The organism is Sideroxyarcus emersonii (genome assembly GCF_021654335.1).
Lineage (GTDB): Bacteria > Pseudomonadota > Gammaproteobacteria > Burkholderiales > Gallionellaceae > Sideroxyarcus > Sideroxyarcus emersonii.
Genome location: NZ_AP023423.1, coordinates 2,540,504 through 2,593,455, shown reverse-complemented (window position 1 = coordinate 2,593,455; position 52,952 = coordinate 2,540,504). Strand labels below are relative to the sequence as shown.

Sequence of the window (52,952 nt, the reverse complement as noted above, 5' to 3'; positions counted from 1 at the left end):
CACATAAGCCAGCGACAGGATGAAGGCATGCATATGGGTGATCTTGTGTCCGCGTCCGACGATGATGCCGGACAGGATGGGGATCATGGGGAAGACGCACGGCGTGAGGGAAAGCAGCAGGCCCGCACCGAAGAAGAACGAGATGACGAGCCAGAAACTGCCGCTCTTGAACAGCCCGGCGATCCGGGTGTTTTCGTTGGCGGGAGCGGCGATGGACATCGACAGCGGGGCGGGTGCCGAACCGATCGTTTGCGCCAGTTCGATGTTCAATGTCTTTTCGATGGGCGGGTAGCACAAGCCGTTGTCGCTGCAGCCCTGGTAGCTCGCGTTCAATACCAGCGGTTTCGTGACATCGGCGCCCTCCAGGGCGATCTCCGCCTGGAAGGATTGATGGAAGACTTCGAGCGTGCCGAAGTTGGGGTCGTTCTTGATTTCGCCCTTGGGCAGGGTCACGCTGGCGATCCTGGTCTTGCCGTCGGTGGTGCTGAAGGTGATCTTGTTGCGATACAGATAGTAGCTGGGGGTGACGGTGAAACTGGCGATCAGCCTGTGCTGGTCGATCGCATGGACCTCCAGCGCAAACGCCTTGTCTGCCGGGAGGAAGCTCGGCTTCTTGCTGCCGAACGAGAAGAAGTCCGCATGTGCCAGCGGTGCGATGCACAGCAACAGGATCAAAAATATACGACGCGTCATGCCTGGTTCCTTGTTTGAGTTTCCTGTACGACCCAGTTCAGATAATCCGGCAGACCCGCAGCGACAGGCACTGCGACGATCTCCGGCAATTCATAAGGGTGCGCTTTGCGCAATGCCTCTTCCAGTTCGGGATAAACCCCTCGAGTGGTCTTGATGAGCAGTGGCACTTCGGTTGCATGCTCCAGCTTGCTTTCCCAGCGATAGACAGACTGGCATTCGGCCAGCACGTTCACGCACGCGGCGACGCGCTGTATGACCAGCGTCTCGGCGACGCGTTCCGCGGTGGCGCGATCCGGCAAGTTGGTGATGACCAGCAGGACCTCGTTCCCGTTCATCGTACACCTGCCCGTGCGCACCGCACGCCCAGTTGCAGCAGTTCATCCCATACGTCCCCTTGCCGCAGCCCTTTCACCAGCTTGTCGATCTGGGCCGCCTGGCGCAGGGCGCGCTCTGCGAAAGCGGGCGTGAAGCGGCGCACCGCACGCTCCACCAGCTTCTGCCGCACACCCCACACGCGCGCATCGCGCAAGGCGCCGGAAAGGTTGCCGTTCTGCTGCACGCTGCGCGAGACCCGGGCCAGCGTGCGGATGTCTTCCGCCAGCGCCCACAAGACCAGCACGGTGGCGGTGCCTTCCGCGCGCAGTCCGTCCAGGACGCGCACGTAGCGCTCGGCATCGCCTGCCAGCATCGCTTCGGACAGCTTGAACACGTCGTAGCGTGCGACGTCCATCACCGCATCCTTCACCTGTTCGAAAGAAAGCGGCCCGGCCGGAAACAGCAGGGCGAGCTTCTGTATCTCCTGGAAGGCGGCGAGCAGGTTGCCCTCCACGCGTTGTGCCAGGAACGACAGCGTGTCCGCATCAGCCGTCTGCCCTTGCCGTTTCAGCCGCGCGGCGATCCATGCCGGCAATGCGGAGAGCGCGATCTCGTCGGCGCCGATCACCGTGCCGTGCTGTTCCAGTGCCGCGAACCATTTGCTTTTCATCGCCGTACCGTCAAGATGCGGCAACGAGATCAGCGTGAGCGTGTCCGGATCGAGGTTCTGGCAGTGATCCTGCAATGCCTGCGCGCCTTCCACGCCGGGTTTGCCCGACGGGATGCGCAGGTCGATCAGCTTGCGCGAAGAGAACAGCGACATGTTCTGCGCGCTGTTGCGCAATTCGGCCCATTTGAATCCCTGCTCGGCGATCAGCACTTCGCGCTCGCTGTAACCCGCCGCCCGCGCAGCGGTGCGGATCGCATCCGCCGCCTCGATGGCGAGCAGCAATGCCGCACCATGAATGACGTACAACGAACCCAGGCCTCTGGAAAGATGCTGCGGCAGGTCTTCGGTCGAGATTCTCATTGCTCGGTGGGGGCTGAAGGTTTGGCCTTGTACAGGCGCCGCACGGCCTGGGATACGGCATCCCTGACCATGTCGGCGTTGAGCATCGCTTCCTGCTGCATGTCGGCGAGTATCTGGGTGTCGTCGTAGGGCAGGATGCGCGACAAGATGATTTTGTCGGCGGGCAGCCAATCGACTTGATTGTTATCGTAAGCGCGTATGGAGACACGATAGAACAACTGGTATTCCTGTACGCGACCAAGGCTGTTCAGCGACAAGATCTGTTTGCTGGGCTGTTCGGACACGACTTCCAGGATGACATCCGCCTGGTCCGGGGATGCGGCGATGGGGATTTTGTATGCCTTTATCTGTCGGCGCAATTGGGCAACGAACGAAGTTTCTCCTGGCGCTTTCAGGTACAGCGATTTGAATGCAAATGTATAGTCGCTGGCGAGGCTGCCGCGCATATGGAAGCCGCAGGCAGCCAGCGACAGTGTTGCAGCGAGCAGCAGCAGGCGCGCCAGATTCGTCATCAGATCACCACGTTGACCAGGCGGCCCGGCACGACGACGACCTTCTTTGGCGTCCCGCCCGCAAGCTGTTTTTGCACAGCTTCGTGCGCCAGCGCCTGTTGCTCGATGGCCGCCTTGTCTGCGTCCTTGGCAACGCGCAGGTTGCCGCGCAGCTTGCCATTCACCTGAATCACCAGCTCGATCTCGTCCTGCACCAGTGCCGCTGGATCGGCCTTGGGGAAGGGCTGGCTGATCAATTGGCTGCCGGGACGCAATTCGCTCCACAGCGTCTCGGCGATGTGCGGTGCGATGGGCGAAAGCAGCAGCACGACATTTTCCAATACTTCCTGCGCCACGCTGCGCGCAACAGGCGTATCTTCACTGAACTTGCCCAATGCATTGAGCAACTCCATGATCGCCGCGATGGCGGTGTTGAAGGTCTTGCGGCGACCGTAGTCGTCGTCGATCTTCTGGATGGTCTGGTGTAGTTGCAGACGCAGCGCCTTGGCCGCTGCACTCAACTCGTCGCTGCTGTACGCCGCGACCACGCCTTTCTCGACATGCTCATGCACCGCCTTCCAGACACGCTTGAGGAAGCGGAACGAGCCTTCCACACCCGCGTCCGACCATTCCAGTTGCTGGTCGGGCGGTGCCGCGAACATCATGAACAGGCGCGCGGTGTCGGCGCCGTATTCGTCGATGATCGCCTGCGGATCGACGCCGTTGTTCTTCGACTTCGACATCTTCTCGGTGCCGCCTATGACGACAGGCTTTCCGTCGGCGATCAGCTTAGCGCCGATGGGCCGCGCCCTGGCATCGACTTCCACATCCACCTCGGCCGGATTGATCCACTGCTTCTTGCCGTCAGTGCCTTCGCGGTAGAACGTCGGCGCGACCACCATGCCCTGGGTGAGCAGGTTTTTGAACGGTTCGTTGCCCTGTACCAGGCCTTCGTCGCGCATCAGCTTGTGAAAGAAGCGCGCATACAACAGGTGCAGGATGGCGTGTTCGATACCGCCGATGTACTGGTCTACCGGCAGCCACTTTTGCGCAGCATTCTTGTCCACCATGCCGGTATCGCATTGCGGGCTGGCATAGCGCGCGTAATACCAGGACGATTCCACGAAGGTGTCCATGGTGTCGGTCTCGCGTTTTGCCTTGCCGCCGCATTGCGGGCAGCTGCACTCGTAGAACTCGGGCATCTTCGCCAGCGGCGAACCCGCGCCATCCGGTACCACGTTCTCCGGCAGCTTCACCGGCAGTTGCTCGTCCGGCATTGCCACATCGCCGCAAGTCGGGCAATGGATGATGGGGATCGGGCAGCCCCAGTAGCGTTGGCGCGAGATGCCCCAGTCGCGCAGGCGGAACTGCACTTTCTTTTCGCCGAGGCCTTTGGCACCCAGGTCGGCCGCAATCGCGTCCACGGCCTGTTCGTGATTCAGGCCATCGTATTTGCCCGAGTTCACGCACGTGCCATTCTCTTTGTCGGCGTACCATTCCTGCCAGGCGGCTGTGCTGAAGGATTGGTTTTCCACGGCGATGGATTGCTTGATCGGCAGGCCGTACTTCTTGGCAAAGCCGAAATCGCGCTCGTCATGCGCCGGCACCGCCATCACCGCGCCTTCGCCATAGCTCATCAGCACGTAATTGCCGACCCACACCGGTACCTGTTCGCCGGTAAGCGGGTGGGTAACCTTCAGGCCCGTGTCCATGCCCTTCTTTTCCATGGTGGCGATGTCCGCTTCGGCGACGCCGCCATGCTTGCATTCCTCGATGAATGCGGCCAGCTTGGCATTGCCTTGCGCAGCACGCGTTGCCAGCGGATGCTCGGCCGCCACGGCGACGAAGGTCACCCCCATGATGGTGTCGGCACGCGTGGTGTAGACCCACAACTTGTCCTGCTTGCCGTCCATTTCATATGGAAATGCAAAACGCACGCCGTAGCTCTTGCCGATCCAGTTGGCCTGCATGGTCTTCACCTGTTCGGGCCAGCCCGCAAGGGTGTCGAGGTCCTTGAGCAACTCGTCAGCGTACTGCGTGATGCGGAAGAAATACATCGGGATGTCGCGCTTCTCCACCACGGCGCCGGAGCGCCAGCCGCGCCCGTCGATCACCTGCTCGTTGGCCAGCACGGTGTTGTCCACCGGGTCCCAGTTCACCGTGGCAGTCTTTTTATAGATGACACCCTTCTTGAACAGGCGTGTGAACAGCCATTGTTCCCAGCGGTAATAATCCGGCTTGCAGGTGGTGACCTCGCGCGACCAGTCGATGCCCAGGCCGAGCGACTTCAGCTGCTTCTTCATGTACTCGATGTTGGAATAGGTCCACGCGGCCGGCGGCACGCTGTTGGCCATCGCGGCATTCTCGGCCGGCAGGCCGAACGCGTCCCAGCCCATCGGCTGCATCACGTTGTAGCCTTTCATGCGGTGGTAGCGCGAGAGCACGTCCCCGATGGTGTAGTTGCGCACATGGCCCATGTGCAGCTTGCCCGAAGGATAGGGGAACATCGACAGGCAATAGTATTTCGGTTTGCTGCTGGTTTCGTCGGCGCGGAACGCCTGGGCGGCCTCCCATTGTTGCTGGGCGGCGGCTTCGATCTCTTTGGGTGAGTAGTTTTGTTGCATGATGAACGTTGTTTTATGGGTACTGAGCGAAAATAGGCCGACATTATATCGGTAAGGCGGCCGCTTGCAGTGGTCAGTTGACCCCCCGTTAGCCGCAAAGTGGGTGTTCTGCTAGAATCGCCGTCCAAAATTTTTATTCATATCCTTCAGGAGAGTGGCTTATGTCCAGTAAACATCCCGTTATTGCGGTCACCGGTTCGTCCGGCGCCGGCACGACTACCGTCAAGCGCGCGTTCGAGAATATCTTCCGCCGCGAGAAGATCAGCGCCGCCGTCGTCGAGGGCGACAGCCTGCACAGCCTGGATCGCATGGCGTTCCGCGCTGCCGCAGCCGAAGCCGGCAAGAACGGCAACCCGTCCTTCAGCCATTTCGGTCCGGAAGCCAATCACTTCGCCAAGATCGAAGAGATGTTCAAGACCTACGGCGAGACCGGCATGTGCAAGCGCCGCTACTATGTACACAGCGACGCCGAGGCTGCAGACCACAACAAGCACTTCAACATGACCGATCTCAAGCCCGGTGTATTCACGCCGTGGGAAGATATCGAGAAGGATACCGACCTGCTGTTCTACGAAGGCCTGCACGGCCTGGTGAAGGACGACAAGCACGATGCGAGCAAGTACGTGGACCTGGGTATCGGCGTGGTGCCGGTGGTCAACCTGGAATGGATCCAGAAGATCCACCGCGACAAGGCCGAGCGCGGCTATTCCGCCGAAGCGACCGTGGATACCATCCTGCGCCGCATGCCCGACTACATCAAGTACATCACTCCGCAATTCTCGCGCACCCACATCAACTTCCAGCGCGTGGCCACGGTGGACACGTCCAACCCGTTCATCGCACGCGACATTCCGACGCCGGATGAAAGCTTCGTGGTCATCCGCTTCCGCGATCCGAAGGGCGTGGACTTCCCCTACATGCTCAACATGATCCCGAACTCGTTCATGTCCCGCGCCAACACGCTGGTGGTGCCCGGCGGCAAGATGAGCCATGCGATGGAGATCATCCTTGCCCCGATCATGCACGACATGATCCAGAAAAAGAAGAAGCAATAAGCAACAGCAAGCGGCAGGCAACACCAGACGGGGAAGCGGAAACGCTTCCCCGTTTTGTCATGGCGATCGCCTGAAATTGATTTGGCCTTGCCGCTGCGCCACAATGTCCCCGTTATTTGCATTGCGGGAGATTGTGATGGCCTCCGATTTCGACCGGATAAGGAAACAGGTGCGGCAGTTCGTCGTCGAGCGCGAGTGGGACCAGTTCCATTCACCCAAGAACCTGTCCATGGCGCTCATCGTCGAGGCCGCCGAGATGGTCGAGCATTTCCAGTGGCTGACCGAGGAGCAGAGCGGTGATCTTTCTGCGGAAAAGCTCGCCGAAGTCGAGCTGGAACTGGCGGATATCCAGATCTACCTCATCAGCCTGGCGGAAAAGCTGAAGCTGGATATCGTCGCTGCCGTGGAGAAGAAGCTGGCGCTGAACGCGGAGAAATACCCGGCCGACCAGGTGCGCGGCAGTTCGAGGAAATACACGGAATACAAGCAATCCTGACAACAGGACCTGGCTACAGAGAACACAGGGCTGGCCGAGATGCCAGGCACTTCAAGTCGAATAGCGCAGTAATTCTGCCGCCTGCGAACTGCAGGAATCCTCCACATTCCCTGTGGTTTTTTGTGCTCTCTGTGGCAAGGATGTTTTTCAACGAAATGGACCGGCCGATCTGTCTGTTTGCCGGTTATCGTGTGGGATAATCTCCCCATGAATTCCACCCTGCTTGCCGGTCTCAATCCCGAACAACGCGCCGCCGTCGAACTGCCTGCCCGATCCGCACTGATTCTCGCAGGTGCGGGCAGCGGCAAAACGCGCGTGCTGACCACGCGCATCGCCTGGCTGATCAGCACCGGGCAGGTGTCGCCCGCCGGCATCCTGGCCGTGACCTTCACCAACAAGGCGGCCAAGGAGATGGTGACGCGGCTGTCGGCGATGCTGCCGATCAACACCCGCGGCATGTGGATCGGCACCTTCCACGGGCTGTGCAACCGCATGCTGCGCGCGCACCACCGCGAGGCCAGCCTGCCGCAGACCTTCCAGATCCTCGATTCCGGCGACCAGCTGTCCGCCATCAAACGCCTGATGAAAGCGATGAACATCGACGACGAGAAATATCCGCCGCGCGAAATGCAGAACTTCATCAGCGGCCGCAAGGAAGAAGGCTTGCGTGCCCACGAAGTGGAAGCCTACGACCCCTACACGCGGCGCAAGATCGAGGTGTACGCCGAATACGACAAGCAGTGCCAGCGCGAGGGCGTGGTGGACTTCTCCGAGCTGCTGCTGCGCTGCTACGAACTGCTGTCGCGTAACCAGGCGCTGCGCGAGCACTATCAGGAGCGCTTCAAGCACATCCTGGTGGACGAGTTCCAGGACACCAACCCGCTGCAATACCGCTGGCTGAAATTGCTGGCCGGCCAGAACAATGCGCTGTTCGCCGTGGGCGACGACGACCAGTCCATCTACGCCTTCCGCGGCGCCAACGTCGGCAACATGCAGGAGCTGCTGCGCGACTTCCATGTCGAGAACGTGATCAAGCTGGAGCAGAACTACCGCTCGCACGGCAACATCCTCGACGCCGCCAACGCGCTGATCCAGCACAACCGCAACCGCCTCGGCAAGAACCTGTGGACCGATGCCGACAAGGGCGAACAGATCCGCGTGTACGAGGCGGGCACCGATGTGGACGAGGCGGCGTTCATCGTCGATGAGGCCAGGCAGCTCAACCGCGAAGGCGTGAGGCTGTCCGAGATCGCACTGCTGTACCGCTCCAACGCGCAGTCGCGCGTGCTGGAGCATGCGCTGGTCTCGGCCGGGCTGTCATACCGCGTGTATGGCGGGCTGCGCTTCTTCGAGCGGCAGGAGATCAAGCATGCGCTGGCCTATTTGCGGCTGATGGAGAACACCGACGACGACAATGCGCTGCTGCGCATCGTCAACTTCCCCACCCGCGGCATCGGCGCGCGCAGCATCGAGCAGCTGCAGGAAGCGGCAAAGCAATACAACACCACGCTGTGGGACGCCGCCGCGCGCGCGGGCGGCAAGGTCACCGCCTTCGTCGGCCTGGTCGAATCGCTGCGCAGCGCAACGGCCGGTCTGCCGCTGCCGGAGATCATCGACCATGTGCTGCAGCATAGCGGTTTGGCGGCGCATTACCAGAACGAGACCGGTGCGAAGAAGCGCGAAGCCGAGGAGCGGCTGGAGAACTTGAACGAGCTGGTCAATGCAGCGACGCTGTTCGTGCACGAGAACGAGGACGACAGCCTCACTGCCTTCCTTACCCATGCTTCGCTGGAAGCGGGCGAGCACCAGGCAGGCGACAGCGAAGACGCGCTGCACCTGATGACGGTGCATGCCGCGAAAGGGCTGGAGTTCCACACCGTGTTCATCACCGGCCTGGAAGAGAGCCTGTTCCCGCACCAGAACAGCATCGACAGCGGCGACCTCGACGAGGAACGCCGCCTGATGTATGTGGCGATCACCCGCGCGCGCCGCCGCCTGTACCTCACTTTCGCGCAGAGCCGCATGCTGCACGGGCAGACGCACTACGGCACGGCATCGAGCTTCCTGCGCGAACTGCCGGAAGAGCTGCTGCACTGGCTGACGCCGCGCGTGAGCGCGCGCAAGACCTTCTCCTCCGGCAGCTACGAGACCAGCAGCTACATCAAGGCGTTCGCCGCCACTCCGCTGGAAAAGGCGCCGCCCGCGCCCAGCTCGGTATGGCGCATCGGCCAGCGCGTGTTCCACCAGAAGTTCGGCGAGGGCGTGGTGACGGACAGCGAAGGCGGCGGCAACGAAGGCCGCGTGCAGGTCAATTTCAAGCGTGCCGGCAGCAAATGGCTGGCACTCGAATATGCCAAGCTCACCGCCATCTGATCTGGCGCTGGATGAGCGCTTGCGGCTCATCGTGTCGAGCTATCGGCGGCTCACCGGCAAGCCGCTGATTGCAGACGAGCCTGCGGATATCACGGCACTGCGCGATGCAATGTGGCAGGCGCCGCGCGCCATCGTCGCGCACGGCACCGAGGACGATCCGGTTTTTTTCTACGGCAACCGGCTGGCGCTGCAATGGTTCGAGATGGATTTCGACGAGTTCGCGCGCTTGCCGTCGCGGCTCTCCGCCGAACCGCTGGCGCAGGAGGCGCGCGAGAAGCTGCTGGCAAAGGTGGCGCAGCAAGGCTATGTGGACGGCTATTCCGGCATGCGCATCGCCGGCAGCGGCAGGCGTTTCATGATCGCCGACACCACGGTGTGGAACCTGCTCGACGACAACGGCGTGCGGCAGGGGCAGGCCGCAGCATTCGTGGTGCAGGCATAGATTCGGGCTCTTTCAACGTTCAGCAGGAGAAAGCATGGGCAATTCATACAAGGCCGTCACGCAGGAGATCAGCAAGGAGCTCACCCCTTTCCGCAAGGAGGCGGCTGCACCGATGGCCGGATTCGACGCGATGGCGAAATCGGCCATGGCGGATGGCGTGCTGTCGGCGCTGCACAAGGAGCTGATCGCCACGGCCATCGCCGTATCGACGCGCTGCGAGGGATGTGTCGGTTTTCATGTGCGCGGGCTGGTGCGGCTGGGCGCAACGCGCGAACAGGTCAACGAGATGCTCGCGGTGGCGGTCTACATGGGGGGCGGACCGTCGCTGATGTATGCGGCGGAAGTGCTGCGCGCGTTCGAGGAATTCCAGCCGGCCTGATCCGCTCAGGCGGCAGGCGGCGGCATCGCCGCCGCCAGTTTGTCCGGCACCTCGCGCTTGGCAGCCATCGCCGACGCACCGAATTCCAGCACGGCGGTGACCATCACCATGATCAGCGTCGGCATCAGCGCGATGCGCGTGAGCGCCGTCCACAGGATGTGCTGCATGTTGGGGTCGTGCGAGGCCAGACTGATCAGCCAGGCGGTGAACACCAGCAATGCCGAGATCGCATACCCGATCATCAGCAATTTTGCGCGCGCGTAGGCGAGCTTCCAGTGCACATCGACGAACCAGGCGGTGGTCTTGCGGCTGCGCAGGTAGATATAGGCGATCAGCGAGCCGGAAAACAGCAGCGGGATCAGCAGTCCGATCATGCCCACCTTCAGCGCAAGCACCGCCGGGGTCATCAGCAGGTCAAACATGAACAGCCCGGTGACGAACAGGTTGTGCGGGAATTGCGCGCGTTTGACTTCGGCGGCGCTGGCGGCGGCGTATTGCATGGTCAGGCCTCCGTGCCGGGAGCGTCCGGTGGCGTTGGCACAAGTTCGTGCGCGAACGGGAAGATGTTGCGATAGCTGACGTAGAGCGAGGTGAGGCCCAGCGGCAGCAGCACGATCATGCCGAGGTTGAACGGCAGCAGGCTGAGCGCCACCGCGATCACCTGCATGATGACGTTGTACACCGTGTACGGCAGGATGTTGCGCAGCGAGCCGGACAGGCTGGCATGCATGGCCGCAAGCGGGCGCAGGTCGTTGAAGTACACCAGCATCGGCGCATACTGGAACGCCAGCATCAGCACGCACATCAGCGCGAACCCGACCATCAGGCTGATCGCCACGCTCGATCCGGCCGCCCACATCGCATCCAGCAGCATCTGCGGTTCGCTGGCGGCGTTCAGCCCATCCAGCATGTTGCGCAGCGGTTCTCCGCCGAGCATGATCATCGCCATCGAGGAGAGCAGCAGGCCCAGGATGAGGAAACCGCCGAGCGCGATCAGCTGTGCGGTGTGCTTGCGCAAACCGGCGAACAGGTGCAGCAGCTCGATCTCCTCTTCCTCCTCCAGCGCACGGCACACGCGCATGTAGCCGACGATCACGACGGGCATCAGCAGCAGGGCGACGAGCGGGCCGAGCAGCGGGATCCTGAGTGCGGTGAAGATGGCGAGGGCGCCGATCAGCGCAAAGGAGATCGCCATCAGCGGGTTGAGCATGATCAGCTGGTAGCCGTGCTTCACCCAGATCCAGCCGCGTGCGGCATTCAGTTTCTTGATTTCCATGTCGGGTCTCGGTTCACAGCCAGGGCGGGTTGGGACTGGCGATGTGGTTCTGCAGGATGCGCTTGAATTGATCCGGATTGTGCGCGTGCACGATATCGCCTTCGCGCGGCAGATGCAGGTCGTACAGGCGCGATATCCAGAAACGCAGCGCCGCCACGCGCAGGGCGATCGGCCACAGATCGGCCTCTGCCGCAGTGAGCGGGCGCGCGGCATGGTAGGCATTCAGCAAGGCGCGCGTGTGGCCCGCATCCAGCTTGCCCTCCGGGGTCATGCACCAGTCGTTGACGGTGATGGCCACGTCGTACAGCAGCTTGCCGGTGCAGGCGAAATAGAAATCGATCAGGCCGCCGACGCGCTCGCCTTCCATCAGCACGTTGTCGCGGAACAGGTCGGCATGGATGACACCGCGCGGGATGCCGGCCAGGGGGTGCGTCGCGTGGAACTCGACTTCGCCGGCCAGCAGGACTGCATCCTGGGGGGGCAGGAAGCGCCTCACCTGTTGCGCCGCTTCGGCCCGCCATGCCGAACCGCGCGGGTTCAGCATCTGCTCGCCGAAGCTCTGGCCGGCGCTGTGCATCTGCCCCAGCATCGCGCCGACGGCGGCACATTGCGCGGTGGTGGGTTGCGTCACGGATTTGCCCGAAAGGCGGCTGACGATGCAGGCTGGCTTGCCGTTCAGCTCGCCGAGAAAACGGTTCTGCTTGTCCGCCACCGGGCAGGGGCAGGGAATGCCGTGCCGGGCCAGGTGGGCCATCAGGTTGAGGAAGAACGGCAGGTCGTCCGCCGTGAGCTTCTCGAACAGCGTCAGCACGAAGCGGCCGTTGGTGGTGGTGACGAAGTAATTGGTGTTCTCGATGCCGGCAGGGATGCCCTGCAGTTCGAGCAATGTTCCGAGCGAATAGTTGGCCAGCCAGGCAGCGATGTCGGCTTCGGAAACGCGGGTAAATACAGCCATACGGTCAGTCTCGTTTCAGAAGCGTTTGATGATCCAGCGCGGTACGCGGAAACCGGAATCCAGGCTCTCCTGGCGCGAGAACTTGCCGTCGCCGAGATCGTCCACCAGGTAATAGGGCGGGCCATACTTGGGCGTGACCTTGATCATGTACAGCTTGCCGTGCGCGCGAAACTCCTCGATGGTCAGCTCGGTCTTCTTGGTGATGGTCACCTGCGGCTCGTCGATCGGTTCGTCCGCGGTCATCGGCGGAGGGGGGGGCGGTTCCGCCCGGGCGGGTGCCTCGGGCTGGGCCGCGTAGGCGCTCAGGCTGAGGCAGGCGATTGCGGCAAGATAAATGGGGCGCATGATGTTTTCCAGTTGGAACGAATGGGCGGATTCTATCCGATACGGATCAAAGATTGAGTTGCATCTCGAGTTCCGCCACCGAGGGTTCGAAACCGCGGGTCTCGTAATGCTTGAAGATGGCGGCGACCACCTGTTCCGGCTCGTCGATGACCTGGATCAGGTCCATGTCGCTGGCGGCGATCATCTGCTCCGCCAGCAGGCTGTTCCTGAACCATTCCACCATGCCGCCCCAGAATTTGCTGCCGACCAGGATGATCGGCATGCGGCGGGTCTTGCCGGTCTGTACCAGCGTCAGCGCCTCCATCAGCTCGTCCATGGTGCCGAAGCCGCCCGGCATCACCACATAGGCGCTGGCGAACTTCACGAACATCACCTTGCGCGTGAAGAAGTGGTGGAAAGTCTGGCTGATGTTCTGGTACGGGTTGTTGTGCTGTTCGTGCGGCAGCTGGATGTTGAGGCCGACGCTGGACGACTTGCCGTAGAACGCCCCCTTGTTGGCCGCTTCCATGATGCCGGGGCCGCCGCCGGAGATGACCGAGAAGCCGGCATCCGACAGCAGGCGCGCGATCTCCTCGGTGAGCTTGTAATAGGGGTGGTCGTGCGGGGTGCGCGCGCTGCCGAAGATGCTGACGGCGGGATGGATGTCGCGCAGGCGTTCGGTCGCCGAGACGAATTCTGACATAATGCCGAACACACGCCAGGATTCCTTCGACTGCATCAGCTCGGGCGACTGCATGGGCGGAAGTTTCATATCGTTGTTCATCTCGGACCTCAAAGCATGAAGACATTGTTGTTGGTGGACGGCTCGTCCTATTTGTACCGCGCTTTCCACGCCATGCCCGACCTGCGCAGCCCGCAGGGCGAACCGACCGGCGCCATCTACGGCGTGCTCAACATGCTGCGCCGCCTGCGCAAGGACTATGCGGCGGATTATAGCGCCTGCGTGTTCGATGCGAAGGGCAAAACGTTCCGCGACGACTGGTATCCCGAATACAAGGCGCACCGCCCGCCCATGCCGGACGACCTGCGCGCGCAGGTCGAACCGCTGCACGAGGTGGTGGCGGCGGCCGGCTGGAACATCCTGATGGTGGACGGCGTCGAGGCGGACGACGTCATCGGCACCCTGGCGCAGCAGGCCTCGCAACAGGGGGCGCGCTGCATCATCTCCACCGGCGACAAGGATCTCACCCAGCTGGTCAACGAGCATGTGCTGTGGGTCAATACCATGAGCGAGGAAGAGCTGGATGCTGCCGGCGTCGCCGCCAAGTTCGGCGTGCCGCCCGAGCGCATCGTGGATTACCTGACGCTGATCGGCGACAGCGTGGACAACGTGCCCGGCGTGCCCAAATGCGGCCCCAAGACCGCGGTGAAGTGGCTCACAGAATACGGCACCCTGGACAACCTGGTCGAGCATGCCGGCGAGATCAAGGGCGTTGCCGGCGAGAATTTGCGCGCTGCGCTGGAATGGCTGCCGCAGGGGCGCCGGCTGGTCACGGTTAAATGCGACGTGCCGCTGGACCGGCGCTACAGCGAACTGGTCGCGCCGGCGGCGGACGTGGCCAAGCTGCGCGAACTGTTCGAGCGTTTCGGCTTCAAGAGCTGGCTGCGCGAACTCGACGGGGGCGGAGCCGGTTCGCACGCGGTCGCACGCGAAACGCCGTCGAAGCCGTCGCGTGCGGCGGGCGCAGAACTGCGGCAGTTCGAGCAGGCGGCGCAGGCGACCGCCACCAACGACACCTCCGGCTACGAAGCCATTCTCACCGAGGCGCAGCTCGATGCCTGGCTGCACCAGCTGATGGCGGCACCCTTGGTGAGCCTGGACACCGAGACCACCGGCCTCGACCAGATGACCGCCCAGCTGGTCGGCATCTCGTTCAGTATCGAAGCGCACCAGGCGGCCTACCTGCCGCTGGCGCACCATTACCCCGGTGCGCCCGACCAGATCGGGCGCACGCACGCGTTGCACAAGCTCAGGCACTGGCTGGAAAGCCCGGCGCACATGAAGCTGGGGCAGAACCTCAAATACGACCAGCACATCTTCGCCAACCACGGCATTGCGCTGCGCGGCATCGCCGAAGATACGCTGCTGCAATCCTACGTGCTCGAATCGCACAAGCCGCACGAGATGGGCAACCTCGCGCTGCGCCATCTCGGGCTGGAGACCATGAGCTATGCCGACGTGGTGGGCAAGGGCGCCAAGCAGATCGGCTTCGACCAGGTCGACATCGACACCGCCACGCGCTACTCGGCCGAGGATGCCGACATCACGCTGCAGCTGCATCAGACCCTGTCGCCGCAGCTGCAGGGGAAATTGGCCGAGGTGTACCGCGAGATCGAGCTGCCGGTGCGCGAAGTGCTGTTCAGGATGGAACGCAACGGCGTGCTGATCGATGGCGGCAAACTGGCACGACAGAGCCACGAGCTGGGCGAGAAGATGATGGTCATCGAAAAACAGGCGTTCGAGGCGGCGGGGCAGCCGTTCAACCTCAATTCGCCCAAGCAGCTCAGCGAGATTTTGTTCGACAAGCTCGGCCTGCCGGTGAAGAAGAAGACGCCGAGCGGCACGCCCTCCACCGACGAGGAAGTGCTGCAGGAACTGGCGCTGGATTACCCGCTGCCCAAACTGCTGCTCGATTACCGCGGTATGGCCAAGCTCAAGTCCACCTACACCGACAAGCTGCCGCAGATGGTCAACGCGTGCACCGGCCGCGTGCATACCAGCTACTCGCAGGCCGTGGCAGTGACGGGACGGCTGGCCTCGAGCGACCCCAACCTGCAGAACATCCCCATCCGCACACCCGAAGGCCGCCGCATCCGCGAGGCCTTCATCGCCCCGCCGGGCAGCCGCATCGTCTCCGCCGACTACTCGCAGATCGAGCTGCGCATCATGGCCCACCTGTCGGGCGACGAGGGCCTGCTCAAGGCCTTTGCCGCCGGCGAAGATATCCACCGTGCCACCGCCGCCGAGGTGTTCGGCGTCGCACTGGATGCGGTGAGCAGCGAACAGCGCCGCTACGCCAAGGTCATCAACTTCGGCCTCATCTACGGCATGTCCGCCTTCGGATTGGCCAGCCAGCTCAACATCGAGAACAGCGCCGCCAAGCAATACATCGACCTCTATTTCGCGCGCTATCCCGGCGTGAAGCGCTACATGGACGACACCCGCCTGCAGGCCAAGGCGCAGGGCTTCGTCGAGACGGTGTTCGGCCGCCGCCTGTGGCTGCCCGAGATCAACGGCGCCAACGCGATGCGTCGCCAGGCCGCCGAACGCGCCGCCATCAACGCGCCGATGCAGGGCACCGCCGCCGACCTGATCAAGCTGGCGATGATCGCGGTGCAGGACTGGCTGGAGAAAGAGAAATTAGAAACCAAGCTCATCATGCAGGTGCATGACGAGCTGGTGCTGGAAGTGGCGCAGGGGGAATTGGCGCTGGTGAAGGAGAAGGTGCGCGAGTTGATGTGCAATGTGGCGGAGTTGAAGGTGCCGTTGGAGGTGGGGTTGGGGGAGGGGGGGAATTGGGATGAGGCGCATTAGATAGATATTCATCCGTTCGTCCTGAGCTTGTCGAAGGGTGAACGGATTTAGCCGCATCTCTTAATTCAAACCCAACACCGTCGGGGGTTGCCCGACAGCAAGTTACTTTCTTTTGCTTCGCCAAAAAGAAAGTAACCAAAGAAAAGGCGACCCCGGTTTGCCGCCCTTCGGGTTCCCTCGATATTTCGCCAACAAGCGGGGCTGCGCAACTCGCCCTAGTGAGGCACACACCCCGTGCCTCACCGCGGAGCTCGGACAGTGCTCGCCTAAACCTCCGCTTGTTGGCGAAATGTCGAGGCGGCGCACAGGGGATGGAAAAGCTAAAATCAAACCGTATGGTGGGCAACAAGTTGCCCACCATAGTCGAAACAATTCGACTCCAGTACATTGGAGTTAGCCGTGATTTGAGAGATGCTCTAGATGGGGGGGGATGTGAGCAAACTGCTAATACTGATATCTGGTCTTCTCATTAGCTTCTTTGGATATGCTGGAACACAAACAAAAAGCAATTCCTACCAAGCTAAGCTTGATCAAATGGTGGCCAAGTATCGAGCTATCCCTGTTACAGAGGATGTGGCGCCATTAATCGCACTTGATCGCGAAATAGTTGAGCTGGTTAGAAATGCATCCTTTGATGAGGCAGTGACCGTTCAATTACGACCGGAATATTCCGAAATCGGCATAGAAGAGGGGGTTGGAGAACACATTCCCGTCTATCACTATGGGTTTTTATGGATTGAGGCGCACAAACGTAACCCGCACTCCGCATTTCGAGAAGACACTTTGTTTGCAGTAGCTATGCGAGACTCGGAACCAAATGATTCAAGTGTGGATTTGCAGCCACTTGAAGCTTATTTGAAAGAGTATCCCCAAGGATCACTCGCTTCGAGTGTGTACTTTGCGCTTGCCAATCACTATCGGGACTTGTATTTGGTGGTGCGCGGCCTTGCTAATAAAGGAAAAGGCCAAGGAGAGATGGCAGTTAATTGCTATCAACGTTTGATCTCAAAAAAACCGTATGAAGAGCAAATGCGAGAATCGAGAAGACTATCTATAGAAAATTACGAGAAGGCGCTGAAGTTATCTACTGGCTCCGCAGTTTGGAAAGAGGGAATAAGAACTGGGGTGCTGGAGGAAATGAAATCGGAGAATTTCCGATGGAATGGGTATGTAACAGGATGTGGCTTGGGAAACGACTGACAAGGTAGAGTAAGGGACACAAAGTGCCTACGCTGTGGTTTTAGGTTTTGAATTTCCCTTCCCCTGAGCGCCGCCTCGACATTTCGCCAACAAGCGGAGGTTTAGGCGAGCACTGTCCGAGCTCCGCGGTGAGGCACGGGGTGTGTGCCTCACTAGGGCGAGTTGCGCAGCCCCGCTTGTTGGCGAAATATCGAGGGAACCCGAAGGGCGGCAAACCGGGGTCGCCTTTTCTTTGGTTACTTTCTTTTTGGCGAAGCAAAAGAAAGTGACTTGCTGTCGGGCAACCCCCGACGGTTTAGGATGGCGCGTGCCGGAGTCGAATTATTCTGAAAGAAATCAAAGTCTGGTAGCCTCGGCAGGCGTGCACGTTCTGCCACCTCGCATGCAAGAAGTGCCCGGAGAGCACAGCAGTCATTCGTTACGGAGAATCACCATGAGCGATGCAATCGAAAACCTGAATTTGGCCATGCAACGTGCAATGGCAGGCCGTCCGAAGGTCGGTGGCTTTCCGTATTTCGCCGAAACGTTGCGTCGGGCTGGCGTAACGCGCAATTTCTGGTCCTTGCCATCTTGTCAAAGCCTGTACCTGACTCAGCAAGGCCCGGTGGTCATGCAGGGAACACCTCTTGTCTCGGGCATGGCAGATGTGCCGCCATTTGATCGCAATGCCCTTATCACCGCGCTACGGGCCGATCAAGCCGGGGCGAGCACGTTTCCGGAGTTTCTGATGGCGGCTTGGAAGGCGGGCGTCGTGAGCTACGACGTGGATTTTGCAGCGCGAACCTGTACCTACCATGGCGCGAGTGGGGAAAAGTACGTTGAAGCATATCCCGCCGCAGATGTGTAGCTCCATCCTGCAACCGCTTCTGACCAGCGCAATGCGCAATGACTAACGGGTATTGCGCCGGATGAAATGCTCATGGTGCAATGCGCTGCGCTTATTGCACCCTACGTGATGAATCAGGATGAATCCGCAAGACCTCGAAAAACTTCTCACCCGCACCATGCCCTACGGCAAATACAAAGGCCGTACCATCGCCGACCTGCCGGGGCATTACCTCAACTGGTTCGCGCGCGAGGGGTTTCCGCCGGGCGAGATCGGCCGGTTGTTGCAGCTGATGCAGGAGATCGATCACAACGGCTTGTCGTCGCTGCTCGATCCTTTGCGCAAGGATGTTTCATAGCTGGCTCAGGTACAGTACTTCCACTTTCGCCCTCGCCCAGGGCGTGCGGCGCAGGAACTTCAGGCTGGATTTGACGCTGGGGTCATGTGTGAAGCAGCGGATCGGCACCGCCATACCCATCGCTTCCCACCCCATGTTTTCGGAGAGCTGCGTGACGATCATCTCAAGCGTGATGCCGTCGAGGCTGGGGCGCCTGGCTGGTTTATCATCGGTGTTCATATTTGAATTCTACAGGAGTGCTGATGCAGCCGTTCTGCTGGTGGGAAGACGACACGCTGGTGCTGAACATCCTCGGCCGCCCGCGCGCCAAAAAGACCAGGATCGGCAAGGTCATCGGCCATCAGCTGGAGGTGCATGTGGCCGAGCAGCCGGTGCGCGGACGCGCCACGGCGCATCTGGTGAGATTCCTGGCGGGGGAGTTCGATGTGGCTGAAAGCGCGATCACGGTGGTGTTCGGAGTTTACAACGTGAATAAGCAATTGCGCGTCAAAGCGCCGCAGCGTCTGCCGGCGGTGATCGCGAAACGGCTGGGTAAGGGGTGAAACGCCAGTGATTGGCGGGTGCAGGTCGTTACTGCGGAACTCCCGGCTTGCTGCAGCGCGCTTCCATGAAGGGGCCCTGATACTGGATCCAGGCTTCGCCGGGTGATATCTGCGCGCAGATGATGGTGCGGTCGTAGCGGTTGATCCACTTGTACCAGGGCGCGCCGCCGGCGAATGCACTCACGGCCGCCATGCCCAGTACCACGATCAGCGCGATTTTCTTTTTCATGCCGGTTTTTCCTTCGCTGTGTTTTTCCGCTTTGGCGATCAGCCGAAGAACTTCTTCAGTGCCGTGCCGAGCCAGCCGCCATCCACCTTGTTGCCGGCGCTTTCGAGCCCCAGCATCTTTTTGACGCTCTCCACGTAGTCGGCATCGTCGCCCTTGATGTGGTTGACCAGCCATATCTTCAGCATGGAGAGCAGTTCCGGCGCGACGTTTTCGCCGGCGTCGGCGCGCTTCTGGAATTCCGCGACACGCTTGGTGAAGATCTCGTGCACCCGCTTGTGCGCCTTGATGAACGGATAGCCGGCCTTTTCCTGCAGTTCCTCCTCGAAGGCGAAATGCGTCAGCGTGTAGTCGACCAGTTCGCTCAATACATGGTTGGTCGCGTTACGGTCGCCGCTGTCGTTGGCGGTATTCAGTTCGTTCAGGTAGTCGACGATGCGCTGATGCTGCGTGTCGATGACCTCTATCCCGGTTTCCAGGTCACTGGACCAGTGCAGGTATGCCATAATTCCTCCTAGTAAACGCCAATTGATATTGGTCTGATATCTGAAGCGGGGGCATTGTTTCTTACCCGCCGCTTCCGAGTCAATCGAAAAAGTTTGAAAGACCCTGCCGGCTTCGATGCATGAGCGCTTCCTTACACGCAAAACCCCGCAGTCTGTTGCGCCGCTATCTGGCGGCGGGGTATGCCGTGTTCATCGTGTATGCCAGCCTGTCGCCTTTCGTGGGCTGGCAGGAACAGGGGCTGGAGTTCTGGGCGGTGCTGGTCTCGCCGCTGGGGCTGACCTATTCGACGTTCGACGCATTGAGCAATCTGCTGGCCTATTTCCCCTTCGGACTGCTGCTGGCGCTCACCTACCGCGCGAATTTCGGCAGGAAACCCAGCGTGTTGTGGGCGACGCTGACGGCGCTGGCGCTGTCCGTGGCGATGGAGTACCTGCAGATGTATCTGCCGATGCGCACCAGTTCGAATGCGGACATCCTGGCCAACGGCATCGGCGCGCTGGGCGGTGCGCTGCTGGCGGTGTCGGTCGTGCAGCGCGCCTGGTTCGTGCGCGTGACACAATGGCGCATCGGGCTGTTCCGGCAGGGGCCGGGAGTGGACTTCGGCCTGGCGCTGGCGACGCTGTGGATGTTCGCGCAGATCAATCCGTCGTTGCCGATGCTGGGGAATGTGTTCATCACCGAGCCGGCTTACCGCATGTTCGCCGCTGTGCCGGAAGAGCCGTTCAACCTGTGGGAGAGCCTGGCGGTCGCCTTGAACCTGCTGATGCTGGGCGCATTGCTGCTGACGTTGCTGCGCGAACGCCGCCATGTGGTGGTCGGGCTGGCGCTGGTGCTGGGCGTGGTGGCGCTGGCCAAGTTCATCGCGGCGGCACTGCTGTTGAAATCCTGGGCGCTGCTGTTATGGTTGAATGGCGAGGCGATGCTGGGCATCGTGGTCGGTGTGCTGCTGATCGCCGGCGCCGCCTGGCTGCCCCGGTCGCGGCTGGTCTGGGCGGCAGCGCTGGGTGCGCTGAGCTATGTGGTACTGGCGAACTGGGTGCTGGACAGTGGCACCCCCTCCGCCGCAATGCGCCTGTACCAGTGGCGCTATGGCCATTTGCGCAATTACAACGGACTGTCGCACACCGTATCGCTGGTCTTTCCGCTGCTGCTGGCGGGATATCTGTGGTGGGCGCGAACATCGTATCAACATAAGGATGGCAAATGAGTCACTACGACAGGCATGTGTTCTTCTGCGTTAACCAGCGTGCGGCAGGCGAGGATTGCTGCAACAACTTCGGTGCGCAAGCGGCGCGCGATTATGTCAAGGACAAGGTCAAGCAGCTGGGTATTTCCGGCGCGCAGAACAACCTGCGCATCAATTCTGCCGGCTGTCTGGGGCGTTGCGAGCTGGGGCCGGTGCTGGTGGTCTATCCCGAGGCGGTCTGGTACACCTATGTCGACCACAGCGATCTCGACGAGATCATCGAAGAGCACCTGAAGCATGGCCGCATCGTCGATCGGCTGAAGATCTGATGGCGATCACACTGGAAAAATTTTCCACCACCGGCACTGCGGGGCTGCTCGAAGGGGTCGTGCACATGCCGGAAGAGATCACCTGCGGCATCGCCGTGGTGGCACATCCGCTGCCGACCATGGGCGGTACGATGGAGAACAAGGTCGCGGTGACGCTGGCCAAGACCTTTGCCGAGCTGGGCTGCGTCGCGCTGCGCTTCAATTTTCGCGGCGTGGGCATGAGCGAGGGCGAGTTCACCGGCGGCGACGGCGAAGAACAGGACATGATTGCGATCGTGCGTTTTGCGCAGGAACAATTCGGCGAGGAGCTGCCGCTGATCCTTTCCGGTTTCTCGTTCGGGGGCTATGTTGCCGCGCGTGCCGCGCAGCAGGTGCGCCCGCAGCACCTGATCCTGGCGGCGCCGGCCGTGGGCCGCTTTGCCATGCCGGCCGTCGCCCCCGATACGCTGGTCGTCCACGGCGAGCATGACGATGTCGTGCCGCTGGCCGATGCGCTGGAATGGGCGCGTCCGCAACATCTGCCCATCGTGGTGTTGCCGCAGGCGGAGCATTTCTTCCACGGGCGGCTGACGCAGTTGCGCGATATCGTGAAGCGTCATTTCAACGGGGTGGAACTGTGAAGCAAAAAAACAAGAGCAATCAGCCACAGGGAGCGCGGAGAACGCAGGGCGGGATTTTCTCTGTGGGCTCTGTGTTTTCCGTGGCTAAAAAGGTTTAGCAGAATGAATGCAGTGATCAAAGCTATCGGGCTGCAAAAATCCTACGGCGGCCAGCGCGTGGTGGATGGCCTCGACCTGTCCATCCGCAAAGGCGAATGCTTCGGCCTGCTCGGCCCCAATGGCGCGGGCAAGACCACGACCTTGCGCATGCTGCTCGGGCTGATCGAACCGGATGCCGGAACCGCCTTGCTGCTCGACCTGCCTGTGCCGCAGGCGGCGCGCGAAGCGCGCATCCGTGTCGGCGTGGTGCCGCAGATGGACAACCTCGACCCCGATTTCACCGTGGCCGAGAACCTGCTGGTGTACGGGCGCTACTTCGGACTGCACGACCGCGAGATCGAGGCGCGCATTCCGTCGTTGCTGGAGTTCGCCAGCCTTACCAGCAAGCGCGATGCCAAGGTGCCGACGCTATCCGGCGGCATGAAGCGCCGCCTCACGCTGGCGCGCGCGCTGGTCAACGATCCCGATGTGATCTTCCTCGACGAGCCGACCACGGGGCTGGACCCGCAGGCGCGCCACCTGATCTGGCAGCGCTTGCGCGAACTCACGCAGCAGGGCAAGACGCTGCTGCTCACCACGCATTTCATGGACGAGGCGGAGCGCCTGTGCCACCGCCTTGCCGTGATGGACAACGGCAGGCTCATCAGCGAAGGCTCGCCGCGCCAGCTGATCGACAGCAACATCGAACCGCAGGTGGTGGAAGTGTTCGGCGAGACCTCCGCGCAATGGGCGGGCGAGCATGCCGCAAATTATGCGCAGCGCTTCGAGGTCAGCGGCGAATCGGTGTTCTGCTATGTGAGGGACGCGCAGCCGCTGGTGGAACATCTGCAGGCACAAAGCGCACTGCGCTACCTGCACCGGCCGGCGAACCTGGAAGACGTGTTCCTGAAGCTGACCGGCAGGGAGATGCGCGAATGAACCTGATTTTCCGCATGCTCTATGTGCTCGTCCGCTCGCTGTTCTGCGAACGGATGCGGGGCGGCAATTTTGCAAGCGAGTTCGCCTTGAGCGTGCTGCCCAACGACATCGACATCAACCTGCACATGAACAACGGCCGTTACCTGACCATCTGCGACCTCAACCGCGTGGACATCTTCGCGCGCAGCGGTTTGCTGAAGGCCATGTTCAGGCGCAACTGGATCCCGGTCATCGCCGAGCACACCATGAGCTACAAGAAGCCGCTGGGTCTTTTTGCGCGCTACCGGGTGAGGACGGAAGTGACGCACTGGGACGAGAAGTATTTCTATATGAAGCATGTTTTCAGCAAGGGTGAGCGCATCATGGCGGAAGGAACGTCGAAGGGCTGTGTCTATGCGCGGGGTGTCGGCGTGGTCAAGCCGGTCGATGCCTTTGCTGCAGTGGAAATGGACAATTCGAAATGAGCGAACGGGATTTTGCATTGCCGCGGCTGAGTCTGCGCTTCTACCCGATCTGGCGCAGGCACTGGCTGGTGTGGAAGAAGATCGCGGCGCCGTCCATCCTCGGCCATCTGGCCGATCCGGTGATTTACATGCTGGGCCTGGGCTACGGCCTCGGCAGCCTGCTGCCGACCATGGGCGGCATGTCGTACATGGCCTTCCTGGCTGCCGGCACGGTGTGCTACAGCACCATGAACAGCGCGAGCTTCGAAGCGCTGTATTCCGGCTTTGCGCGCATGCACGAACAGCGGACCTGGGAGGCCATCCTGAACACGCCAGTCGCGCTGGATGACGTGGTGCTGTCCGAGATCCTGTGGGCTGCCACCAAGAGCCTGATGTCGGGGGCTGCCGTGCTGGCGGTGATCTGGATACTGGGGCTGTCGCACGCCCTGATGTCGCTGTGGATGATCCCGCTGGCGCTGCTGATCGGGCTGACCTTTGCCGCCATCGGCCTGATCATGACCGCGCTGGCGCCGGCCTACGATTTCTTCATGTACTACTTCACGCTGGTGATCACGCCGATGATGCTACTATGCGGCGTGTTTTTTCCGGTCACCCAGCTGCCGCCCAGCATGCAGATGATCGCGAGCGTGTTGCCGCTGACGCATGCGATCGACCTGGCAAGGCCGCTGATGAACGGCAACCTGCCGCCGCAGGCGTTGCTGCATGTTGCGGTGCTGCTGGCCTATGCGTTGTGCGGTTTCTATGTTTCTCTGGTGTTGTTCCGTCGTCGCTTGTCGAGGTGATCCATGTTGTGGCTGAAAGCTTTTCATATCTTCTTCGTGGTCAGCTGGTTCGCCGGCCTGTTCTACCTGCCGCGCATTTTCGTCAATCATGCGATGGCGGAAGAGGCGGCGGTGAAAGAGCGCCTCAAGCTGATGGAGCGCAAGCTGTACAAGTTCGTCACGCCGATCGGCGTACTTGCTGTGGCCACCGGCCTGTGGCTATGGCTGGGCCATCGCGACATCTTCAACGGCGGCTGGATACATGCCAAGGTCGCCCTGGTGGCCGGACTGGTCGCGTATCATTTTTATTGCGGCCACCTGGTCAAGGTGTTCGCTGCCGAGCGCAACACCCGCAGCCATGTCTGGTTCCGCTTCTTCAATGAAGTGCCGGTACTGGTACTCCTTGCCGTAGTCATCCTCGTCGTCGTGAAACCTTTTTAAGATGCCAGATTTTTTCGCCACCTGTCCGCGCGGACTGGAAAAACTTCTCACCGATGAGCTCGCCGGTTTCGGCGCCACGGATGTGCGCCCGACCGAAGGCGGTGTCGCCTTTGCCGGCGACTGGCCGCTGTGCTATCGCGCCAATCTGCAGAGCCGGCTCGCTTCGCGCATCCTGTGGCGCGTCAAGGACGCCACGCCGTTCCGCAACGAACAGGATGTGTACAAGGTCGTTTACGATCTGCCGTGGGTGCGCTGGTTCGACGTGAGCTGCACCATCCTGGTGAAGGTTACGGCGATCAAGTGTCCGCTGAAGAGCCTGGAGTTCATCACGCTGAAGATCAAGGATGCGGTGTGCGACAAGTTCCGCGCCGAGAAGGATGCGCGTCCGAGCGTGGCCAAGCTCGATCCGGACATGCGCATCCATGCCTTCTTCGAGGGCGAGAAGTTCACCATGTACCTAGATACCTCGGGCGATGCGCTGTACAAGCGCGGCGTGCGCCTGCATACCAACATCGCACCGCTGCGCGAGAATCTGGCCGCCGGCATCCTCAAGCTGACCGGCTGGAAGCCCGGCATCCCGCTGTTCGACCCGATGTGCGGCAGCGGAACCTTCCTCATCGAGGCGGCGCAGATGTCGCTCAACATCCAGCCCGGCGTCGCGCGCCATTTCGCTTTCGAGAAACTGAAAAACTTCGATGCGAAGAGCTGGAACGCCATGCGCGAAGCGGCCATCGCCGCACAACTGCCGGTGAGCGAACTGCCGATCTACGGCAGCGACCTGTATGGCGACGCGCTCAAGGCGGCGCACCAGAACCTGGAAGAGGCGGGCATACGCGAGACGGTGGACCTGAAACAGTGCAATGCGCTGGAAGCCTCGCCGCCGGAAAAGACAGGCATTCTCGTGGCGAACCTGCCCTATGGCGAACGCATGGGCGACGAGGACGAACTGGCAGCGCTGTATCCCAAACTGGGCGACGTGCTGAAGCAGAGATTCGGCGGCTGGAACGCCTACCTGTTCACGGCCGACCTGCGCATCGCCAAGCTGATGCGGCTGACCCCCTCCAGGCGCACGCCGCTTTTCAACGGCGCGATCGAATGCCGCCTGTTCGAGTACAAGATCGTGGCAGGGAGCAACCGGCCAAAATGATAGAACTCTCGCTTGAACTCAAACTCGATGCGTTCCTGGTCAACAGCATGGGGAAGTCTGAAGACCTGTCGAGCCAGATGTCTGCCCGGGCGCTGAGATTCTCGTGCGAGAAGGTCGTGTCGGCGCGGCAACTGAGGGAAAACAAGCCGAGTGCCGATTTCGAGTTCCTGGGCTCTGCGGGCAAGCGCGAGTCGCAGGTCGAGTCGGACCAGGAGTTCGACGAGAAATTCTTCCATTACCTTGCCACGCACACGACGGTCGATACTTCAAGGGTCAATATCGCTGCCGGCGATTCCGGCTATGTCCCGGTGCCCAAAGCAACGAGCAGCGGAGAGATCGGCCGGATGTACATCCCCAGGCTGCAGAACCAGAGCAGCATTGGCCTTGAACTGGTCTTCAGGCAGGATGAGTTCGATGCGGCATGGGAACTGGTGACGCATCAGAAGGTTCGCAAGGCCGTTGCTACCCTGGTGTGCTTCAAATTATCGCAGGGTGCGCCTGCCGGGCAAGGCGAATACCTGTTCGTCGCCGGCGTCCTGTCCTGTTCGCTGCAATTCGCGCCGGGCGACTAGTTCGATCCGCAGCTTTCCGCGGCTGCAAGGTCGCGTGGCGGGAGGCGTCGCAAGCCGAAACGACCTGGACGCCATCCCGGGCGATGGCGGTCGATCTACTTGTTGGCCAGGCTCTGCTCGAATTTCACCAGTTCGGTGATCTGTGCCTTCTTGACGCCGCTCAGGTCGTTCGCCGGCATGGGCATGCTGCCCCAGTTGCCGGAACCGCCTTTGGATACCTTCATCACCAGTCCCTCGATCAGCGGATATTCCTTGCCTTTATAGGTAAAGGTTTTCACGCCCTTGCCGGTATACCGGTTGGCCACATCGCGCCAGGCCGGACCAACAACCTTGTGGTCGATCGCATGGCATGCAACGCAATTCAATTCCTTTGCCAGCGGTGGCATGTCGACGGCCAGGGTGTTGCCGGCGATCATCAGGCCCGCTGTTGCAGCTATGCTTCCAATGACAGATTTCATGCTTCCTCCGTGTGGTTGAGAACGAGCGGACCTGCTTCAGATGGGCGAAGAACGGGTCCTTGTGTTGCCTTGAAGGCCCGGCAGAGTTTTTGCGCCGGCAAGCAAGCAACGTTTGTCGGCAAGGTCTGTTGACAGCGCATGCCGATTTCTGTGCTCCGGCAGCAAATATCGCCACGTCTTGACGGTGATTTGACACTGCCTGGCTGCGATGCGGCATACCTCTACGCCGATGTAGCCTTGCCCATGCTTTGCTGATAGATTTTGCATTCGCAGATCCGGAAGAAATCCGATGGCATTGATCACCTGCAGGAAGTGCAAAAGAATCGTCGCATCGAGCACCGAGCCTTGTCCGTACTGTGGCGAACCCAGTCCGGCAGACGCGGCTGCCGATCGCCAGCCGCGGGCGGCGCAGGCCAGGTATGCGGGGATGGCGCTCGCGCTGCTGGCCTTGCTGCTTATTCTGCTGTTGCAGTGGTATGCCGGCAGCGGCAAGCACGATGCAAGCCCGGCGGTCGTTGATCAGGCGGCGTCGGATATGACGAACTGCCTGACAGCCGAATGTCCGGCAGGCACGCGTGCGGTCACCTTCACGACGCGGCAGGAGCCGTTCTATTCCTGCAAGAGCGATGAGCTCTCGGACTACGCCAACTACGTGCTGGGCGTGATGATCGCCCATATGCTGCCCACCGGCGCTGCACCGGAGATCGGCAAGACCGGCGAACCCGTGGTCCAGGGCAGCGAGAAGCAGGCTTTGGACAGGCTCAGGGCGAAAGCCGGGGTCTCGACGTTCGAGGAAGCGATCGCAAAATGCTACAGGGGCGAACAGAACCAGAAGGTACAAGTGCTATACAGCCCCAAGGACAGCGACAGCATCTATGTGGCCGCTGAAGAGCATCCGGAGAATAAATTCTGGATGCCGAAAGCCCGGCTGCTGAGGAAAGCGCATTAGCCCGCGGCAGGTAACCCACCATGCCCCCACCTCCATTCCCAAGCTGCAAGACCCTGCGCCTGCTGATACACGGTCGCGTGCAGGGAGTGTATTTCCGCGACTCCATGCGGCGCGAGGCGCAATCTCTTTCCATCTCCGGCTGGGTGCGCAATCGCAGCGACGGAACGGTGGAAGCGGTGGTGCAAGGGCAGGCCGATGCGGTGGATGCCATCGTGCGCTGGGCGCAATGCGGGCCGCAACTGGCACAGGTGGCGCGGGTCGAGATGGAGCCGGCCTCGGGCAGCTATTCCGTTTTCGAGATTACCGATTGAGCATGAAGACGATACTCATCACCGGGGCGACCGATGGCATCGGCCTGGCGACCGCCAGGGAACTGGCGAGGCAGGGATGCGAACTGGTGCTGCACGGGCGCAGTGAAGAAAAGGCGAGGCGCGCTTGCGATGCGGTACGTGCCGTCGCGCCGGCTGCGGTCCTGCATAGCGCCAGCGCCGACCTGGCAGACCTTGCCGCAGTTGCCGGCATGGCCCGGGAATTGGCGGCGCGGTTGCCGCGACTGGATGTGCTGATCAACAATGCCGGTGTCTACATGACCGAACGCAGGATCTCGCACGACGGTTTCGAGATGACGCTGGCGGTGAATCATCTCGCCCACTTTCTGCTGACCGGGCGGCTGCTTGCCGTGCTGAAAAGATCGACGGCGCCGCGCGTGGTCACGGTCAGTTCCATGGTGCATGCCGGTGGGCGCATTCCGTTCGACGACATGGATTGCGAGCGCAATTTCAATGGCTATCAGGCCTATGCCAATTCCAAACTGGCCAATGTGCTGTTTGCGAACGAGCTGGCGCGACGCGAACCCTGGTTGACCTCCAACAGCCTGCATCCGGGAGTGATCGGCACCAAGTTGCTGCATGCCGCTTTTAGCATGCCGGGAGGGTCGGTGGCCGAGGGGGCGCGCACATCGGTCTATCTCGCCACCTCGCCCGAGGTGGCCAAACTGACGGGAAGATATTTCGACGTCTGTACCGAGACTGCTGCCGCTGCGCCGGCGCTCGATCGGCAGCTGGCACAGCGCCTGTGGACCTGGTCGGAGCGCGCGGTCGGCAGTTTTGCGGGACCGGCCGACTAGGCGGCTCACTCTTTCTTCAACAATTTCTTCAGTTCGGCGAACGGCTGGTGTGTCGCGGCGGCAGGGCCGCCGGCATCGCGCGTCCTCGCGGCTTCGTCCAGCATGCGCGAATGTTCGTTGTCGTGGCAATAGATGCACTGAAATTCCCAATTGCTCCCGTCCGCTGGATTGTTGTCGTGGTTGTGGTCCTTGTGATGGACGGTGAGTTCGCGCAGGCGTGCACCGGTGAACTCGCGGCCGCAGCGGCGGCATATCCAGGGAAACAGCTTGAGTGCGCGTTCGCGATAGCCGGCCTCGCGCAGTTCGCGCTGCTTGCGGGCTTCGGCAACGACACGGTCGAGCCGAGCATGATCGGGAGCGGTGTGTCTGGGCATGACAGACTTCCGGTGGCGGGTTGCCGCGATTATAGCGGGGCGCCGATCATGCGCCAGTCGCGCCGGGGCGGTCACCATTTGAGCAGCACTTTCCCCAGCCACAGGCCCAGCAGGCCGATGACCAGCATCGGCAGGTAGTGCCATTCGATGACGTGCACGATGGAGTCGTTCGCTTCATGCAGCCGTAGCCACAGGGCACCCACGCTGAAAGCGGAAAGCAGTGCGACGCTGCCCGCCAGCCGGTAGTGCGTACTGGCGTAGCGGCGCATCGAGTAGAACGTCCACGCCGCAGGCAGCAATGCCATCAGCGTGATGCCGGCGGTGCATTCGAAGCTGTGGATGGGCAACGGCGCAGGCGGGCTGTCGGCATGCCAGGCCAGCGCCATGACCAGCAGGAACAGCAGGAACGGCAGTATCGGTGCGAACGCCAGGTGGCGCTTCTGGTACAGGTCGGGAAAGGCCAGCAGGGCGGCACTCAGCGAGGTGACGATGAAGACGGCGAGCAGGGAAAGGATCTCGGCAGCGAACCAGATGTTGTGCAGCTTTTCCGCCAGGTCGGGCCGCACGCCGGAGAGTGCGAGCGACAGCGCGAGGTAGGCGGCGGCGGCGCCTATCCATTGCAGGCTCAGCCTGTAGGGATGCGGCGCAGGCTTCACCGTACCTGCTTGCTGTGCGAGATCCGCAACAAGGTCGTCGATATTGGCCATTATCTTTCCAGTCTCATTCTCAACACTTTGTAGGCGCGGTGCGCCGCGACCTTGACCGCCGATTCGGTCATGCCGGTCCTGGCGGCGACTTCCCTGGCAGTGTAACCATCGTGGTGCATCAATTGCAGGATGGTTGCCTGTTTCTCCGGCAGCCTGGCGACCTCGGCGCGGATGGATTCGTAGTCGAAACCGGGTTCGACGGCGTCATCCGGCAGTACTTCTTCCAGCTCGGACAGATCCTCGGCGTCGTGCAGCCGGTCGGCGTAATGCGCGCGCAGATGATCCTGCAGGCGGAATTTTGCGATGGCATACACCCAAGGCTTGTACGGCCGCTCGCCGTCGTAGGTATGGCGCGCCTTGTGCACGGAGATCAGGATCTCCTGCAGCACGTCGTCGACTTCGTTGCTCGAGTATAGACGCTTCAGCAGAAAGGGACGCAGCAGTCGTGCCGTCTCTTTCAGCAGCATGGCATAGGCTTGCGAGTCGCCGCCAAGGGACCGCTGCATCAAGGCAGCAAGGTTGTCGCCGCTATCCGTCACCTGATCGCCATTCGTTAAGTACACAGGCGAATAGTAACCCGCCATCGTCGACATGCGCAGTCTCCCTAGCGGCAGCGTTGTTCCAGCCATGCGTCCAGCGACCATTTGCCCGGCCCGTGCACCAGCAATGCGGCGAGCAGCAGTCCCCAGTAGAGGTGCTGGTTAAGTCCTGCCTCGCCCAGCTGGTCGTAGTACGAATAGGCGGCGACCGCATTCAGGATGGACAGTCCCAGTGCCGCAAAGCGCCCGAACAGACCGAGCGCAAGCAGCACGGGGAATGCCAGTTCGGCACCGGTGCCGAGACAGGCGGCGAAGTCCGGTGGCAACAGCGGCACCCGGTATTCTTCGCGGAACAGGTACAGCGTACTGTCCCAGTTCTGGATCTTGGTCAGGCCGGATCGGAAGAACGCGCTCGCCAGGAACAGGCGCAGGCTGGCATCCAGTACCGGGCTGGCCAGTGCCGGCAGACTGCTGGTGCGGTAATAGAGTTGCAAAGCGTTGTGCAGTGCATTCATCGCGATTCCTCCTGTGCCATGTCGAAGTCGGTCAACACGCCCAGTTCCAGCCAGCGATGCAGCGTGCTTGCCAGGTCGAAACCGGGGTGGGCGGACAAGGTCGTTTCGGTCGCCGTTTCCAACGTGCTGCCCTGCTGCAGTTGCTCCAGCCAGCAATGGCTGTCCGGCGCGATGTTGAAGATCGCACCATCCAGGCCGTTGCGGCATACCAGCAGGCTTGCACCGCCGCTGTCCAGATCTATGTCGAGCGCGGCGGGGGGGCCGTCCTGATGCGCCTGCCAGATCGCCATGATGGGGAACGCGGAAGCGAGCAGTGTGCAGCTGGGATGCAAGCGCCAGGTCAGGGCCGCATACGCTTCGGGTGCGATGCCAGCCAGGCGTGTGAGGTCAAACGGCGCCGTATCGGCGGCAAAATACGCACGGTGGTATGCCCACTCCAGTTTTGCCATGTCCGGCAGATAGGCGAGGCGACGTACGGGTTCGAAATGCGCCAGGAATTCCGCCATCCCGGCACCATAGCGATGCAGGTCGCCGCTGCGCGATGGATGCCGTTCGATGAAATGCCTGGCCAGCAGGCGGAAGAATTCTTCGCCGACCAGTTGCCGGATCACCGGGTAAGCACCGGCCAGGGCGTCGTGCAGGTTGCCGCGGTGGTTGTTGCGATACACTTCGATGCCGCGCTGATCCGGGTAGCGCGGGCAAACGATCTCTCCGGGTGCGAATCCAGTGCCGGTGCGGATGGCATCGGAGAAGCGTTCCAGCGTGTCGGTCCAGCCGCTCATGACCGGTCCATGCGCTGTTGCGCCTTGCGGGCTTCGGCCTGCAGCACATCCAGAGCGGGGATATCCACGTCCCACTCGATCAGCGTCGGCCTTCTGCCGATGTGACGCAGCGCCGTTTCGTACAGTTCCCAGGCGTCGTCGAATACCGGTGCGCTGTGCGTATCCACCAGGCAGCCGTCGATCAGGCTGGGGCCGGCCAGATGGTATTCGCCGACGGCCTCGGCAGGGATGCCGCGTATGAAGGCGTCCGCATCGACTCCCAGATTCACGGCATTGACGAACAGGTTGTTCACGTCGAACAGGATGCCGCAGCCGGTGCGCGCCACCAGCTCGGCCAGGAATTCCTCCTCGCGCATCTCGCTGCTGCGGAACGCCAGATAGAAGGAAAGGTTCTCGACCAGTATCCTGCGTCCCAGGGCATCCTGTACCTGTTGCACGCGAGCGGCGACATGCGCCAGCGCATGCTGCGTATACGGGAAAGGCAGCAGGTCGTTGATCACCTTTCCACCAACCGCATTCCAGCACAGGTGTTCGGAGATGCTGGCAGGATCGACTGCATCGCACAGCTGGCGCAGCTCGCGCAGATGCCGGGTGTCCAGCGGATCGGGCGAGGCTAGGCCCATGCCGACGCCGTGCAGGCTGACCGGGTAGTGTTGTGCCACTTGCAGCAGCGTGTGCAATGGCGCACCGCCGCCGAAAAAATTCTCGCTGTGAACCTCGACCCAGCCGAGGGCCGGGCGAAGTTCGAGTACTTCCCGGTAATGCGGCGCCCGCAAGCCGATGCCTGCGACATCGGGCAGCGCCGGGCTTGCGGGTGCGCTCATCATTTCATCATCATGCCGGCCGGCTCGGTCGTGCCATTGGCGATCTTGTCGCAGGTGCCTTTGGGAACGGCCACGAAATCCAGCGGATCATTGTTCCGGGTGGCTTGTCCGGCGCAGGCGTGCGCGCTCTTGTTGCTGGAGCAATCGTTCTTGCCGGCCTTGGCGATGCCGAAACATTTTTCCATTTTCATGTCTGCGGCAGCTGCATTGCCGGCAAGGCCGACGACCAACAGACTGCCGATTGCTGCGGAGAGGATGCCTTGAGTTGTCTTCATGATGATTCCCTTTATCAAGTTGAAAGTGATGGAGAGTGCGTCTCCATCGCTTGATTCGGGGAACGGACAGGAAAGGTTACATCGTCTCGAACAGAAAGTTTGGGGGCGCCGACTGCCGGCCGGAAGTTCGAGGGAGGCTACAGGATATCGGACAGCACCTTCAGCCCTGAAACGGCTGCTGCAGCGGGAGCGGACCTGACGACCTGTGCGCCGGAAAAGATGTGTCCGGCATAACCCCTGTCGCTGCCGAGTATGTGTGAGGTCAGCCAGCTGCGCAGGAATTGGACCATCTCGACCTCGGCCGACTTGTTCAGCGAGTGTCTTTCTATGCGGCCCATTTCGGCAAAGAAGCGCTGATGCTCGCGTTTATGCGCCTCCGCCTCCGGATAGCCGAACATCTTCATCAGCGCTTCCTCGAAGGTGAAGTGCATGCTGGCCAGCTGGTTCAGTTCAAGGATGGCATAGTGGGTGTTGGACCAGCCCTGATCGGAGCGGATGGACTCTTCGATGGCAGTGAAACTGCGCAGCAGCAGTTTGTGCTGGTCGTCTATCTCCTGTATCCCGATCGAGTACTCGTTTTTCCATTCCATGATGTGCGACTCCATGCTGATGGCGATCTGGTGGCGGAAGAATTGAAGGTTCCGGCAGATTGTACCGATGCGATAGCCGGCGAAGTCGTACATGAAATTAATTTAATAATAGTCGCAACGCCGACCCGGTTGCCGGCAACATGACTTGCCGGTGTAACCTTTTTCCTGTCTGATGCGAATCACGATGCGGCTGCGGTGGCTGCTGCTCTGCAGCGGACGGAATGTTTTTCGGCATGACGGATGAATCGTGGCAACCAGGGGAGCGAGCATGGATCGAGGCGACAGGGTGGGCAGTGTGCAGCGCAGGCGTTTGCTGCGAGGTGCGGCAGCAGGGCTGTTGGCGACTTTGCTGCCCGCAGCGAAGGCGATGGCGGCGATCTTCAGTCCACCGGCCAGATTGCCGGATACGCAATCGGTCTACCGGGTATCCGGCCATGTGTGGGTGAACGGCAACAGGGTGGATGCGCATACCCGCATCGGACCCAGCGACACCATCAAGACGGCGCCGGGCAGCGAGATCGTCTTTGTGGTCGGCGATCATGCGATGCTGTTGCGCGGGGGCAGCCATCTGGTGATTCAGCCCAGGGAGGGGAACGATGCGGGCTCGCTGTTGATCGGCAGTCTTCGGCTGCTGGCGGGCAAACTGCTGTCGGTGTCGCGCAACAAAGGCATGCGCATCGAAACGCCATCCGCGACCATCGGCATCCGCGGTACCGGGGTCTATCTGGAGGCGGGCCCGGAACGCACCTATTTCTGCGATTGCTATGGCGAAGTCGATGTCGTCGCCAACGGCGATGCGACCAGCAGGGAAACCGTGATCTCTGCGCATCACGACAAGCCGCTCTATATCTACGGCCAAGGGCAGCCGGGCCAGTGCATCCATGCGGCAGGCCGGCTGGCCAGGCCCAACCATACCGATGAAGAGCTGATGCTGGCAGAGGCGCTGGTCGGGCGCACGCCCCCTTTCGTGTCATGACCCTGCCGTGATCCCTGTCATTCTGGTTGTGCAGATTGTGTAACTATTTTCTGCCGGGAGCCGAACTTGGTGGCAGGTACCCCAATCCAATCGGTTGGGCACAATCCGGTCCGCAGGAGATAACATCATGTTACGCAGGGAATTTCTATCCGCCTTATCCGGCATTGCACTGTCCTATGCTGTGCGCGCCTCTGCCGGGACGAACAATATGCAAGTGACCATCATGCGCTTCTCCGACGCAGGCAAGCCGCTGGGGCGCGTCACCCTGGACAAAGTGAACAGGGATGCGGAATGGCGACAGCGCCTGTCGCCGCTGGCCTATGAAGTGACGCGCCAGCAGGGCACGGAACGCGCGTTCTCGCAGCCAGGCTATGACAGGCATGAACCCGGACTGTACCGTTGCGTGTGCTGCGACAATGCCTTGTTCGACGCCGGCACCAAGTACGATTCCGGCACCGGTTGGCCCAGCTTCTGGCAACCCATCGCACCGGAGAACGTACGCACCAGCGAAGACCGCCTGTTCGGCATGACACGCACCGAAGTGCGCTGTGCCTTGTGCGATGCACACCTCGGCCATGTGTTCGACGATGGCCCGAAGCCGACCGGACTGCGCTATTGCATGAATACAGTAGCGTTGCGTTTCGTGCCGCGACCAGACAAGGCATGAACGCCGTGTCGATCTTCCTGCTGGTCTACCTGGGTGGCGTGCTCACCATTCTCAGCCCCTGTGTGTTGCCGGTGCTGCCGTTCGTCTTTGCTCGTTCGGACGGGCCGTTCCGCCGTTCCGGCTTGCCGGTTTTGTTCGGCATGGCGGCGACCTTCGCGACACTGGCGAGCCTGGCTGCGATGGGCGGGGGATGGCTGGTCGAGGTGAACCAGTATGGCCGTTACGCGGCGATGTCGTTGCTGTTCGCGCTGGGGCTGGCGCTGATCTTCCCGGCGTGGTCGGAGCGCCTGATGCGTCCTTTCGTTGCACTGGGCGGGAGCCTGCAACGACATGCGGAGCGGCAGGGTAGCCTGCGTGGTTCAATGTTGCTGGGGGTCGCAGTGGGTTTCCTGTGGGCACCCTGTGCCGGTCCGATATTGGGGCTGGTACTCGCAGGCGCCGCACTGAATGGCGCGAATCTCTACAGTACGGCATTGTTGTTGACGTTTGCCGCTGGTGCCGCCACTTCGCTGACCCTGGCACTGCTGGCCGGCGGCAGGCTGATCGCCTGGATGAAGCTCAGCCTCGGCTTCGGGGAGTGGATGCGGCGAGCGCTTGGCGTGGCCGTGGTGGCGGGCATCGTCGTCATCGGACTGGGCTGGGATACGCGTTTCCTCGCGCGATCTTCCGTACCGGGTACCGCTGCCGCCGAGCAGCAATTGATCGAGCGGTTGGCACAACGGCCTGCTGCAGATCCTGCGACGTGGCGCATGGCTCCAGCGCTGGATGGCGCCACGCAGTGGCTCAACTCCCCGCCGCTGGACGGGCAGAGACTGCGCGGCAAGGTGGTGCTGGTCGATTTCTGGACATATTCCTGCATCAACTGTCTGCGCACCCTGCCTTACCTGAAGGCCTGGGATGAAAGGTATCGCGCGCAAGGGTTGGTCATCGTCGGTGTGCACGCGCCCGAATTCGCCTTCGAGAAGGATGCCGCTAATGTGACGCAGGCGCTACGCGAGCTGGGGATCCGTTATCCAGTGGCGATCGATAATCAATATGCGATCTGGAATGCCTTTCACAACGAATACTGGCCGGCGCATTACCTGATCGATGCCCAGGGGCGCATCCGCCATGAGCATTTCGGCGAAGGTGCATACGGCGAGACCGAACAGATGATCCAGAGCTTGCTCAAGGAAGCTCGACAGGATCTGGCACCCAACCATGGGCTAGTGCAGGTGCAAGGCAGCGGTGCGACTGCGGCAGCAGATAGCGCGGAACGATCGCCGGAAACCTATCTGGGCTATGCGCGGCAGGAGAATTTTTCTTCGCGCGAAGCGATGCGCAACGATGTCGCGGCACATTACAGCGTGCCGCACAGGCTCAGGCCCGATCAATGGGCGCTGAGCGGCACCTGGCGGGTAGGCAGGGAAGCGGCCGTGCTGGGGGCGTCCGGCGGGGTGATCGAATACCACTTCCGGGGGCGCGACCTGCATCTGGTGCTGGGCTCGCATGACGGCAAGCCGGTGCGCTTCAGGGTGCTGATCGACGGGGTGGCGCCGGGCAAGGACCACGGCGCCGATGTGGATACGGCAGGATACGGCGTCATCCGCGAGCAGCGCCTGTATCAACTGATCCGGCAAAGCGGGGGGGCGCAGGCACGGGTCTTCCGCATTGAATTCCTCGATGAAGGGGCGGAGGCATACGCTTTCACCTTCGGCTGACCATGAGGAGGTTTCCCATGTTTGCATTCCACGCTGTGTCCAGACATATTCTTGGGGCCATGGTGCTGCTGCTCAGCCTGTGTCCGTTGCCCTTGCTGGCGTCGGCGGCCGAGCAGTCGGCGGTGTTCGCTGGCGGCTGTTTCTGGGGGGTGGATGCGGTGTTCAGGCATGTCAGGGGCGTGGCCGCTGTCGTCTCCGGCTATGCCGGCGGCAACGCCGCCACGGCACATTATGAGCAGGTGAGCAGGGGCGATACCGCGCATGCCGAAGCGGTGCAGGTGACTTTTGATCCGGCGCAGGTATCCTATCGGCAGTTGCTGCGGATATTCTTCAGCGTGGCCCATGACCCTACCCAACTCGATCGCCAGGGTCCCGATGTCGGCAGCCAATATCGGTCGGCCATTTTTTATACCGACGACGGGCAACGGCAAATCGCGCAGGAGTACATCAGGCAACTGACCGCGGCAGGCACCTACGCCGCACCCATCGTCACCCAGGTGGTGCCGTTGCCAAGTTTCTATCCGGCGGAGGAGCATCACCAGAACTATCTGGCGCTGCACCCCTATCAGCCCTACATCGTGTTCAACGACATGCCCAAGCTGTACGAATTGCGCAAACGGTTTCCGGAGATGTACCGCGAGTGACGCGGACGGGTGCAGGGAAGGGGCGGCGGGGGCCAGTCTCCCGCTTCAGGTCATACGCAGGTTTTCCGTGCCGCTGAGCACGTTCCGGTCCTTGGAAGCCTGGCCTTCCAGCTTGATCTTCAGGCGCAGGTCGTTGACGGAGTCGGCGTTCTTGAGCGCTTCCTCGTAACTGATCGCCCCGCTCTCGTGCAGGTCGAACAAGGCCTGGTCGAAGGTCTGCATGCCGAGCTCGCGCGACCTGGACATGACTTCCTTGATCTCATGCACGTGGCCTTTGAAGATCAGGTCGGAGATCAGCGGCGAATTGAGCAGGATTTCGAAGGCGGCAGCGCGGCCCTTGCCGTCGCGCCTGGGGATCAGGCGCTGCGAGATGAGCGCCTTGATGTTGAGCGACAGGTCCATCAGCAACTGCTCGCGCCGGTCTTCGGGGAAGAAGTTGATGATGCGGTCGAGCGCCTGGTTGGCGCTGTTGGCGTGCAGCGTGGCCAGACACAGGTGGCCGGTTTCAGAGAAGGCGACGGCATATTCCATCGTCTCGCGGTCGCGGATCTCGCCGATCAGGATGACGTCGGGCGCCTGCCGCAGTGTGTTCTTCAGTGCGATCTGCCAATTGTCGGTATCCACGCCCACTTCGCGGTGGGTGATGATGCACTTGTCGTGGTCGTGCACGAACTCCACCGGGTCCTCGATGGTGATGATGTGGCCGTAACTGTTGTGGTTGCGGTGCCCCAGCATCGCGGCCAGCGAAGTGGACTTGCCCGAACCGGTGCCGCCGACCAGGATCACCAGGCCGCGCTTGGTCATCACGACATCCTTCAGCACGTTGGGCAAGCCGAGTTCGTCGAAGGTGGGGATCTTGGTGGTGATGGTGCGCAGCACCATGCCGACGCGTTGCTGCTGCATGAACACGTTGACGCGGAAGCGCCCGATTCCGGGCGGGCTGATGGCAAAGTTGCATTCGTGCGTGGATTCGAACTCCGCCGCCTGGCGGTCGTTCATGATGCTGCGCGCCAGTTCCTGCGTGTGCTGAGATGTCAGCGCCTGGCTGGACACCGGCGTCATCCTGCCGTCAATCTTGAATGCGGGCGGGAAGCCAGAGGTGATGAACAGGTCGGATGCCTTCTGCGAGATCATCCCGCGCAGCAGGTTGTGCACCAGTTCGGTGGCCTGGTCTCTTTCCATAGGGTACCTCTATCGATTCGTCTGTCGGGCCGCTTAGCCCGGGAAAAGATCCTTGTTCACCGCCTTGCCGCGGGCTTCGGCGGAAGACACGATGTTGCGCTTGACCAGGTCGGACAGGCATTGGTCCAGCGTCTGCATGCCGATGTTGCCGCCGGTCTGGATGGCGGAATACATCTGCGGCACCTTGGCTTCGCGGATCAGGTTGCGGATGGCCGGGGTGCAGATCATGATCTCGTGCGCCGCAGCGCGGCCGGAACCGTCCTTGGTCTTGAGCAGCGTCTGCGAGATCACCGCGCGCAGCGATTCGGACAGCATTGCGCGCACCATCTCCTTCTCGTCGGCCGGGAACACGTCGATGATACGGTCGATGGTCTTGGCTGCAGAACTGGTGTGCAAGGTGCCGAACACCAGGTGGCCGGTTTCGGCCGCCGTCATGGCCAGGCGGATGGTCTCGAGGTCGCGCATCTCGCCGACGAGGATCACGTCCGGGTCTTCGCGCAGTGCCGAACGCAGCGCGTTGTTGAACGACAGCGTATGCGGGCCGACCTCACGCTGGTTGACCAGGCTCTTCTTCGATTCGTGCACGAACTCGATCGGGTCTTCCACGGTCAGGATGTGGCCCATCTCGTTCTCGTTGATGTGGTTCACCATCGCCGCCAGCGTGGTGGATTTGCCTGAGCCGGTCGGGCCGGTCACCAGCACCATGCCGCGCGGGAACTCCGAGATGTCCTTGAAGATGGCCGGCGCCTTCAGGTCTTCCAGCGTCAGGATCTTGGAAGGAATGGTCCGCATGACGGCGCCGGCGCCGCGGTTCTGGATGAAGGCATTGACGCGGAAGCGCGCCAGGTTAGGTACTTCGAACGAGAAGTCGACTTCCTTATTCTCTTCGTAATGCTTGCGCTGCCCGTCGTTCATGATGTCGTACACCATGGCGTGGACTTCCTTGTGATCCATCGGGGGCAGGTTGATGCGGCGCATGTCGCCGTGTACGCGGATCATCGGTGGCAGGCCGGCGGAGAGGTGCAAGTCGGAAGCTTTGTTCTTCACGCCGAAGGCGAGCAGTTCGGTGATATCCATATATAATCCTGAGCGTTGAAAACCGAGCTTAATGGCGAATGACCGGGTGATTATGACTGCAATCCTCTCCAACTTGCAAGCGACCCGCGCCGCCGTTTCGCGCGCTGTGGAATCGGCAGGCAGGCAGGTTGCGGATGTGCATCTGCTAGCCGTGAGCAAGACCTTTCCGGCGGAAGCGGTACGCGAGGCATATCGCGCAGGGCAGATCGCTTTCGGCGAGAATTATCTGCAGGAAGCGCTGGAGAAGATCGAGGCGCTGCGCGACCTGCCGCTGGAGTGGCACTTCATCGGCCCCATCCAGAGCAACAAGACGCGCGCGATCGCCGAGAATTTTGCCTGGGTGCACAGCGTGGACAGGCTGAAGATTGCCGAACGCCTGTCGGCACAGCGCCCCGCGCACATGCCGCCGCTGAATGTGTGCCTGCAGGTGAACGTGAGCGGCGAGGCGACCAAGAGCGGTGTCGCACCGGCAGAGGTGGAGCAACTCGCGCGCGAGGTGGCGCGGCTGCCGCATCTCAAGTTGCGCGGCCTGATGTCGATACCATCACCAGCCCCCGGGGAAATGCAGCAGCGCAGGCCGTTCGCGCAGATGCGCGAGCTGCTTGAGCGACTCAAGTCGCAGGGGGTAGCGGTGGACACCTTGTCGATGGGCATGTCGCAGGATTTTCCGGCGGCGATACAGGAAGGGGCGACCATCGTGCGCATCGGTTCGGCAATATTCGGTCACAGAACATAGGAAAAGCAAATGAAAATCACATTCATCGGCGGTGGCAACATGGCGAAAGCGTTGATTGGCGGCCTGATCAAGCGCGGATACTCGCCGTCCAAGATGCACGTTGTGGAAGTCAGCAAGGAAAAGAGTGCGGAGCTGCACAACGAATTCGGGGTCAGGGCGACGCCGGAACTGGCTGTGGCGGTGGCACATGCGGAAGTGCTGATTCTCGCCATCAAGCCGCAACAGCTGCAGGAGGTTGCGCTGCAGCTTGCACCGATCCTGGCCGGACAGCTCGTCATTTCCATCGCAGCCGGTATCCGGACGCAGGACATGGCGCGCTGGCTGGGAACGCACAACATCGTGCGCTGCATGCCGAACACGCCCGCGCTCATACGCAGCGGCGTTACCGCACTGTATGCCATGCCCGCTGTCGTGCCGGAGCAATGCCATCGCGCCGAATCCATCCTCTCGGCGGTGGGCAGCACCTTGTGGGTCGACGACGAAGAGATGCTGGACGCGGTGACGGCGATCTCCGGCAGCGGGCCGGCCTACGTGTTCTATTTCATCGAGGCGATGCAGCAGGCTGCCTATGAACTGGGGCTGGACGAGGCGCAGGCACGGCAGCTGGTGCTGGATACCTTCCTCGGTGCCAGCAAGCTGGCCGAGAGCAGCCAGGAAGATGTCGCGCTCTTGCGCGGCCGCGTGACCTCCAAGAAAGGGACGACCGAGAAGGCGCTGCTCAGCATGGAGGCGAGCCAGGTGAAGCAGGGCATCGTCGCCGCAATCCATGCGGCGGCAGCACGTTCCAGGGAGCTGGGCGACGAACTCGGGAAGGATGCCTGATGCTGGGTGAGACACTGTCGTTTCTGCTGGATGCGCTGGTGCAACCGTTTGCCGCCATCCTGCTGTTCCGTTTTCACGCCGTCTGGTTGCGGGCGCCAATGCGCAATCCGATCGGCGAGTTCCTGATGGCCCTCACCGACTTCGCCGTGCTGCGCCTGCGCCGTTTCGTCCCGGCGGCCTGGAAGCTGGACACTGCCACGCTGCTGCTGGCGTTCGCGGTCGAATTCATCTATCTCGGCGCCTACCTGTGGGTGCAAGGCTATGCGTTTGATTCCTTCCCGCTGGCCGGCTTGCTGGCATGGACGGCCGTCAAGCTGCTGAAGATCAGCATCTATCTGCTCATCGTTACGTTACTCGCCGAAGCCATCCTGTCCTGGGTCAACCCGCACACGCCGCTGGCGCCCATGCTGTTCGCAGTGAACCGGCCGTTCCTGCAGCCGCTGCGCAGCCGCATCCCGCCGGTGGGCAACGTCGACCTCTCGGTGCTGGTGCTGTTCCTCATCTGCCAGTTCATCCTGATCGTGCCGGTCGGCGGTCTCGAACAGGCCGTGATGAGACTGTTGTGAGCGGGTGGTATCGCCGCAACGGCGGCGTACTCACCCTGACTTTGCACATCCAGCCTGGCGCAAAGCGTACCGATGTGGCGGGGTTGCACGGTGAAGCGCTGAAGATACGCCTTGCCGCACCGCCCATCGAGGGCCGGGCCAACGAGGCACTGCTGAAATTCATTGCCGAATCTTTCGGCGTGCCGCTGCGCCAGGTCGAACTCAAGCAAGGCGGCCAGTCGCGCCATAAAGTGGTGGCAATCACCGGCAGCACGGTCGAACCGGAGAGCCTGCTGGGCTGATCCCGTTGCGCGATTTGCAGGGGGCTGGCCTGTTCGGCAACCCGAGCGCCGTGCATCGAAAGGGGGTGTTTGGCGTTGTCCCTCTTGCCAACCGGCAAAATATACTCAACAATCCGCTCCGGTACTTCAACCGCAACCAAGGAGCATATACGCATGAACCGTAAAGAACTGATTGACGCACTGGCAACCAAGACTGGCAGCAGCAAGGCTGATGCCGACCGTAACATTGCAGCGCTTATCGATATCGTGACCGCTACCCTGAAGAAGGGCGACAACGTCGCTCTGGTTGGTTTCGGTACGTTCGAAGTGCGCAAGCGTGCAGCTCGCAATGGCCGCAATCCGTCTACCGGTGCAGCTATCAAGATCAAGGCTTCCAAGCAGCCCGCCTTCAAGGCCGGTGCAACGCTGAAGGCCGCGGTCAACGGCGCAAAGAAGTAATCGCTGGAAACAGCGTTGATTAAAAAGGCCAGCTTCGGCTGGCCTTTTCGTTGCTAATTTCCAACGGTAGTAAATGCTGTGAGTTGCTGGCGCACATGACCATTTTTGGATTTGACTCTAGCATGAATCCAACCATCCGACAGCAATGGCCCCTTTTGCTCGACTCTGTTCGTGAAACCGCACGCGATATTTTTCAGCGCGCGAAAACAGGCCGACAGATCACCGAGCGAAAGTCCGATGGCAGTTTGCTCACCGCAACCGACCTCGCACTTCAAGAAGATATCAGCAAGATTTTATTCGACCACTTTCCCGGCATTCCTGTTCTAGGCGAAGAGATGGCTGAAAGCGAACAGGCGGCCATTTTGGCAACGGGCAATTGCTGGCTGCTGGATCCACTGGATGGCACCAGTAATTTCAGTCACGGCATTCCGGTCTATTCAGTGAGCCTTGCGCTGATGCAACAGGGAGAGGTGGTTGCCGGCTTGGTGTACGACCCCAATCGAGACGAATGCTTTCAGGCGCTGAAGGGCATGGGCGCTTACCTCGATCAACAGGCACTCAACCGCCGCAATGACGAGCCAGGCAGGCTAGAACACGCAATGGCCATCATAGACACCAAACGCCTGCCGACCGGTCTGACAAGCGCCATTGCCACAGAGCACCCCTATCATTCGCAACGCAGTTTTGGCTCGGTGGCACTGGATTGGTGCTGGCTTGCTGCAGGAAGGGTACAAACCTATCTGCACGGCAAACAAAAGCTGTGGGACTTCGCGGCAGGTGCCTTAATCGCCCAGGAGGCGGGTTGTCTGACGGCTACCATGCAGAATGAGCATATTCTCGGTTCGCCGCTTACTCTAGCAGCGCGCTCCGCTGTCGGGGCCTGTCCATCGCTTGCGACAAGCTGGCCCGAGTGGATCCGGAGACACAGTTGACCAGCCGGAGGTGGCAGTTCGAAGGTATGGCGGTCATCGGTTTAAATCTAAATCAGCAGCCGCAAACGGCCAAAAGTAGTCGTTGAAATCGGGCTACCATTAGCATTCCGTGGCAAGGCATAGTTGCCAATGCCGACTTATAGTAGAAAGTATTCCATGCAGACCAGATCAAACGAAAAATCCCTGTCTCCCTTTACTGGAGTGATGATTTTTGCTCTTGTGGCCATTATCGGGTTCGCCTATGTCAAATGGGCACCCTATTATGCCAAGGCACTTCTCGCTCAAAGCCAGCACACCATAGGCGATTCAATTCTTTCTGGGAAATCAGCTTCTGCGCCGCCCGCATCATGGAACGCTGCAGCAGATTACGCCATGGCCTATGGCAAGGCAATCTGGAAGGCACTAGTCCTTGGTCTTGTGCTGGGTTCTGGCATCAAGGTGCTTCTGCCGAGTCAGTGGGTCAGTGCAATGCTTGGTCGCATGGGTTTCAGGAGCACCGCCATGGGCGGTCTTTTCTCCATTCCTTGCATGATGTGTACCTGCTGTGCCGCACCTGTGGCCGTTGGTATGCGGCAAAGCCGGGCATCTGTCGGTAGTGTCGTTTCCTGGTGGATGTCGAATCCGGTGTTGAATCCTGCGACCTTGGTGTTCATGGGGTTCGTATTAGGATGGGGATGGGCCATCTTCAGAATTGTGTTTGGCATTGCGATGGTGCTTGGTGTCGCTTATCTGGCGGAGCGCTATGCTGGATCGCATGAGGCAGATACTCTTGAGCAGGCTTTACCCCCTGATGCTGTGTCTTCAAACGGCAGCTTCATGGCTCGTTGGTTGCAGGAATTACTGACCATGACGATCAGACTCGTACCGGAGTATCTCATTCTCGTGCTTCTACTTGGTGCTGCCAGGGCCTGGCTTTTTCCGGTACTCGATGTGCATGATGGCATCGTCTGGATCGTTGCGATGGCACTCGCCGGCACGCTGTTTGTCATCCCCACTGCGGGGGAAGTGCCCATAGTGCAAGCGATGTTCGCATTAGGCATGGGCGCCGGCCCAGCAGGAGCGCTCATCATGACGCTGCCTGCGGTCAGCCTGCCTTCGCTGGCAATGCTAGGCCGCATCCTGAGTCTACGAACCCGTCTTGTGATTGCATGCGGAGTAGTGCTTTCAGGCATTGTTGCCGGCCTTATCGCGACGATCTTATTTTGATGTGGAAATATCCTAAGACTTTACGACGTCCGCCATCTGACATTTTGGATGGTTGAACGGATTAGGTCGAGACGTGAGAATTAATGAGTATCGAATGGCAGCCAAGTGGAAGGAAGCAGACTTTGTACCAATAAAGTCAAACAGTCAAAATCCGGCCTTAACGGACGGTCATCGGAACGTCCTGCTAGTGATTTTATAGCCATAAAAACGGCGCAGTTATCATTAGGGCGTAATAGATCATGAATAGAACACTTGTTGTGATGCTCTTATGCTTATCCGCATCTGCTTGTGGAACATACGGTGAAAGTCGAATTGCTCAGGTCGATTCGAAAACAGGATTGCTCCAATCTGATAGAGAAGTCGCAGTTGCAAGAGTGGTAGTTTCAAAAAAACTGGCGCTTGGTCCGTATCAAGATTTGGTTGTTATTTCTAAGGATGATTTTAGTCCTATGAATTCCAACTTTAAGACGGATAACGTAAAACAACTAAGAGCATTAAACTATTTTAGAGATGTAATTGGCTTTGATGACCTTCAGCAACTAGTCGTATCCAACAATTTACAAAACAAGGTAACGACTCTGAGCAATTGGGGAGGAGTGAGAGATCTTTATCGATCTTACAAACCGTTCCTGGTTATACATTTCAAATGCATTGAGAGTGGCGACATCTTTTATCGGCTCACGGTCACTAATCCAGATACTTTGGAAAATGTATTTGTTAGCGAAGTTGAGGTGCATTCCAAAGTTGGATACGGATTGATGGGGCTGTTTACGTTGGGTGCTGGCATGAACAGTGGCAATAGATGTACTGGCTATGATTCGGATACCCGTTACCCACTCTTCAATTCACTAATTTTGTGGATAAATCAGAACAAGTAGATTTCACAAATAGCCTATATATTTTTCGGAGTGGATTGTTCCTAAGCAACTGCCAAGGGAATTTTAGTAAAGTCGAAGCCGTCCATCCTTGATTTCTACGCTACCAGAGATCGCATTCCGGTAGCGTGCAGGATGCATATAGCCAAGCGCAGGGTGCTGGCGGCTCTCATGGCAATCGCCCTTTCTTGCAGCAACTAGAGCCCGTGCTGTCAAGGGAGCCTCGGAAATTCAAAAAAGGCGCGGCTTGTTCAAATCCGCTGGCATGTATTTGCCTTGCCCTGGTTGATTTCGTCGCATTAGTTATACCATGCCGAGTTCATCTTTTCCGGCAGGGCCGGCAACACTTGGCGTCGCAAGGTGATTGCGACTGGCTCGTTTGCCCCCGGTCGCTGCACGAGCAATCGTACTTCGGTGCCTGGTTCACCACGCAGGCGACGAATGGCTTCACCTGCGGACAGACTTTTTACCTCGACACCATCGACAGCAAGCACTAGGTCCCCATTGTAAAGATTGGCCAGTTCCGCCGGTGAACCCTTGGCAGTGTTGACCACGCTCAATTCTCCTATCCAGTCTTTCTTGGACATCATGCCGTGAGCAGTGGTCACGATAGCGCCGATGCCTGCAGAGGGCAGTGGCCCTAGAAAAACAAAGTGAACGACTCGCCGCTCCAATACGCTCACTTCTCGACATGTATCTCCGGTGTCGAAAGAGAAAATGAACGGCGCCGATGTGAGGGTTTTGTAGCGTGATTTGGTAAATTGCAAGGTCACGGTGCCGTGAGCTGCGTCCAGTTCACCTTGTACATCGCCGGTCTCCGCTGGCACCGTACATTTATCGACCACGGTTTCAGCACGCTGCCAAGTGCCTGTCAGCTTGATGCCGCGCAATTCCATATTGAAAGCGATTTGTTCCATGTCGCTGATAGGCATCCCAATGGAACCCAATCCGGGACCATAGTAATAGTCCACATCGGGCTGGAAAGGCCTGACTGTCGTGGACAGCAGCCACTTGTTGCCATTGATCTGTAAGCGATATGGCGTGCCATCACTTTCCACCCAGATGCCGCTGCTAGCCTGCTCTTTGACCATCTGCTCCTGTCGATATTCCAGCTTAATGATCTCGTCACTGACTTTTTGCTTGTCGGCCGCATTGGGCGAAAGGGCCAGATAGCGCCGGTAACTGGCAATCGCTTCATCTAGCTTTCCGGTCTTTGCCAGTATCGCCCCCAGGTTGTACCAAGCCTCTGGCATTTCGGGTGCGATCTCGGTAGCTTGGCGGAATTCGTCCGCTGCCCGAGCCAGATCGTCCATATTCTTGGCCATCTCGATGGCAGCTGCGCCACGTACGACATGTCGGCGTGCGTCTTCAGGTGTGCCGAAGGCTCGGGCTCGAACTGGTTCGTCGGATTTAGCCTCCGGCATCGCAGTCACGGGCTGAATAATTGGCGCAGGAGCTGCGTCTGCAGGAGTGCTTCTGAGCGGTGGTAGTTCAGGCGCAGAAGCGCAACCAGTCAGTACGACTAGCGCGGTGCAGATTGCAAATTGGTTCAGTCTTGTGGCATACATTCTGAGTACCTCCATCATTGTTTACGAATCAAGGTGTGCCTTGGCGCTCTCGCGCTGCCTGCGCCTGTTGTTGCAGTTTGTCATACTCTGCCGCTGTTTTTTGCCGATCTGCACGTGCCTTGGCCAACGCCTCGCGTGCACGACGCAAAGCATCGCTTTCGACCGGTGCTGTCTTGATCTCTGCGTTGGGGGTCTTTTCCTCGCGCTTTACTTCGGCTTCGAGTTTTGCGATGTCGCGGTCTTGGCGTTTCAGTCGCTGTTGTGCGTCGCGCTGGCGAGCCAGTAGCGAATCGAGCAATTGCGATAGCAAAACCGGATCGCGGGGCAATTCATCGCCAACCGGTACGGGTGCAGAAACTTCAGGCACGCTGGGGGATGCGGGCTGACAATCTTCGGAATTTTCGAAATCGTCTTGAGCGCCTTGTACCAACACACTTGATCCAAGTCGCGCTGCATCCTCGCGCTTTGAGTTGGACGAAGCCCGCTGTACGCAATCCAATTGGGTGCGTGCCTTGCCAACGGCCTTGGCCGCCGGTATTTTGATTGTCAATCCCGGGGAGGGCTGGGAAGTGCCTTTGATTTCTTGGAGCAAGCCTTGGCTGGTCTGTTGTGCGGAGAGTACTTCTGCACGTTCTTCGGCTTGCTGCTGCGCGCGCATTTTCTTTTGTGCGCTGTCATTTTCCTTGGCCGCTTTATCTACAGAGGACATGCCGCCATTGGTAGCTCCATGCGTTGGTGGATAAAGGCCCGGTACATAGTAGCAACTGCCTCTATAGGAACTCGCATTGCTTATAAGTGCCGCTTTACATTCCTGCTCGGTTGCGACACAGCCACGTGAGCTGCTGGAACCGGACTGCCGTGCCAGTGACAGGACGCCAGCTGAGTAATCTAGGCAGTATTCTGCATGCGAGGATGCAGCCAAGAAGAACTGCATCGCAGCGACAAAGCACGCAAGGGACCTAGTTCTCAACATGATTAGAGCTCCATGGCGGATCGTCAATATCCGAGGTGAATGATTGTGGGGCTGGCCAGGTTCCTTGTTGCGGAATATTCAATTGTTCACCGGATTTGACAAGAACCTCGACACCATCAGCGGCTGGTGGAGACACCGCTACAACGCCGCTGTAGACTTTAATCACGTCTCCATCCAACTTTCGTGCAAGGGAAAAATCGGTTCCTCGCACGCCGCAAACGGCTGCAGGGGTGCGAACTTCAAATCGCTTACCCAATTTATTTTTCACCAAGACACGCATGCGCATCATTCCTTCATCCAGTTGGGCCGAGAAATCGCCGGACATGTTGTCCTGAGTTACCATGTAGGAGGAGTTTTCAGACAGTAAGACCTCGGCATCTCCTCCGGATACGAACAGACGCACTTGCGCATTCGAGCCGGTTTCGATGCGCTCACCGGTACGTAAAGGAGTCAAGTCCTGTGGTACAGACGAGCCATTCTGGCTATGACGACGCACTTCGCCTCTATCTACCACCAGCAAGGCTGCTGGCCGACGGTTGGTGTGGGTCCAACCCCGTAAATCTTCCAGAGTCTTGTTACGAGCAACCAACAGGGTTCGTGCCAAAGACAGATTGCGTTGTGTCTCGCGTTCCAGTGCCTGAGCCTGTTGTACTGCTTCGCTGGCTACTGTAATTGCGGCCTGATCATGTGCGCGGCCGGCCTCGGCTTCGATAGCGTGCGCCACCCGCAAATCAGCCTGAGCATTTTCTACTGCCCGCTCTGCTGCAGCCACAGCACCCAAGGCCTGGGTCTGCAGAGATTCGACATGGACAATCGCGCGGGTCAACGCATCTTCTGCATTTGCTGCTCCTGTGAATAGACACAGGAGCAGCAAGGGAAGCGTGCGCAATATGGCTTGCATAAGAGAAATGGAATACCGGGCCCGTACGAGGCAAAGTATCAACGAATACCAAAATTAGGTCAACGCAACCTTATCGGGCAATAGAGGCGTTCAGGTAGCTTTGATTACATCAGGATGACATCGTACTGCTCCTGCGAATAGAGAGTTTCCACTTGCAGCGAGACGGGCTTGCCGATGAAGTCGGACAGCATGGCGAGGCTCTGCGACTCCTCGTCGAGGAACAGGTCGATGACCTGTTGCGAGCCGAGGATGCGGTATTCGCGCGCGGAGAACTGGCGCGCTTCGCGCACGATCTCGCGCAGGATTTCGTAACACACCGTCTGCGCGGTCTTGACCTCGCCGCGACCCTGGCAGGTCGGACAGGGTTCGCACAGTACGTGGGCCAGGCTTTCACGGGTGCGCTTGCGCGTCATTTCGACCAGGCCGAGCGAAGAGAAGCCGCTGACGCTGATGCGGGTGCGGTCGCGCGCCAGCATCTTCTTGAATTCTTCCAGCACGGCATCGCGGTGCTCCGCCGTATCCATGTCGATGAAATCGCAGATGATGATGCCGCCGAGGTTGCGCAGGCGCAGTTGCCGTGCGATGACTTGCGCCGCTTCCAGGTTGGTCTTGAAGATGGTGTCGTCGAAGTTGCGTCCGCCGACGAAGCCGCCGGTATTGACGTCAATGGTAGTGAGCGCTTCGGTCTGGTCGATGATGAGGTAGCCGCCGGATTTCAGGTCGACCCGGCGCGACAGGGCTCGCTCGATCTCCTCCTCGACTCCGTACATGTCGAACAGCGGCCGCGTGCCGACATAGCGCTCCAGCTTGGGCACGGCGGCGGCGATGTAGTCGGTGGCAAAGGCCATCATGCGCTCGTAGGTCTCGCGCGAATCGACCAGCAGCCGGGTGGTTTCTTCGTTGACGAAGTCGCGCAGCACGCGCAGGCTGATGTCCAGCTCCTTGTACAGCAGCGCAGGGGCGGCCAGCCGCTGCGATTGCTGCTGCAGGTTGCTCCACAGCTTGTCGAGGTAGGCGACATCGGCACGCAGTTCGCTGTCGGTGGCCGATTCGGCCATGGTGCGGATGATGTAGCCGCCCTTCTGTTCGACGGGCAGCACCTGCTGCAGCTTGGCGCGCAGTGCTTCGCGTTCTTCTTCGTTCTCGATGCGCTGCGAGACGCCAATGTGCGCCTCCTGCGGCAGATAGACCAGCAGGCGTCCGGCGAAACTCAGTTGCGTGGACAGGCGCGCGCCTTTGGTGCCGATGGGGTCCTTGATGACCTGCACCAGCAGGCTCTGACCTTCGAACAGCACCTTCTCGATCGGCTTGACGGCATCGCCGTTGTGCTGGTTCTCCCAGATGTCGGCGACGTGCAGGAAGGCGGAGCGTTCCAGGCCGATGTCGATGAATGCCGACTGCATGCCGGGCAGCACCCGCTTCACTTTGCCGACGTAGACATTGCTGACCAGGCCGCGCTGGCTGCCGCGCTCGATGTGCAGTTCCTGCACGACGCCTTGCTGCATGACCGCAACGCGCGTTTCCTGCGGGGTGACGTTGATCAAGATCTCTTCTGTCATGGTGCGGGATATCCGAATAGTTTCAGCAATTCTACCGTCTCGTACAGCGGCAGTCCCATCACGCCGGTATAGCTGCCGTCGATATGCTTCACGAAAGCTCCGGCATGTCCCTGGATGCCATAGGCGCCGGCCTTGTCGTGTGCTTCGCCGGTGAGCAGATAGTGGTGCATGCGCTCTTCGCTCAGGGTGTCGAAAGTGATGGTGGTGGTCGACAGGCGCATCTCCAGCCGGTCTTCGAAGGCCATGGCGACGGCAGTCAGGACCTGGTGCTGTGATCCCGACAGCAGGCGCAGTATTTCGGCGGCATGTTCGTTGTTGTCCGGTTTGCCGATGATCCTGCCTCCCAGCGTGACGGTGGTGTCTGCCGCCAGTACCGGAAGCAGCGGCAGGTTGCGCATGGCCAGGGTTTCCCATCCGGCGCGCGCCTTCTCGCGGCAGATGCGTTGCACATAATCCACCGGTATCTCGCCGTCGTGCGGCGTTTCGTCCACTTGTACGAAACGGCGAGGGTCGTCGCGCAGCAATAGCACCTCGTAGTGCACGCCGATCTGCTTGAGCAGTTCGCGGCGGCGCGGGCTTTGTGAGGCGAGGTAGATGTGCTGATGTTTGATCATGACGACAAGACAGGCGGTTCCGGATTATTCCCTGTGGTAGGGGTGATTGTGCATCAGGCTGTGCGCCCGATAAAGCTGTTCCGCCAGCAACACGCGCACCATGCCGTGCGGCAGGGTGAAGGCCGAAAGCGCCAGCAACTGTTGCGCGGCCTGCTTGATCGACTCATGCAGGCCGTCCGCACCGCCGACGATGAAGGCGACATCGCGACCTTGCCGCATCCAGTCCTGCATCTGCTGGGCGAGTTGCCTGGTGGTGGGCGTGGCGCCGTGTTCGTCGAGCGCGATGCACAGTGCGGAAGCGGGCAGGGCGGCCTTGATGCGCTGCGCTTCGGCGTCCATGATCTGCGTGGCGGTCTTGCCGCTGGTGCGCGGCTCCGGCTTGATCTCGATCAGCTCGATCTTCGCCTCGCGCGGCATGCGTTTGGCATATTCGTTGAAACCCTCGGTGATCCAGGCGGGCATCTTGTTGCCCACCGCGAGGATCAGCAGTTTCATTTTGCTGCGTGCGCGCGCACCTTGGGGTGCGCGCCCCACAATTCTTCGAGGTTGTAATAGGCACGTACCGGCGGCTGCATGATGTGCACCAGCACCTCGCCGAAGTCGACCAGTATCCATTCGCCGCTTTGCTGTCCCTCGACGCTGAGCGGGTCTTCGTTCAGCTCCTTGAGCATTTTTTCGACATTGTCTGCCAGCGCCTTGGTCTGGCGCGTGGATTGGGCACTGGCCACGATCATGCGTTCAAACAGGGGGCTCAGCTTGCTGGTGTCGATGACTTCGATGTCGAGCGCCTTGACGTCTTCCAGGGCGGCGACGATGGCCCGGGTCTTTTCTTCTGTGCTTAGCATGTGCGATACAGTTGGTGAGTGTTGATGTAATTGACCACGGCATCGGGCACGAGGTAGCGGACATTCCTGCCTTCCGCGCAACGGCGGCGTATGTCGGTGGAGGAAATTTCCAGGGCCGGCATGTCGGCGACGAAGATCGCGCCGTGCGGCGCTTCGTGCAGGGCACTGGCACCCGGCGCCAGGCGGGCGCGATATTCGGCCTGCAGCGCGGCATCGCTGGAATTCATCGCGTTGCCCAGCGGCGGGCCGCCGGCGCGTTGCAGCACCACAATATGCGCCAGTTCGAACAGCCTCTTCCATTCGTGCCAGGTGTGCAACTGCAGGAAGGCGTCGCCGCCGAGGATGAGGCACAGCGGTTGCTGCTCGCCGAGTTCGGCGCGCAATGCGGCAAGTGTGTCCACGGTGTAGCAGGGATCGGTGCGGAACACCTCATGCACGTCGACGAGGAAGTCGGGATGGCCGTTCAGTGCCAGGCGTACCATTTCCCAGCGCGATTTCGCCTCTACCAGCGGGGCCGCCCGGTGCGGCGGCGTGCCGCAGGGGACGAAGCGCACCTGCGCCAGGTCGCACTGCTCCAGCGCTTCCTGGGCGATACGCAGATGCCCATGGTGAATGGGATCGAACGTGCCGCCGAGGATGCCGATGGGAGCGGTGCTCACCGGTTACAGTGCCAGACGCCGCATGTCCGACAGCACATGGGCAAGGTAGGTGGTGAAACGCGCTCCGGCGGCGCCGTCGATCACCCGGTGGTCATAGGACAGCGACAGCGGCAGCATCAGGCGCGGCACGAACTCGCCATCCTTCCACACCGGTTTCATGCTGGAGCGCGAAACGCCGAGGATGGCGACTTCCGGCGCATTGATGATCGGCGTGAAAGACGTTCCGCCGATGCCGCCCAGGCTGGAGATGGTGAAGCAGCCGCCCTGCATGTCTGCGGCAGTGATTTTCTTCTCGCGGGCGCGGGCCGAGACCTCGCCCAGTTCCTTGGCCAGCTGCACGATGCCTTTCTGGTCCACGTCGCGGATCACCGGCACCATCAGGCCGTC

General features: G+C 60.5%; 68 protein-coding genes (2 of these 68 running past the window's edge). 34 read left to right on the top strand and 34 right to left on the bottom strand.

Going from position 1 to position 52,952, the window contains the following annotated elements:
* The 5 genes in view from dsbD to leuS are tightly spaced (each overlapping or abutting the next) and all read right to left on the bottom strand, a layout consistent with a single transcriptional unit that may run on beyond the window.
* On the bottom strand, positions 1-693 hold the beginning of the coding sequence (gene dsbD, locus L6418_RS12670) for a protein-disulfide reductase DsbD (protein WP_237247286.1). 1,095 nt of this gene lie to the left of the window's left edge; 693 of the gene's 1,788 nt are visible here — the first part of the coding sequence; it begins with the start codon at positions 691-693; the stop codon falls past the left edge of the window.
* Entirely contained in the window at positions 690-1,028 is a 339-nt protein-coding gene (cutA, locus tag L6418_RS12665; RefSeq protein ID WP_237247285.1) for a divalent-cation tolerance protein CutA, read from the bottom strand. Before cutA ends, dsbD begins: the two co-directional genes overlap by 4 nt.
* Positions 1,025-2,038: a DNA polymerase III subunit delta gene (holA, locus tag L6418_RS12660; protein WP_237247284.1), complete on the bottom strand. Its 1,014-nt coding sequence runs from the start codon at positions 2,036-2,038 to the stop codon at positions 1,025-1,027. The genes cutA and holA overlap by 4 nt, the downstream gene beginning before the upstream one ends.
* Positions 2,035-2,550 (bottom strand): LPS assembly lipoprotein LptE, encoded by a 516-nt coding sequence (gene lptE / locus L6418_RS12655; protein ID WP_237247283.1) that lies wholly within the window; start codon positions 2,548-2,550, stop codon positions 2,035-2,037. Before lptE ends, holA begins: the two co-directional genes overlap by 4 nt.
* The gene (gene leuS, locus L6418_RS12650) at positions 2,550-5,153 is read right to left on the bottom strand and encodes a leucine--tRNA ligase (RefSeq protein WP_237247282.1); all 2,604 of its coding nucleotides are present in this window, start codon (positions 5,151-5,153) and stop codon (positions 2,550-2,552) included. The genes lptE and leuS overlap by 1 nt, the downstream gene beginning before the upstream one ends.
* A gap of 161 nt (positions 5,154-5,314) precedes the next feature.
* On the opposite strand from leuS, the gene L6418_RS12645 reads away from it, so the two are divergent.
* The 5 genes from L6418_RS12645 (at position 5,315) to L6418_RS12625 (ending at position 9,898) form a co-directional block, all read left to right on the top strand.
* Positions 5,315-6,208 carry a phosphoribulokinase gene (locus L6418_RS12645; protein WP_237247281.1) on the top strand — a complete coding sequence of 298 codons (894 nt, stop codon included), beginning with the start codon at positions 5,315-5,317 and terminating at the stop codon, positions 6,206-6,208.
* A 136-nt stretch (positions 6,209-6,344) separates the two neighbouring features.
* Positions 6,345-6,704 (top strand): nucleotide pyrophosphohydrolase, encoded by a 360-nt coding sequence (locus L6418_RS12640; protein WP_237247280.1) that lies wholly within the window; start codon positions 6,345-6,347, stop codon positions 6,702-6,704.
* Positions 6,705-6,911: 207 nt separating this feature from the next.
* Positions 6,912-9,077: a UvrD-helicase domain-containing protein gene (locus L6418_RS12635; RefSeq protein ID WP_237247279.1), complete on the top strand. Its 2,166-nt coding sequence runs from the start codon at positions 6,912-6,914 to the stop codon at positions 9,075-9,077.
* Positions 9,055-9,519, top strand: a complete 465-nt coding sequence (locus tag L6418_RS12630; protein ID WP_237247278.1) for an MEKHLA domain-containing protein — start codon at positions 9,055-9,057, stop codon at positions 9,517-9,519. The genes L6418_RS12635 and L6418_RS12630 overlap by 23 nt, the downstream gene beginning before the upstream one ends.
* A gap of 34 nt (positions 9,520-9,553) precedes the next feature.
* Positions 9,554-9,898, top strand: a complete 345-nt coding sequence (locus tag L6418_RS12625) for a carboxymuconolactone decarboxylase family protein (protein WP_237247277.1) — start codon at positions 9,554-9,556, stop codon at positions 9,896-9,898.
* Between the two features lie 5 nt (positions 9,899-9,903).
* Here L6418_RS12625 and L6418_RS12620 read toward each other — a convergent pair whose 3' ends face one another.
* From L6418_RS12620 to L6418_RS12600, 5 genes are read right to left on the bottom strand one after another with little or no spacing between them, the layout of a single operon-like run.
* Positions 9,904-10,398, bottom strand: a complete 495-nt coding sequence (locus L6418_RS12620) for a hypothetical protein (protein ID WP_237247276.1) — start codon at positions 10,396-10,398, stop codon at positions 9,904-9,906.
* A 2-nt stretch (positions 10,399-10,400) separates the two neighbouring features.
* Positions 10,401-11,174, bottom strand: coding sequence for a BPSS1780 family membrane protein (locus L6418_RS12615; protein WP_237247275.1), 774 nt, complete (start codon positions 11,172-11,174; stop codon positions 10,401-10,403).
* Positions 11,175-11,187: 13 nt separating this feature from the next.
* The gene (locus L6418_RS12610) at positions 11,188-12,129 is read right to left on the bottom strand and encodes a homoserine kinase (protein WP_237247274.1); all 942 of its coding nucleotides are present in this window, start codon (positions 12,127-12,129) and stop codon (positions 11,188-11,190) included.
* Positions 12,130-12,144: 15 nt separating this feature from the next.
* Entirely contained in the window at positions 12,145-12,474 is a 330-nt protein-coding gene (locus L6418_RS12605; RefSeq protein ID WP_237247273.1) for a DUF2782 domain-containing protein, read from the bottom strand.
* A 46-nt stretch (positions 12,475-12,520) separates the two neighbouring features.
* On the bottom strand, positions 12,521-13,237 hold the full coding sequence (locus L6418_RS12600; protein ID WP_237247272.1) for a TIGR00730 family Rossman fold protein: 717 nt from the start codon (positions 13,235-13,237) through the stop codon (positions 12,521-12,523).
* 15 nt (positions 13,238-13,252) lie between these two features.
* Here L6418_RS12600 and polA point away from each other — a divergent pair, with 15 nt between their 5' ends.
* From polA to L6418_RS12580, 4 genes are all read left to right on the top strand, one after another.
* Positions 13,253-16,009 (top strand): DNA polymerase I, encoded by a 2,757-nt coding sequence (gene polA, locus L6418_RS12595; RefSeq protein ID WP_237247271.1) that lies wholly within the window; start codon positions 13,253-13,255, stop codon positions 16,007-16,009.
* A gap of 432 nt (positions 16,010-16,441) precedes the next feature.
* On the top strand, positions 16,442-17,209 hold the full coding sequence (locus tag L6418_RS12590) for a hypothetical protein (protein ID WP_237247270.1): 768 nt from the start codon (positions 16,442-16,444) through the stop codon (positions 17,207-17,209).
* 433 nt (positions 17,210-17,642) lie between these two features.
* Positions 17,643-18,056 carry a DUF1398 domain-containing protein gene (locus tag L6418_RS12585; protein ID WP_237247269.1) on the top strand — a complete coding sequence of 138 codons (414 nt, stop codon included), beginning with the start codon at positions 17,643-17,645 and terminating at the stop codon, positions 18,054-18,056.
* Positions 18,057-18,174: 118 nt separating this feature from the next.
* Positions 18,175-18,393, top strand: coding sequence for a DUF3820 family protein (locus tag L6418_RS12580; protein ID WP_237247268.1), 219 nt, complete (start codon positions 18,175-18,177; stop codon positions 18,391-18,393).
* Here the strand turns inward: L6418_RS12580 and L6418_RS12575 are convergent.
* Positions 18,388-18,612 (bottom strand): VF530 family DNA-binding protein, encoded by a 225-nt coding sequence (locus tag L6418_RS12575; protein WP_237247267.1) that lies wholly within the window; start codon positions 18,610-18,612, stop codon positions 18,388-18,390. The genes L6418_RS12580 and L6418_RS12575 overlap by 6 nt on opposite strands.
* 2 nt (positions 18,613-18,614) lie before the next feature.
* Between L6418_RS12575 and L6418_RS12570 the strand changes: the two genes are divergently transcribed.
* Positions 18,615-18,935 (top strand): DUF167 domain-containing protein, encoded by a 321-nt coding sequence (locus L6418_RS12570; protein WP_237247266.1) that lies wholly within the window; start codon positions 18,615-18,617, stop codon positions 18,933-18,935.
* A 28-nt stretch (positions 18,936-18,963) separates the two neighbouring features.
* Here the strand turns inward: L6418_RS12570 and L6418_RS12565 are convergent, their stop codons facing one another.
* Both L6418_RS12565 and L6418_RS12560 read right to left on the bottom strand, forming a co-directional pair.
* Positions 18,964-19,164, bottom strand: a complete 201-nt coding sequence (locus L6418_RS12565) for a hypothetical protein (RefSeq protein WP_237247265.1) — start codon at positions 19,162-19,164, stop codon at positions 18,964-18,966.
* A gap of 38 nt (positions 19,165-19,202) precedes the next feature.
* Positions 19,203-19,667: a bacteriohemerythrin gene (locus L6418_RS12560; RefSeq protein ID WP_237247264.1), complete on the bottom strand. Its 465-nt coding sequence runs from the start codon at positions 19,665-19,667 to the stop codon at positions 19,203-19,205.
* 119 nt (positions 19,668-19,786) lie between these two features.
* On the opposite strand from L6418_RS12560, the gene L6418_RS12555 reads away from it, so the two are divergent.
* From L6418_RS12555 to L6418_RS12515, 9 genes are all read left to right on the top strand, one after another.
* A complete protein-coding gene (locus L6418_RS12555; RefSeq protein ID WP_237247263.1) occupies positions 19,787-20,875 on the top strand; it encodes a VanZ family protein in 1,089 nt (362 codons plus the stop codon).
* Positions 20,872-21,183, top strand: coding sequence for a ferredoxin (locus L6418_RS12550; RefSeq protein ID WP_237247262.1), 312 nt, complete (start codon positions 20,872-20,874; stop codon positions 21,181-21,183). The genes L6418_RS12555 and L6418_RS12550 overlap by 4 nt, the downstream gene beginning before the upstream one ends.
* Complete coding sequence (locus L6418_RS12545; protein WP_237247261.1) at positions 21,183-21,803, top strand: alpha/beta hydrolase; 621 nt, start codon at positions 21,183-21,185, stop codon at positions 21,801-21,803. The genes L6418_RS12550 and L6418_RS12545 overlap by 1 nt, the downstream gene beginning before the upstream one ends.
* Positions 21,804-21,905: 102 nt before the next feature.
* Entirely contained in the window at positions 21,906-22,820 is a 915-nt protein-coding gene (gene nodI / locus L6418_RS12540) for a nodulation factor ABC transporter ATP-binding protein NodI (RefSeq protein WP_237247260.1), read from the top strand.
* Complete coding sequence (locus L6418_RS12535) at positions 22,817-23,284, top strand: thioesterase family protein (RefSeq protein WP_237247259.1); 468 nt, start codon at positions 22,817-22,819, stop codon at positions 23,282-23,284. Before nodI ends, L6418_RS12535 begins: the two co-directional genes overlap by 4 nt.
* Positions 23,281-24,066, top strand: coding sequence for an ABC transporter permease (locus L6418_RS12530; RefSeq protein ID WP_237247258.1), 786 nt, complete (start codon positions 23,281-23,283; stop codon positions 24,064-24,066). The genes L6418_RS12535 and L6418_RS12530 overlap by 4 nt, the downstream gene beginning before the upstream one ends.
* A 3-nt stretch (positions 24,067-24,069) precedes the next feature.
* Complete coding sequence (locus L6418_RS12525; RefSeq protein ID WP_237247257.1) at positions 24,070-24,486, top strand: CopD family protein; 417 nt, start codon at positions 24,070-24,072, stop codon at positions 24,484-24,486.
* A gap of 1 nt (position 24,487) precedes the next feature.
* Positions 24,488-25,633, top strand: coding sequence for a class I SAM-dependent RNA methyltransferase (locus L6418_RS12520; RefSeq protein WP_237247256.1), 1,146 nt, complete (start codon positions 24,488-24,490; stop codon positions 25,631-25,633).
* Positions 25,630-26,205, top strand: coding sequence for a hypothetical protein (locus L6418_RS12515; RefSeq protein ID WP_237247255.1), 576 nt, complete (start codon positions 25,630-25,632; stop codon positions 26,203-26,205). Before L6418_RS12520 ends, L6418_RS12515 begins: the two co-directional genes overlap by 4 nt.
* A 95-nt stretch (positions 26,206-26,300) precedes the next feature.
* Here the strand turns inward: L6418_RS12515 and L6418_RS12510 are convergent, their stop codons facing one another.
* On the bottom strand, positions 26,301-26,663 hold the full coding sequence (locus L6418_RS12510; RefSeq protein WP_237247254.1) for a c-type cytochrome: 363 nt from the start codon (positions 26,661-26,663) through the stop codon (positions 26,301-26,303).
* Between the two features lie 36 nt (positions 26,664-26,699).
* Entirely contained in the window at positions 26,700-27,002 is a 303-nt protein-coding gene (locus L6418_RS12505; RefSeq protein ID WP_237247253.1) for a hypothetical protein, read from the bottom strand.
* An 88-nt stretch (positions 27,003-27,090) separates the two neighbouring features.
* Here L6418_RS12505 and L6418_RS12500 point away from each other — a divergent pair, with 88 nt between their 5' ends.
* Genes L6418_RS12500 through L6418_RS12490 form a run of 3 tightly spaced genes read left to right on the top strand, consistent with a single transcriptional unit; the run spans position 27,091 to position 28,738 of the window.
* Positions 27,091-27,612, top strand: coding sequence for a hypothetical protein (locus tag L6418_RS12500; protein WP_237247252.1), 522 nt, complete (start codon positions 27,091-27,093; stop codon positions 27,610-27,612).
* 20 nt (positions 27,613-27,632) lie between these two features.
* Complete coding sequence (locus L6418_RS12495; RefSeq protein ID WP_237247251.1) at positions 27,633-27,923, top strand: acylphosphatase; 291 nt, start codon at positions 27,633-27,635, stop codon at positions 27,921-27,923.
* Between the two features lie 2 nt (positions 27,924-27,925).
* Complete coding sequence (locus L6418_RS12490; RefSeq protein WP_237247250.1) at positions 27,926-28,738, top strand: SDR family oxidoreductase; 813 nt, start codon at positions 27,926-27,928, stop codon at positions 28,736-28,738.
* 5 nt (positions 28,739-28,743) lie between these two features.
* Here the strand turns inward: L6418_RS12490 and L6418_RS12485 are convergent, their stop codons facing one another.
* From L6418_RS12485 to L6418_RS12450, 8 genes are all read right to left on the bottom strand, one after another.
* Entirely contained in the window at positions 28,744-29,112 is a 369-nt protein-coding gene (locus L6418_RS12485) for a YajD family HNH nuclease (protein WP_237247249.1), read from the bottom strand.
* 71 nt (positions 29,113-29,183) lie between these two features.
* Positions 29,184-29,819: a DUF1109 domain-containing protein gene (locus L6418_RS12480; RefSeq protein ID WP_237247248.1), complete on the bottom strand. Its 636-nt coding sequence runs from the start codon at positions 29,817-29,819 to the stop codon at positions 29,184-29,186.
* The gene (locus L6418_RS12475) at positions 29,819-30,412 is read right to left on the bottom strand and encodes a sigma-70 family RNA polymerase sigma factor (RefSeq protein WP_237247247.1); all 594 of its coding nucleotides are present in this window, start codon (positions 30,410-30,412) and stop codon (positions 29,819-29,821) included. Before L6418_RS12475 ends, L6418_RS12480 begins: the two co-directional genes overlap by 1 nt.
* 11 nt (positions 30,413-30,423) lie before the next feature.
* The gene (locus tag L6418_RS12470) at positions 30,424-30,873 is read right to left on the bottom strand and encodes a DoxX family protein (protein WP_237247246.1); all 450 of its coding nucleotides are present in this window, start codon (positions 30,871-30,873) and stop codon (positions 30,424-30,426) included.
* Positions 30,870-31,655, bottom strand: coding sequence for a DUF2063 domain-containing protein (locus L6418_RS12465; RefSeq protein WP_237247245.1), 786 nt, complete (start codon positions 31,653-31,655; stop codon positions 30,870-30,872). The genes L6418_RS12470 and L6418_RS12465 overlap by 4 nt, the downstream gene beginning before the upstream one ends.
* The gene (locus L6418_RS12460) at positions 31,652-32,482 is read right to left on the bottom strand and encodes a DUF692 domain-containing protein (RefSeq protein WP_237247244.1); all 831 of its coding nucleotides are present in this window, start codon (positions 32,480-32,482) and stop codon (positions 31,652-31,654) included. Before L6418_RS12460 ends, L6418_RS12465 begins: the two co-directional genes overlap by 4 nt.
* On the bottom strand, positions 32,479-32,754 hold the full coding sequence (locus L6418_RS12455) for a DUF2282 domain-containing protein (protein ID WP_237247243.1): 276 nt from the start codon (positions 32,752-32,754) through the stop codon (positions 32,479-32,481). The genes L6418_RS12460 and L6418_RS12455 overlap by 4 nt, the downstream gene beginning before the upstream one ends.
* A gap of 137 nt (positions 32,755-32,891) precedes the next feature.
* Positions 32,892-33,437 (bottom strand): bacteriohemerythrin, encoded by a 546-nt coding sequence (locus L6418_RS12450; protein ID WP_237247242.1) that lies wholly within the window; start codon positions 33,435-33,437, stop codon positions 32,892-32,894.
* Between the two features lie 175 nt (positions 33,438-33,612).
* On the opposite strand from L6418_RS12450, the gene L6418_RS12445 reads away from it, so the two are divergent.
* From L6418_RS12445 to msrA, 4 genes are all read left to right on the top strand, one after another.
* Positions 33,613-34,320, top strand: coding sequence for a FecR family protein (locus tag L6418_RS12445; protein WP_237247241.1), 708 nt, complete (start codon positions 33,613-33,615; stop codon positions 34,318-34,320).
* 127 nt (positions 34,321-34,447) lie between these two features.
* Positions 34,448-34,987 carry a peptide-methionine (R)-S-oxide reductase MsrB gene (gene msrB, locus L6418_RS12440; RefSeq protein ID WP_237247240.1) on the top strand — a complete coding sequence of 180 codons (540 nt, stop codon included), beginning with the start codon at positions 34,448-34,450 and terminating at the stop codon, positions 34,985-34,987.
* Positions 34,984-36,687: a cytochrome c biogenesis protein DipZ gene (locus L6418_RS12435; RefSeq protein ID WP_237247239.1), complete on the top strand. Its 1,704-nt coding sequence runs from the start codon at positions 34,984-34,986 to the stop codon at positions 36,685-36,687. The genes msrB and L6418_RS12435 overlap by 4 nt, the downstream gene beginning before the upstream one ends.
* 17 nt (positions 36,688-36,704) lie before the next feature.
* A complete protein-coding gene (gene msrA / locus L6418_RS12430; RefSeq protein ID WP_269807815.1) occupies positions 36,705-37,331 on the top strand; it encodes a peptide-methionine (S)-S-oxide reductase MsrA in 627 nt (208 codons plus the stop codon).
* A gap of 45 nt (positions 37,332-37,376) precedes the next feature.
* On the opposite strand, the gene L6418_RS12425 is transcribed toward msrA, so the two are convergent.
* Positions 37,377-38,513 carry a PilT/PilU family type 4a pilus ATPase gene (locus L6418_RS12425; protein WP_237247238.1) on the bottom strand — a complete coding sequence of 379 codons (1,137 nt, stop codon included), beginning with the start codon at positions 38,511-38,513 and terminating at the stop codon, positions 37,377-37,379.
* A 33-nt stretch (positions 38,514-38,546) separates the two neighbouring features.
* On the bottom strand, positions 38,547-39,590 hold the full coding sequence (locus L6418_RS12420; RefSeq protein ID WP_237247237.1) for a type IV pilus twitching motility protein PilT: 1,044 nt from the start codon (positions 39,588-39,590) through the stop codon (positions 38,547-38,549).
* Between the two features lie 52 nt (positions 39,591-39,642).
* Here L6418_RS12420 and L6418_RS12415 point away from each other — a divergent pair, with 52 nt between their 5' ends.
* The 8 genes from L6418_RS12415 (at position 39,643) to L6418_RS12380 (ending at position 45,449) form a co-directional block, all read left to right on the top strand.
* The gene (locus L6418_RS12415; protein WP_237247236.1) at positions 39,643-40,326 is read left to right on the top strand and encodes a YggS family pyridoxal phosphate-dependent enzyme; all 684 of its coding nucleotides are present in this window, start codon (positions 39,643-39,645) and stop codon (positions 40,324-40,326) included.
* A gap of 9 nt (positions 40,327-40,335) precedes the next feature.
* The gene (proC, locus tag L6418_RS12410) at positions 40,336-41,148 is read left to right on the top strand and encodes a pyrroline-5-carboxylate reductase (protein ID WP_237247235.1); all 813 of its coding nucleotides are present in this window, start codon (positions 40,336-40,338) and stop codon (positions 41,146-41,148) included.
* Positions 41,148-41,714: a YggT family protein gene (locus L6418_RS12405; RefSeq protein ID WP_237247234.1), complete on the top strand. Its 567-nt coding sequence runs from the start codon at positions 41,148-41,150 to the stop codon at positions 41,712-41,714. The genes proC and L6418_RS12405 overlap by 1 nt, the downstream gene beginning before the upstream one ends.
* Positions 41,711-41,995, top strand: coding sequence for a DUF167 domain-containing protein (locus L6418_RS12400; protein WP_237247233.1), 285 nt, complete (start codon positions 41,711-41,713; stop codon positions 41,993-41,995). Before L6418_RS12405 ends, L6418_RS12400 begins: the two co-directional genes overlap by 4 nt.
* Positions 41,996-42,148: 153 nt before the next feature.
* Positions 42,149-42,433 carry an HU family DNA-binding protein gene (locus L6418_RS12395; protein WP_237247232.1) on the top strand — a complete coding sequence of 95 codons (285 nt, stop codon included), beginning with the start codon at positions 42,149-42,151 and terminating at the stop codon, positions 42,431-42,433.
* 122 nt (positions 42,434-42,555) lie between these two features.
* Complete coding sequence (locus L6418_RS12390) at positions 42,556-43,365, top strand: inositol monophosphatase family protein (RefSeq protein ID WP_237247231.1); 810 nt, start codon at positions 42,556-42,558, stop codon at positions 43,363-43,365.
* A gap of 156 nt (positions 43,366-43,521) precedes the next feature.
* Positions 43,522-44,571, top strand: coding sequence for a permease (locus L6418_RS12385; RefSeq protein WP_237247230.1), 1,050 nt, complete (start codon positions 43,522-43,524; stop codon positions 44,569-44,571).
* A gap of 239 nt (positions 44,572-44,810) precedes the next feature.
* Positions 44,811-45,449: a hypothetical protein gene (locus L6418_RS12380; protein WP_237247229.1), complete on the top strand. Its 639-nt coding sequence runs from the start codon at positions 44,811-44,813 to the stop codon at positions 45,447-45,449.
* A 296-nt stretch (positions 45,450-45,745) separates the two neighbouring features.
* Here the strand turns inward: L6418_RS12380 and L6418_RS12375 are convergent, their stop codons facing one another.
* The 9 genes from L6418_RS12375 to aceF all read right to left on the bottom strand — a co-directional run.
* Positions 45,746-46,771: a tetratricopeptide repeat protein gene (locus tag L6418_RS12375; protein WP_237247228.1), complete on the bottom strand. Its 1,026-nt coding sequence runs from the start codon at positions 46,769-46,771 to the stop codon at positions 45,746-45,748.
* A gap of 271 nt (positions 46,772-47,042) precedes the next feature.
* Complete coding sequence (locus L6418_RS12370; protein WP_237247227.1) at positions 47,043-47,723, bottom strand: hypothetical protein; 681 nt, start codon at positions 47,721-47,723, stop codon at positions 47,043-47,045.
* Positions 47,724-47,973: 250 nt separating this feature from the next.
* Positions 47,974-48,888: a FecR family protein gene (locus L6418_RS12365; RefSeq protein WP_237247226.1), complete on the bottom strand. Its 915-nt coding sequence runs from the start codon at positions 48,886-48,888 to the stop codon at positions 47,974-47,976.
* Positions 48,889-48,992: 104 nt separating this feature from the next.
* A complete protein-coding gene (gene rng, locus L6418_RS12360; protein WP_237247225.1) occupies positions 48,993-50,447 on the bottom strand; it encodes a ribonuclease G in 1,455 nt (484 codons plus the stop codon).
* On the bottom strand, positions 50,444-51,061 hold the full coding sequence (locus tag L6418_RS12355; RefSeq protein WP_237247224.1) for a nucleoside triphosphate pyrophosphatase: 618 nt from the start codon (positions 51,059-51,061) through the stop codon (positions 50,444-50,446). Before L6418_RS12355 ends, rng begins: the two co-directional genes overlap by 4 nt.
* A gap of 24 nt (positions 51,062-51,085) precedes the next feature.
* Positions 51,086-51,556: a 23S rRNA (pseudouridine(1915)-N(3))-methyltransferase RlmH gene (gene rlmH, locus L6418_RS12350; RefSeq protein WP_237247223.1), complete on the bottom strand. Its 471-nt coding sequence runs from the start codon at positions 51,554-51,556 to the stop codon at positions 51,086-51,088.
* On the bottom strand, positions 51,553-51,906 hold the full coding sequence (rsfS, locus tag L6418_RS12345) for a ribosome silencing factor (protein ID WP_237247222.1): 354 nt from the start codon (positions 51,904-51,906) through the stop codon (positions 51,553-51,555). The genes rlmH and rsfS overlap by 4 nt, the downstream gene beginning before the upstream one ends.
* On the bottom strand, positions 51,900-52,565 hold the full coding sequence (gene nadD / locus L6418_RS12340; protein WP_237247221.1) for a nicotinate-nucleotide adenylyltransferase: 666 nt from the start codon (positions 52,563-52,565) through the stop codon (positions 51,900-51,902). The genes rsfS and nadD overlap by 7 nt, the downstream gene beginning before the upstream one ends.
* Before the next feature lie 3 nt (positions 52,566-52,568).
* Positions 52,569-52,952, bottom strand: partial view of a dihydrolipoyllysine-residue acetyltransferase gene (gene aceF / locus L6418_RS12335; protein WP_237247220.1) — the 3' portion only. It continues 903 nt past the right edge of the window; only the last 384 of its 1,287 coding nucleotides appear in the window; the start codon falls outside the window, past its right edge; the stop codon is at positions 52,569-52,571.

Excerpts from the sequence above, each read along its gene's own strand:
- cutA (WP_237247285.1), bottom strand. The coding sequence starts at position 1,028 with ATGAACGGGAACGAGGTCCTGCTGGTCATCACCAACTTGCCGGATCGC.
- holA (WP_237247284.1), bottom strand. The coding sequence starts at position 2,038 with ATGAGAATCTCGACCGAAGACCTGCCGCAGCATCTTTCCAGAGGCCTG.
- lptE (WP_237247283.1), bottom strand. The coding sequence starts at position 2,550 with ATGACGAATCTGGCGCGCCTGCTGCTGCTCGCTGCAACACTGTCGCTG.
- leuS (WP_237247282.1), bottom strand. The coding sequence starts at position 5,153 with ATGCAACAAAACTACTCACCCAAAGAGATCGAAGCCGCCGCCCAGCAA.
- L6418_RS12645 (WP_237247281.1), top strand. The coding sequence starts at position 5,315 with ATGTCCAGTAAACATCCCGTTATTGCGGTCACCGGTTCGTCCGGCGCC.
- L6418_RS12640 (WP_237247280.1), top strand. The coding sequence starts at position 6,345 with ATGGCCTCCGATTTCGACCGGATAAGGAAACAGGTGCGGCAGTTCGTC.
- L6418_RS12635 (WP_237247279.1), top strand. The coding sequence starts at position 6,912 with ATGAATTCCACCCTGCTTGCCGGTCTCAATCCCGAACAACGCGCCGCC.
- L6418_RS12630 (WP_237247278.1), top strand. The coding sequence starts at position 9,055 with ATGCCAAGCTCACCGCCATCTGATCTGGCGCTGGATGAGCGCTTGCGG.
- L6418_RS12625 (WP_237247277.1), top strand. The coding sequence starts at position 9,554 with ATGGGCAATTCATACAAGGCCGTCACGCAGGAGATCAGCAAGGAGCTC.
- L6418_RS12620 (WP_237247276.1), bottom strand. The coding sequence starts at position 10,398 with ATGCAATACGCCGCCGCCAGCGCCGCCGAAGTCAAACGCGCGCAATTC.
- L6418_RS12615 (WP_237247275.1), bottom strand. The coding sequence starts at position 11,174 with ATGGAAATCAAGAAACTGAATGCCGCACGCGGCTGGATCTGGGTGAAG.
- L6418_RS12610 (WP_237247274.1), bottom strand. The coding sequence starts at position 12,129 with ATGGCTGTATTTACCCGCGTTTCCGAAGCCGACATCGCTGCCTGGCTG.
- L6418_RS12605 (WP_237247273.1), bottom strand. The coding sequence starts at position 12,474 with ATGCGCCCCATTTATCTTGCCGCAATCGCCTGCCTCAGCCTGAGCGCC.
- L6418_RS12600 (WP_237247272.1), bottom strand. The coding sequence starts at position 13,237 with ATGAACAACGATATGAAACTTCCGCCCATGCAGTCGCCCGAGCTGATG.
- polA (WP_237247271.1), top strand. The coding sequence starts at position 13,253 with ATGAAGACATTGTTGTTGGTGGACGGCTCGTCCTATTTGTACCGCGCT.
- L6418_RS12585 (WP_237247269.1), top strand. The coding sequence starts at position 17,643 with ATGAGCGATGCAATCGAAAACCTGAATTTGGCCATGCAACGTGCAATG.
- L6418_RS12580 (WP_237247268.1), top strand. The coding sequence starts at position 18,175 with ATGAATCCGCAAGACCTCGAAAAACTTCTCACCCGCACCATGCCCTAC.
- L6418_RS12575 (WP_237247267.1), bottom strand. The coding sequence starts at position 18,612 with ATGAACACCGATGATAAACCAGCCAGGCGCCCCAGCCTCGACGGCATC.
- L6418_RS12565 (WP_237247265.1), bottom strand. The coding sequence starts at position 19,164 with ATGAAAAAGAAAATCGCGCTGATCGTGGTACTGGGCATGGCGGCCGTG.
- L6418_RS12560 (WP_237247264.1), bottom strand. The coding sequence starts at position 19,667 with ATGGCATACCTGCACTGGTCCAGTGACCTGGAAACCGGGATAGAGGTC.
- L6418_RS12555 (WP_237247263.1), top strand. The coding sequence starts at position 19,787 with ATGAGCGCTTCCTTACACGCAAAACCCCGCAGTCTGTTGCGCCGCTAT.
- L6418_RS12550 (WP_237247262.1), top strand. The coding sequence starts at position 20,872 with ATGAGTCACTACGACAGGCATGTGTTCTTCTGCGTTAACCAGCGTGCG.
- L6418_RS12545 (WP_237247261.1), top strand. The coding sequence starts at position 21,183 with ATGGCGATCACACTGGAAAAATTTTCCACCACCGGCACTGCGGGGCTG.
- nodI (WP_237247260.1), top strand. The coding sequence starts at position 21,906 with ATGAATGCAGTGATCAAAGCTATCGGGCTGCAAAAATCCTACGGCGGC.
- L6418_RS12535 (WP_237247259.1), top strand. The coding sequence starts at position 22,817 with ATGAACCTGATTTTCCGCATGCTCTATGTGCTCGTCCGCTCGCTGTTC.
- L6418_RS12530 (WP_237247258.1), top strand. The coding sequence starts at position 23,281 with ATGAGCGAACGGGATTTTGCATTGCCGCGGCTGAGTCTGCGCTTCTAC.
- L6418_RS12525 (WP_237247257.1), top strand. The coding sequence starts at position 24,070 with ATGTTGTGGCTGAAAGCTTTTCATATCTTCTTCGTGGTCAGCTGGTTC.
- L6418_RS12520 (WP_237247256.1), top strand. The coding sequence starts at position 24,488 with ATGCCAGATTTTTTCGCCACCTGTCCGCGCGGACTGGAAAAACTTCTC.
- L6418_RS12515 (WP_237247255.1), top strand. The coding sequence starts at position 25,630 with ATGATAGAACTCTCGCTTGAACTCAAACTCGATGCGTTCCTGGTCAAC.
- L6418_RS12510 (WP_237247254.1), bottom strand. The coding sequence starts at position 26,663 with ATGAAATCTGTCATTGGAAGCATAGCTGCAACAGCGGGCCTGATGATC.
- L6418_RS12500 (WP_237247252.1), top strand. The coding sequence starts at position 27,091 with ATGGCGCTCGCGCTGCTGGCCTTGCTGCTTATTCTGCTGTTGCAGTGG.
- L6418_RS12495 (WP_237247251.1), top strand. The coding sequence starts at position 27,633 with ATGCCCCCACCTCCATTCCCAAGCTGCAAGACCCTGCGCCTGCTGATA.
- L6418_RS12490 (WP_237247250.1), top strand. The coding sequence starts at position 27,926 with ATGAAGACGATACTCATCACCGGGGCGACCGATGGCATCGGCCTGGCG.
- L6418_RS12485 (WP_237247249.1), bottom strand. The coding sequence starts at position 29,112 with ATGCCCAGACACACCGCTCCCGATCATGCTCGGCTCGACCGTGTCGTT.
- L6418_RS12480 (WP_237247248.1), bottom strand. The coding sequence starts at position 29,819 with ATGGCCAATATCGACGACCTTGTTGCGGATCTCGCACAGCAAGCAGGT.
- L6418_RS12475 (WP_237247247.1), bottom strand. The coding sequence starts at position 30,412 with ATGTCGACGATGGCGGGTTACTATTCGCCTGTGTACTTAACGAATGGC.
- L6418_RS12470 (WP_237247246.1), bottom strand. The coding sequence starts at position 30,873 with ATGAATGCACTGCACAACGCTTTGCAACTCTATTACCGCACCAGCAGT.
- L6418_RS12465 (WP_237247245.1), bottom strand. The coding sequence starts at position 31,655 with ATGAGCGGCTGGACCGACACGCTGGAACGCTTCTCCGATGCCATCCGC.
- L6418_RS12460 (WP_237247244.1), bottom strand. The coding sequence starts at position 32,482 with ATGATGAGCGCACCCGCAAGCCCGGCGCTGCCCGATGTCGCAGGCATC.
- L6418_RS12455 (WP_237247243.1), bottom strand. The coding sequence starts at position 32,754 with ATGAAGACAACTCAAGGCATCCTCTCCGCAGCAATCGGCAGTCTGTTG.
- L6418_RS12450 (WP_237247242.1), bottom strand. The coding sequence starts at position 33,437 with ATGTACGACTTCGCCGGCTATCGCATCGGTACAATCTGCCGGAACCTT.
- L6418_RS12445 (WP_237247241.1), top strand. The coding sequence starts at position 33,613 with ATGGATCGAGGCGACAGGGTGGGCAGTGTGCAGCGCAGGCGTTTGCTG.
- msrB (WP_237247240.1), top strand. The coding sequence starts at position 34,448 with ATGTTACGCAGGGAATTTCTATCCGCCTTATCCGGCATTGCACTGTCC.
- L6418_RS12435 (WP_237247239.1), top strand. The coding sequence starts at position 34,984 with ATGAACGCCGTGTCGATCTTCCTGCTGGTCTACCTGGGTGGCGTGCTC.
- msrA (WP_269807815.1), top strand. The coding sequence starts at position 36,705 with ATGTTTGCATTCCACGCTGTGTCCAGACATATTCTTGGGGCCATGGTG.
- L6418_RS12425 (WP_237247238.1), bottom strand. The coding sequence starts at position 38,513 with ATGGAAAGAGACCAGGCCACCGAACTGGTGCACAACCTGCTGCGCGGG.
- L6418_RS12420 (WP_237247237.1), bottom strand. The coding sequence starts at position 39,590 with ATGGATATCACCGAACTGCTCGCCTTCGGCGTGAAGAACAAAGCTTCC.
- L6418_RS12415 (WP_237247236.1), top strand. The coding sequence starts at position 39,643 with ATGACTGCAATCCTCTCCAACTTGCAAGCGACCCGCGCCGCCGTTTCG.
- proC (WP_237247235.1), top strand. The coding sequence starts at position 40,336 with ATGAAAATCACATTCATCGGCGGTGGCAACATGGCGAAAGCGTTGATT.
- L6418_RS12405 (WP_237247234.1), top strand. The coding sequence starts at position 41,148 with ATGCTGGGTGAGACACTGTCGTTTCTGCTGGATGCGCTGGTGCAACCG.
- L6418_RS12395 (WP_237247232.1), top strand. The coding sequence starts at position 42,149 with ATGAACCGTAAAGAACTGATTGACGCACTGGCAACCAAGACTGGCAGC.
- L6418_RS12390 (WP_237247231.1), top strand. The coding sequence starts at position 42,556 with ATGAATCCAACCATCCGACAGCAATGGCCCCTTTTGCTCGACTCTGTT.
- L6418_RS12385 (WP_237247230.1), top strand. The coding sequence starts at position 43,522 with ATGCAGACCAGATCAAACGAAAAATCCCTGTCTCCCTTTACTGGAGTG.
- L6418_RS12380 (WP_237247229.1), top strand. The coding sequence starts at position 44,811 with ATGAATAGAACACTTGTTGTGATGCTCTTATGCTTATCCGCATCTGCT.
- L6418_RS12375 (WP_237247228.1), bottom strand. The coding sequence starts at position 46,771 with ATGGCCAAGAATATGGACGATCTGGCTCGGGCAGCGGACGAATTCCGC.
- L6418_RS12370 (WP_237247227.1), bottom strand. The coding sequence starts at position 47,723 with ATGTCCTCTGTAGATAAAGCGGCCAAGGAAAATGACAGCGCACAAAAG.
- L6418_RS12365 (WP_237247226.1), bottom strand. The coding sequence starts at position 48,888 with ATGCAAGCCATATTGCGCACGCTTCCCTTGCTGCTCCTGTGTCTATTC.
- rng (WP_237247225.1), bottom strand. The coding sequence starts at position 50,447 with ATGACAGAAGAGATCTTGATCAACGTCACCCCGCAGGAAACGCGCGTT.
- L6418_RS12355 (WP_237247224.1), bottom strand. The coding sequence starts at position 51,061 with ATGATCAAACATCAGCACATCTACCTCGCCTCACAAAGCCCGCGCCGC.
- rlmH (WP_237247223.1), bottom strand. The coding sequence starts at position 51,556 with ATGAAACTGCTGATCCTCGCGGTGGGCAACAAGATGCCCGCCTGGATC.
- rsfS (WP_237247222.1), bottom strand. The coding sequence starts at position 51,906 with ATGCTAAGCACAGAAGAAAAGACCCGGGCCATCGTCGCCGCCCTGGAA.